Origin of the sequence: Campylobacter concisus (assembly GCF_902460575.1) — a bacterium.
GTDB classification, from domain to species: Bacteria; Campylobacterota; Campylobacteria; order Campylobacterales; family Campylobacteraceae; genus Campylobacter_A; species Campylobacter_A concisus_AW.
The window spans coordinates 151321-208991 of sequence record NZ_CABPUY010000002.1; the positions used below are offsets into that span (position 1 = coordinate 151321).

Below are 57671 nucleotides of genomic sequence, written 5' to 3' on the forward strand. Positions count from 1 at the left end.
TGTTATAAATACAAGTGATACAAAATCAAGCGTGGATGATGGCAAAAAGATCCGCCAAAATGTACTTAGATTTAAAATCCCTTACTTCACAACTATCCGTGCAGCACTTGCAGCTGCTAAGTCACTAAGCACAGTTCAAACTGGCAAAGCACTTGAGGTAAAAAGCCTGCAAGAGTATCTAAGCGAGAGATGAACCAAAAAGAGTGCGTAGTAGAGGCGTTGGCTAGCCTTGGTGGCATGGCAACGCTCTTTGATCTTTACCATAAAACTCATGTTAGCACTTGGGGTAGCAAACTCCGTTTGCTAGTATAAGATGGATAGTGCAGACTAATAAAGAATTTTATAAGATTAGAGCTGGACTTTGGGGGCTTTGTGATTTTAGAGATAAAAATTTAGCCAAAACAGGCGATAGCAAGAGCGAGCAAAATGAGAAATTTACACATTCTTATTTTCAAGGTGTAATTGTTGAGATAGGAAATTTAAGGCATTTTCAAACGTTTATCCCAGCTCAAGATAAGAACAAAATTTATAAATCAGACAAGAAGCTTTGTGAGCTTGCGAGCTTAAGCGAGAGATAGTAATTTTAGTGGCAGTCTTTGCTGTCACTAGCTAAATTTCACTTCTATTTGATTGGTTATTTTTTAAAGCGCTAGATACCTTTAGAGCACTTGCAAATGCAAAATGCAAGTTGTATCCACCAAGCATACCAGTGATATCTAAAACCTCTCCTATAAAATAAAGCCCTTTTACGCTTTTGCTCTCTAAATTTTCATCTAAAAAATTAGTTTTTACGCCACCTTTTGTAACTTCAGCCCTTTCAAAGCCAAATGTCCCAGCCGGGGCAAAATGATATGCAAAAAGCCTTTTTATGATATTTTTTTCATCATCACTAAATTCATAATAAGCTCTATCTTTTAAGCCAAAATTTCTTAAAAACTCCAGCACAAATCTCTTTGGCAATGGCAAAACCGAGCTAAGCTGCTTTTTACCATTTACTAAATTTTTCTCACTAAATTTAGGCAAAAAATTTATGCAAATTCGACCCTTTTGCCAAAAGAGTGAGGCGTTTAGTATAGCTGGACCGCTTATGCCTCTGTGCGTAAAAAGCAGATCGCCACTAAATTTATGGCTCTCGTTTTTGTCATTTATCACTACATCCGCGCTTAGACTAACGCCACTAAGCTCTTTAAACCAAAACTCATCTTTTTGCACGCTAAAGCCAACAAGAGCAGGGGCAGGCATTGAGAGCTCAATGCCAAATTCGCTAGCTATCTTATAGCCAATATCGCTTGCGCCAAGGGCTTTGTAGCTTAGTCCGCCACTTGCGATGACTAAATTTCTAGCTCTAAATTTCTCATCTTTTGTCAAAATTTCAAAAATTTCATCTACTTTTTTGGCGCCAAGAACCTCTTTGTTATAAAAAATCTCTGCATTTTGCCTTTTTAAAAGCAGGCTCAAAACGCTCTTTGCACCGCTATCACAGAAAAATTGATTTTGCTTTTGCTCGCTAAATTTAAGCTCACTAAAAAATCTCAAAACCTGATCAAAGCTTAGCACTTTTAAAATTTGCTCTATAAATTTCTGCTCGCCAAGGTAGTTTTTAGCGCTTACGAAGCGGTTTGTGATGTTGCATCTGCCGCCACCGCTTGCCAAGATCTTTTTGCCAGCGCTACTGTTTTTTTCTAAAATGGCAACCTTTTTGCCCTTTAAATTTGCCCCTAAAAAGAGCCCGCTAGCGCCAGCACCAACGATAATGACGTCGTAGATCAAAACTTCAAGCTCTCTTTTAAGGCCGCCTCGCTTGTTAGGCGAGAGTCAAATTTGATCACTTGATTTTTCTCATTTTTATAATAATCCACCACGCCTTTTTGGCTGTTTAGTAGCTCTAAATTTAGGCTCGCTTCTGGGCTTAGGTAGATATTTTTAAAAATTCTTGGATCACTCAGGCTAAAGAGCAAAACAAGCCAGATCACGCAAAGCACCACGCAGATGATGGCAAGCACTTTAAAACCAAAAGCGTGCATGATGTATCCGCCAAACGCGCCCCCAACGAAGCTTCCAAAGTAGCCAAATGAGTTAAAGATGCCAAGAGCGGTGCCTTTTTGTGAGGATTTTACAAATTTAGTCGCGGTTGATTGCATGATTGGCTCGTGAAGGTTAAAGCCTATAAAAAATACCGCGATGCCAACCACAAAGAGAAATTTCGTAAAGCTAAGGGCAAAAATGGCGTAGGTTAGGGCAAAAAGTAATGTGCCAGCTATCAAGATGACCTTGCTAAGCCCCTTGCCATCGCCAAGCGCGCCAGCTAGCCCCATAGCCAAAAAGCCAAGCACAGCGCCAAGCGTATAGACCTTGTAAAGCTCGCCACTCTCATAGCCATACTCTTTTACTAAAACGATCGGGATCACTAAAAATGCGATGCTTGTGAGCATCTTTTGCATGAAAGAGGTGAAATTTATGATTATGTAGTCTTTTTGCAAAAAGAGCTTGCCAAATGGCACCTTCTGGGCCTTTGCGCTCACTTTTATCTCTTTTGGCACGACGGTGTAGAGCAGCACGACGCAAAGTAGGCTAAGAGCAGCGCTTAGATAAAAGAGGCTTGAAAGCCCATAGTTCTTAGCAAGAAGCGGTCCAAGCACCATAGAAAGCGTAAAACTAAGCCCTATAAAAGCGCCCATTATCGCCATGGCTTTTGAGCGATTTTCTTCAGCCACAAAGTCGCTTATCATCGCTGTTGCCACGGCTCCTACAGCCCCCACACCTTGTAAAAATCTACCAAAAAGCATCGTGTAAATTTCACTTGCTAGAGCGCAGACGATAGAGCCAACCACAAAGATCAAAAGCCCGATGGTTAGCGCTTTTTTGCGGCCGATCTTATCTGAAAGAGCGCCAAAAGGCACTTGAAATATCATCTGTGAGATCGCATAGACGCCTACTATTAGCCCAACTAAAAATTCGTTTGCGCCCTCTAAATTTAGGGCATAAAGGCTAAGCACCGGTAAGACTATGAAAAGTCCAAAAAATCTGCTAGCTACGATAAAAGATAGTGGCAAAACGCTTTTTAACATAAATTTTCCCTTATTTTTAAAAGGACTAAGTTTATCATTTTAACACTAATTTAAATTTAAAAATTTAATCTACTTTTTTGTAAAATACGCCCAAAAATCAAGGAGTTTTGCGATGAAAATCGTGCTTGCGACATCAAATTTAGACAAAGTAAAAGAGATAAAAGAGTTTTTAAAAGGCTATGAAATTTACGCTTTAAGCGAGGTTGTAAAGCCATTTGAGATCGTTGAAGATGGCAGCACTTTTCAGCAAAATGCGCTCATAAAGTCAAAAGCAGTTTTTGCAAAGCTTAAAGAGCAAGGGCTTGATAGCGAGTTTATCTCACTTAGCGATGATAGCGGCATCAGTGTGGATGCACTTGGTGGCGAGCCAGGGATCTACTCAGCTCGCTACTTTGACCTTGATGAAAATGGTAAAGTGTGCGGCAAAAACGCAAATGACGCAAACAATAGAGCAAAGCTAATTAGCAAGCTAAAGGCGCTAAATTTAAAGAGCTCACCAGCTCATTACACTGCCTGTATCGCTATTAGCTCAAAATTTGGCGACTACACGACGCATGGCTTTATGTATGGTGAGGCGATAGATGAGGAGCGCGGCACAAACGGCTTTGGCTACGACGCACTCTTTATCCCAGATGGCTTTACAAAGACGCTTGGTGAGCTAGATAACGAGACGAAGCTTAAAATTTCTCACCGCTCAAAGGGGCTGGAGCTTGCAAATTTCGTATTAAAGAGCCTAAAGAAAAACTTTAGTTAAGCTCCTTTAGTCCTTTGCTGGCTCGCTCCAAAAGACCAAGCGCGCGAGGGTTTTGCTCCTTGCCTTTTAAAATTTCAAGCACTTTTTTGTAGTTTTTGGCGGCTTCGTCCTTTTGCTTAAGCTTTACTAGGTCGTTAGCAAGCTCTACTAAAAGCTCTGAGCGAACGAGCTCGTTGCCACTTAGCTCTGGCGTGATATCAAGTAAATTTAGCGCTAAAATGTGGTTTTCGTAGGCTTTTGCAAAGTCATTTTTCATGTAGTAGGTGCTGCCGATGGACTTTATGCAAAGCAGCTCGTCACGCATCGGCGTATTTGAGTTGGCGTCATAAATTTTTAGAGCTTCTTGAAAATTAGTAAGCGCATCGTCATATTTGCCTAGTGCTTTTTGTGCTGCACCCAAGCTATGATAAGAGCGCGCTAGCAGCAGTTTGTCGCTAACGTTTGCCGCAAGCTCAAGCGCTCTTTGTGAGAGCTCAAGTGCCTTTTGAGGCTCTTTATTTACCATGCAGATGCTGGCGCCATTTATGAGTGAAGTGATCGCCTGCTCGGTGTTGCCAGCCTTTAGGCATGCCTGGGTCGCTTGCTCGGCTAAATTTATAGCTCTCTCCAAATTTCTATCGCTTTTATAAAACTCATTTACGCTCTCTTGCACTAGCTCGTCGCAGCTACTTGCAAAGAGGCAAATAGGCGCTAAAAATGGCAAAATTTTCTTCATCTTTTTACCTTTAAAATTTGGCTCATTTTACCTTTTGAAGCTAGAAATTTATATTAACTTTGCTAAAATCACTAAAATTTTAAGGAGCCAAAAATGTCAAATATCTTAATCATCGGAGCAGGTGGCGTTAGCCAAGTCGCAACCGTAAAATGTGCGATGAACTCGGACGTTTTTACAAATATCACCCTAGCAAGCCGCACAAAAAGCAAGTGCGATGCGATCGCTAAATTTATAAAAGATCGCCTTGGCGTGCAGATAAATACCGCGCAAATCGACGCTGACGACACAGCGGCCGTGGTGGAGCTCATCAAACAAACAAAGGCTGACTTGCTACTAAATGTCGCACTGCCGTATCAAGACCTAACCCTTATGGACGCTTGCGTAAAGGCTGGCATACCTTATATCGACACCGCAAACTACGAGCACCCAGACACCGCAAAATTTGAGTATAAGCTTCAGTGGGCGAAGGACGCCGACTTCAAAAACGCTGGCGCCATGGCGCTTCTTGGCTCTGGCTTTGACCCGGGCGTGACAAACGTATTTTGCGCCTATGCACAGCAAAATTTATTTGACGAGATCCACGAGATCGACATCCTAGACTGCAACGCTGGCGATCACGGCTATGCTTTTGCGACAAATTTCAACCCAGAGATAAATTTACGTGAAGTTAGCGCAAATGGCCGTTACTGGGAGGCTGGCAAATGGATCAAAACAAAGCCTATGGAGATCATGTTTAAGTGGGACTACCCAAAAGTAGGCGTCAAAGATAGCTATCTGCTCTATCACGAGGAGCTAGAAAGCTTGGTAAAAAACATCAAAGGACTAAAGAGAATTCGCTTTTTTATGACCTTTGGACAAAGCTACCTAACCCACATGAAGTGCCTAGAAAACGTGGGAATGCTACGCATCGACGAGGTCGAGCATAACGGCATGAAAATCGTGCCAATCCAGTTTTTAAAGACGCTTCTACCTGACCCTGCAAGCCTTGGCCCTCGCACAAAAGGCAAAACAAACATCGGCTGCGTGATACGTGGGCTAAAAGATGGCAAAGAGCGCCAAGTCTATATCTACAACGTCTGCGACCACGAGGCTTGCTACGCCGAGACAGGCGCGCAGGCTGTTAGCTACACCACAGGCGTGCCAGCGATGATAGGCTCGATGATGGTCGCAAAAGGCATCTGGAGCGGCAAAGGCGTCTTTAACATGGAGAATTTCGACGCAAAACCTTTCATGGACGAGCTAAATAAGCAGGGGTTACCGTGGGAGGTAATTGAAATGAAACCTGGAGAGAGATACGAAGTTTAAATTTTAGACTCTTTAGGCTTGTCTTTTTATACTTATGCTTCGTTGAAATTCGATTTTTAATGCTCACGTATCACATATACGCTCCGCTTAAAAATCGAATTTCGCCTTGTCTAAGCGAAAAATCCTGCACCTGAATTTATTAAATTTAACCCTTAGACGGATCATCTTTGCTTTGTGCTTACTCGTAACCGCAAGTAGAAGTTTAGTCTTGGGATGAAAATTCCTTCGCTTCTGCTAGCAGTTGCGACCTTTGGGGATGCAAAGCCCAAAATTCATCTCACGATACTTCGCCTGAGTTCTATTAAATTTTTATTTTGTTTGGTCATTACCAGATTGGCAGCTCTTGCCTCAAAATTTAAAACCACCTCGTCTAGATAAAAGTCACTTCGCCTAATTTTTGCCTTTAAATTTAAACCTCTTCGCCAAACAAAACCTTGATAAATTTACCTCACTCCACCAAAGCAAATTTTCTAAATTTACGCCCAAAGCTAGTTTTAGGCGCTTGTTGCTGTAAATTTATAAATTTATGCTATATCTACAAAATCTTAATCGCAGCTAAAAAAAAGGGAAATCTTGCAATCAACAAAAACATTTATCTGGTTTTTGGTCATCTTAAGCGGTCTAATGGCCTGCACCTCGCTATCAACGGACGTCTATCTGCCTGCCATGCCTACGATGGAGCGACAGCTTCATGGCGATGCGGAGCTAACGATCACTGGCTTTTTGATCGGTTTTGCCACCATGCAACTCGTTTGGGGGCCCATTAGCGACAGGATAGGGCGAAAACTCCCGCTATTTATCGGTATGGCGTTCTTTGTCGTTGGCTCCATCGGATGTGCCATGTCACAAAGCATGAGCGAAGTGATAATCTGGCGTATCTTTCAAGCCGCAGGCGCGTGCGTGGGGCCTATGCTTAGCCGTGCGATGATCAGCGATGTTTTTGAAAATAGCGAAGCTCAAACTTAGTCATCATCATGGCAGCAGCTCCTATCATAGGACCGCTACTTGGCGGCGCATTACTAGAGATTGGCACTTGGCACTGGATATTTTGGCTAATGGCAGCTGCAAGTGCTTTTTTGTTTATCCTTATCTTCTTCTTGCCAGAGACGTTGCCACAGCAGAAGCGCTCAAAAGAGCCGATGATAAACTCGTTTAAGAGCTATTTTGTGCTTATAAAAGATGCTAAATTTATGAAATACACTCTAAGCGTGACCTTCTTTTACATCGCAGCATACGCCTTTATCACGGGATCGTCATTTGTTTATATAGATTATTTTGGCATACCGAGCAAGTACTATGGCTTTTTATTTGGCGTAAATATACTTGGTGTGGCGGCGCTTAGTTTTTTAAACAAGAGCTTGGTCAATAAATTTAGTCTAAATTCGCTTCTTATCACCTCAAGCACAGTCGCTTTTGTCGCTGCGGCTTTGCTTTTAGCGCTTACATTTTTTGGTATCGCCGGAGTTTGTGGCGTTATCATACCTATGTTTTTCGTCTTTAGTATGAACGGCATCATCGCCTCTTGCTTAAACGCAGCCGCTCTTAATTAAGTCGCTCAAGAGATGAAAGGCAGAGCAAATGCTCTCATTGGCTCACTGCAATATGGAAGCGGTATTGTCTCATCAGCCATGCTGGCACTCTTTGCGACCACGACGCCACTTATCATGTCAGCCATCATCTTTGTCTTTATATTTTTGTGCTGGCTAGCTGCCTATCTAAACAAATAAAACTACCAAAAGGGCTTAAATGCCCTTTAAATTTAAAGCTATTTCACCTATAATAAAACCAAAATTTAAAAGGAAATTTCAGTGCTAACGATAGAAAATTTATATATTTTGGTGGCAGCTCTTGCGCTTCTTTGCGTGATACTAGTAGCTTTTTTGATAAGTGCAAATTTGCAAAAGACAAAGCAAAGAGAAGCTTTGGAAAATTTACAAGATGAGCTAAAAGATAGCGAGCGGCTAAATATCGAGCAAAGAGCAAAGCTTGAAGCAAATAGTGACAAGATAGATGAGCTAGCTAAAAATTTAGACGAGTATAAAATTTCGCTCAGACAAAAAGATGAAAAAGAGGACGAGCTAGAGCGTGAGCTAAGGCGCCTAAACGAGGAGCTTGGCAGTCAGACAAAGATGGCTGAGATGGCAAGGTCGCTATCTTTAAATTTACAAAACGAGCTTGGCGCAAAAGAGGACGAGCTAAAAAGATCAAGCGAGAGCGAAAACGAGCTAAAACGCGCTATCGTCGCTCTAAAAAGCGAGATCGAGGCCAAAGAAAACATCCTAAAATCGCAAGAAGAGAATTTAAACAAGGCAAAAAGTGAGCTTAATTTAAAAGAGATTAATTTAAAAAAATCTTATGAACTAGAAAATGAGTTAAGGTGTGAAATAATTTCTCTAAAAAGCAAGGTGGAGATAAAAGAAAAAAGCCTAATATCACAAGAAGAAAATTTAAATAAAGTGCAAAATGAACTTGACTTTAAAGATAATGAATTTAAAAAATCTCATAAACGTGTTAATGAACTAGAGTGTGAGCTTGTCGCTCTAAAAAGCGAGATCGAGGCCAAAGAAAACATCCTAAAATCGCAAGAAGAGAATTTAAAAAAGGTAAAAAATGAGCTAAATTTAGAGTTTGCAAACCTTGCAAATAAGATATTTGAAGAAAAAAGTGCAAATTTCTCAAAAAACAGCAAAGAGTCGCTTGAGCTCTTGCTAACGCCACTTGGCGAGAAGATAATAAGCTTTGAAAAGAGGGTAAATGACGCCCATAGCGACTCGCAAAAGAGCGCAGGAGAGCTTAGTGCGCAGCTAAAAGAGGTGGTCGAGCTTGGCAAAAATATGTCAAAAGAGGCAAACTCGCTAAGCACGGCACTAAAAGGCAGCAACAAGGTCCTTGGCAACTGGGGCGAGATGCAGCTTGAGCGCACACTGGAGGCTGCTGGACTAGAAAAGGGCACGCACTACGTGACGCAAGAGAGTTTTGACGTGAGCGGCAAAAAGCTCATACCTGACTTTGTTATAAATTTCCCAGACGACAAGCAGATGATAATAGACAGCAAAGTCTCACTCCATGCCTACGAAAAGGCGGTTGCGGCGGCTGACCCGGCGCAGAGCAAGCTAGCTCTTGGCGAGCACATCGCCTCAATAAAAAAGCACATCGACGAGCTAGCTAAAAAAGACTACTCATCGCTTGTCAAAAGCCCTGATTTTGTGCTGATGTTTGTGCCAGTTGAGCCGGCATTTTTGGAGGCTTTGAAATTTGATCCGAATTTGTTTAACTACGGCTATGAGAAAAAAGTGGTGCTAGTCTCGCACACGACGCTCATGCCGCTACTTCGTGTGGTGGCAAATTTATGGCGCATGGAAAATGGCAACAAAGAGGCGAAGGAAATTTTAAAAAGCGCAAATGAAATTTATGAGAAATTTTGCACCGTCGCTGAGAAACTAAATAGGCTTGGAAACTCGGTGAGATCGGTAAATGATAACTTCAACGAGGTCGTTAAAAGCGTGAGCGGACAAGGTGGGCTTGATAGCAGGCTGGAGAAATTTAAAAAGATCGCTATAAATCCCAAAGATACGCAGATAAAGGAGCTTGAAGCAAGACCTAGAGAGATCTTGCTAGCTAGCTCTAAAGAGTAAATTTGGAGCCTTTAAATTTAGTGGTGCATGTGCATATTAGTTGAGTTGTCATCACTCATATTTTGCATCATCATATTCATATGCATCTCACCCATATTTTGCATCATCTTGTGGTGATCGTGCATTGGCATATCTGCTGGCATGTTCATTGGCATATTCATATGCATACCCATCTCACCGTTTTCAGCCTTGTAGCCAGTTATGGTAGGATCAACCATGCCAAATATCATTGCGACATGTGCGACGATCAAGGCAAATATGAGTAGGAAAAAGTGAAGCTTTAGCTTTGCCTTTTCGCTTGCGTTTTTGTAGATCAAATTTAGCTCTAAAAGCGCGATGCCAAGAAGTGGTATGACGCTGATGAGATATGAGTAGACAGCGATGACATCGGCATATCCACGCCATTTTATACTTGGATAAATTTTTGCCATAAAATAGATCACAAGAGCTGTAAAATAGACCCCAAGCACTATGCCAGCAAATTTGCCAACAGCCTTATAGCCAGCATTTTTACCGCTATCCATGTGATACATAGTGAGAAACTCCATCGCCACTAAAAGCTCCGTAAGCCCCACAGGTATCACCATGAAGAGGATTAGATTGTAAGGTTGATTGAGCGATAAAAGCTCCATGTAGTGTGTCATTACCATTGTAAATCCTTTGTAAAAAATTTAAAGAAGTTTAACGCCAAATCGCTAATAATTATAAAATATCAAGATAACAAATTTAATCGGATGTTAAATTTACTCCTAGCTAGGCTAAGAGTAAATTTAAGCTAGTCTTTAAACTCGTGTGAGATGACTGGAGAGAATTCCTCCCAGTGAAGTTTTGTTTTAAAAGTTGGCATCTTGCTTTGATAAGGCTCTTTTTTAAGCGCAGCAACCGCGACGCTATCGCCTTGTGGCTTGGCTGGTGCTTCTAGGCTTAAAACAGCTCTTTCAAGCTCGATGAAGTCTTTTAAAATGATCGCATATGAGTGGAAAAAATTTGCATTTTTATGAGCCAAAAGTAGCGAGCCAAACTCATCTATAAATAAATTTAAAGTTTCATTAAAGAGCTTGTCGCTGATATTTTTTGCACCGTTAAATTCATCACTTAAAAATGTTGCCATCGCTAAAAATATAAAGCCAACATAGTCCTCGCTATCCTTGCAAAGCTCCTTATCACGCCTATATGGGCTAAGCTTTAGGCAGTGTATCACTCTAAGTCTAGCCGCGCCGTTATCTCTACCCTCTTCATAAAATGAGGCGCTTAAAGGGATATTTGTAAAGCCAAAAAGAACCTCATTTTGCTCATTTACAAGCTCTTTAAAGCCAAATTCTTCTAAATTTGCAAATGCCTCTGCGCTTTGCTCGCTCAAAGGATTTTGCGCTAGGTAGCTTAGTTGCTCCTTCCACCTTGCAAATTTCTCATCGCTCGTGTGAAAAAATAGCGGATAAGCTAAAAATTCGTAAAAATATGCCCTTGCTTTTGTGATGTTCTTATCCATTTAGCAGATCCTCTCTCATTGCGTTTAGTTGGGCTTGCACCATGATCTTTGCCTTGCAGTCGGCACAGCAGTAAAGAGCTTTTATCTTGGCTCTGTCGTTGCCAAAACGTGGCTGCATGATCGCTGCGATCTTCTCGACAGCCTTTTTAGTCGCAAACTCTTTTCCGCACTCCACGCATGCAAATAGCTCATCGTGTGCAAGCTCGCTATAAACGAAGCTCTCAGGCTTAAGTGCTAGCTTGCCAACTTCAAGCGAGATGGTGTTTTTCTCAGCGCAGCTTAGCTCGCAGTAGCCACAGGCGGTGCAGACGCTTGGGTTAAATAAAATCGAATTTGTCTTCTTATCAGCCACCAAGGCGCTTACGTTACAAGCTCCAACGCAGCTAAGGCAGAGCGTGCAAGTTTCAGCGTTTATCTTAACCTCGCCATATCTTATCATCTCGCCGCTTTTTACCACGCCAAGATCGTCACTACCTACGATAAACTCAAGCCTTTTGGCAAAAATTTCTCTCTTTGGCAGTGCGTATTCGTTGATTGAGTGCTGCGAGCCGTCTATTAGTTTTGCTTTTTTAAGCGCGATTTCAAGCTCAGCCTTGTCTTTTGCGTGGTGTATCGCTTGCTCTTTAAATTTAAGCTCATAAATTTGATTTACTATACTAATGGCGTCTTTTTCGCCCTTGCCAAGGCTCTTGCTATATAAAATCACACTCGCGCCACTTTCTTGAAGAAGCGTCAAAAAGTGCGTTTGGCTTAGCAGATGCGGGGCTAGGATGACAAAAGGTAGGACATTTTGTGGTAGGCTCACGCTAAGCTCTTCTAAATTTATCTCTTCAGATATGATGAGAGCGATCTTATCTTTGTAAAGCTTAGCGATAGTGGCAAACGAGCTTTGTGGCATGAGCGTTGAGTCTAGCGAGCCGCTAGGGCAGACGCTGATGCAGTTTCCGCAGTTTGTGCAGTCGATCGCTGAAAAGACAAGGTGCTTTGTCTCGTCCTCTTTTAAGATAGCAACCGTTGGGCAAACCTCGGCGCAACGACCACAAATTTCAGTCCTGCGCTCGTGATACTGGCAGATTGATGAGTCGTACTGCGTAAAGCTTTTATATCTAAATTTTGGGCTTTTTGCGTTTAAAATTTCAAGCACTTTTTCATCTTTTAGTCCTGAAATTTCATAACAGCCGCTTTGCTTTAGCATATAATCCCTTGCGTTTTCAACTAAGAAAAAGTCGCAATCAACCTCAAATTCATCATTTGCTCTAAGCACCAAAACGCTTAACTCACCAGCTGCGCCGTATATAAATTTAACCTCAAAGTGCGTGAGCTCGATCACTTTGTAGCCATTTTCTTTTAATAAATTTGCTAGCTCTTCGCGGCCTGAGTTGCTTACAATGACAACATTTTTGCCGACCTCTTTTTCGTAATCCACATCCTTTGCCATGTCAAAGGCGCTAGCTCTTGCCTCGTAGAGCAAAAGTGTGTTTTTGGCTTTTTCTAAGACGCTTGCAGTGGTATTTTTAAGGTAGAAATTTATCTCAGGTGCGATGATGCTTGCTTTTAGTTTTGGAGAGTTTGAGACTAGATAGTCGCCATTTTCGTTGTTGATCTCTATCTGCTCATTTAGCATTAAAGCATCGTCAAAATCGTTATAAAAGCCAAATTCTTTCATTGTTTCTCCTATTATCAAAAACGGGCTTATTCTAATATTAATGGGATTAATAGACTCTGAAATTTATATGCTCTTTTTTTGCTCTAAGTTTTAATTTATAATATTTTTATGTTAAAATCACGCCTTGGTAAAACTAACTTACTAGGAGCGCAAATTGAATGATTTAAGAAATATCCCACAAGTTGATAAGATCATAAAAAATGAAGCATTTTCGGGGCTTGATACGAGTTTAGTCACTATGCTTGCAAGGCAAATTTTAGATGAAATAAGAGCTAAAATTTTAAATGAAAACGCAAGCTTTGAGAGCGAAGAGATAATAAATTTAATCCTAGATGAGTACTATAAATTTAATGAAGCAAGCCTTCAAAGAGTGCTAAATTTAACTGGCGTTGCCATACATACAAACCTCGCTAGAAGCGTTATAGATAAAGAAATTTTAAAGCGGGCAACGCCTGTTATCACTGGATACTCAAACCTTGAATACAACCTAAAAACAGGCAGTCGCGGCAACAGATACGACTACGTTGGCTCACTAATAGCAAGAGCTTTTGGCTTTGAGGACGCCATCGTTGTAAATAACAACGCAAGTGCTGTATTTTTAGTGCTAAACACCTTTGCAAAGGGCAGAGAAGTGGTCGTTAGTAGAGGCGAGCTAGTCGAGATCGGCGGCAGTTTTAGAGTGCCAGAGGTGATGGCAAATGCGGGTTGTATCTTAAAAGAGGTCGGCACTACAAACAAAACTAGGCTAAGAGACTACGAAGAGGCGATCAGTAACGAAACGGCAATGCTTGTAAAGGTTCATAGATCAAATTTTGACATCGTTGGCTTTAGCGAAGAGACCACGGCAAATGAGCTAAGCGAGCTAGCAAGCAGGCAAAATTTGATAGATTATTTTGATCTTGGCAGTGGTTTTTACGGAAATTTACCATTTAACTTAGACAAAAACGAGCCAGATCTAAAAAATTTAAAAGATGTTTCGCTAGTTAGCTTTAGCGGCGATAAGCTGCTTGGCGCGGTGCAGTGTGGCATAATTGTTGGCAAAAAAGAGCTCATCGCAAAGCTTAGAAAAAACCAGCTTTTAAGGATGCTTCGTGTCGATAAAGTGATCATCTCGCTTTTGGCTGAGAGCATGAAAGCCTATCTAAACAAAGAATTTGAGCTAATAACAACGCAAAAACTGCTTCATAAAAGCGTAAAAGAGCTTGAAAGCTTAGCAAATTTTATAAATAAAAGCCTAAAAACTCCGCTTGAGATAGTGCACACACAAACCTTTGTAGGAGGTGGTGCTATGCCAAATAAAAAGCTGCCAAGCGTGGCTTTGGCATTTGGTGGCGACGCAAATTTAAACGAGCTAAAATTTAGGCAAAAAAAGGTGATCGGCCGCATAGAAAATGACAAATTTATGCTCGATCTTAGATCGCTTCTTGATGAGGACGTAGAGACGCTAATAAAAATAATAAAAGAAACGGAAGAAAAATGAGTTTAATAATAGGAACAGCAGGGCATATCGACCACGGAAAAACCGCGCTTATAAAGGAGCTAAACGGCTTTGAAGGGGATAATCTTGAGGAGGAGAAAAAGCGTGGCATAACGATCGATCTAAGCTTTTCAAATTTAAGCAAAAATGATGAAAATATCGCATTTATCGACGTGCCAGGACATGAAAATCTCATAAAAACGATGATAAGTGGTGCGTACGGCTTTGACGCGTGCTTGTTTGTGGTGGCGGCAAATGACGGGCTTATGCCTCAAAGCTTGGAGCACCTTGAAATTTTAAATCTCCTTTGTGTGAAATCTATAATCGTAGCGCTTACAAAATGCGATCTCGTAGACGAAGCAACTATAAATTTAAGAAAAAAAGAGATAAGAGATGAAATTTCTAAATTTAAAAACCTGCAAATTTTAGAAATTTTTGCCGTTAGCATAAAGGATAAGGCAAGCATCGATGAGCTTAGAAACTACCTCTTTACGCTAAGAGCCAAAAAGCGCGATGAGGAGGGCGTTTTTAGATACTACATCGATAGGGTGTTTAGCTTAAAAGGTATCGGAAATGTCGTAACTGGCACTGTGATAGAAGGAAGCGTTAGTAAAAACGAGAAGCTTTTTAACTACGACGCTGGCAAAGAGGTGCTAGTAAGAAGCGTGCAAAGCCACGATAAATTCGTTGATAGCGCCGGAGTTAGCAGCCGCGTGGCGCTTAATCTAACTGGCATAGAGCTTAGCGAGCTAAAAAAGGGTCAGCTACTTAGCAAAAAGGGCTTTTTTAGGGGATTTAGAGAGGTTGATGCAGTCGTAACTGCTAAAAATCTCATCCACTCTCAAAGCGTAACATTTTGCGTGGGCGCTAAAAATGTGCCTGCAAAGGTGCTAATACTAAGCCAAAAAGATGATAGCTACTTTGTGAGCTTTAAATTTCAAAGCGATATGTTTTTGAAATTTGACGAGGCCTTTGTGCTTATCTCAGATGCGCGCGTGATAGGCGGTGGTAGGGTGCTAAATCCTGTGCTTGAGCCACTAAAAAAGGCTGGCAAAATTCTCTTTTTAGCCTCGCTTTTAAAGCATGATTTTGTTGAAGCTTTTTCTATACTTAAAGAAGCCCACAAAAATGGCTTTGGCATCATCTCTTCTTACCAAAGATTTGGTCTAAATCACGAAGAGGCCATAGCCGTTGCCAGAAAAGTCTCAAACGTCTTTGTCGATGAAAAGGCTTTAAATATCTACGATCTAAGCGCGGTTGAGCGGATAAAATCAGCCATTAAATTTATGATAGAAAAGAATGAATTTGCTGTCTTTTCAGCTCAAAGTATCAGCCTAAAACTTGCTTGGGCTAGTCAAAATTTAGCCCAAAGAGCGCTTGACGAGCTTGAAAGTGCAAATTTGATCGCCAAAGATAGCGGTGTCTATACCAAAAAAGGCGTTGATCTTAGCAAACTAAAAGTAAGGCTTGAAGAGAAAATTTATGAAATTTTAGAAAGTGGCAAGCTAGCCCCAACAGCGCCATATAATATATATGATGATTTAGAGATCGATAGGGTTAGTGGTGACAATGCCCTTAAAAAGCTAACCGCAATGGGCAGGGTCATAAGGCTAGAGCATAACCTTTTTATAACTAGAAATTCACTAAAAATGGCACTTGATAAGCTAAGAGAGATCATAAAAAATCAAGGCTTCGTAAATGTCACAAATGCCAAGGATGCGCTAAATTTAAGTAGAAAATATGTAATCGCCTACCTCGAGCAGCTCGATCTTGAGAGTGACATAATGAAGCAAGGAAATGATAGGGTTTTTCGCAGTTAGTATTCATTTACAAAAAGCAAATATAATCCGCCAAATTTTTAAAAAGGATAAAAATGAAAAAAGTGATCTTAGCCTCAGTCATTGCGGCAACTAGCCTAATGGCAGCAAGCGATAAGCAAATAGAGGAGTTCTACTCTCAAATGGTTGATAGCAGCGTAAAAGTAAAGGTAGCTGATCGTCACAAAGTGGCAGGCGACATCGAAGCTGTCGTGGTAAAACTAAGCAAAGATGGCAACTCACAAGATGAGATCGTTTTTACAAAAGGTGACTTCATCTTCCCAGATGTGATCGATCTAAAAGAGCAAAAATCATACCTCGCTGAAGTGAAAAAAGAGGTCATCGCAAAGGGAATTTCTAAAATTTATAAAGATGAGGACAAGGCAAACATCATCGTTCTTGGTAGCGATCCTAAAAAGCCAACTATCATAATGTTTTCAGACCCTGAGTGCCCATACTGCAGAGCTGAGCTAGCAAAGATCGAGACAACACTAAAAGATAGCAACGTTGAGATCGTCCTAACTCCAGTGCATGATATCTCATCACTTCAAAAAAGCTCACTAATCTACAAAGATGTAAAATCTGCTAAGAGCGACAGTGATAAGGTTAAAATTTTAAGAAAATACTACGCTGAAGACTACAATGTAGATGATAAGAGCGTTAGCAAAGATGATATCGCAAAGATCGATAATCTCCGCAAAAAATACTTTGCAGCTGGCGTTAGATCAGTGCCATTTATCGTAAATAAAAGCGATCTAAAATAACATTTTCTAGGGAGCTCTCCCTAGAATTTCTACTACAAATAAATTTCATAAATTTAAAGTATATTTAACTATATTTTTAATAAATACTTAACATTTGTAATTAAACTTTTATATTTACTTTGCTTAACTTAGAAATATGCTAAATTTACATAGTTATGTTTTAGAGCTATAAAATGCCCTAAAATAGGCTATTTGTGATATTTTAGAAATTCTAAATATGCAAATTTTACATATTAATGAACCAAATTTCTCAAAAATTTTTGAGGCATAAGGAGAAAAAATGCAAGGATCAAGAAGAGATTTTCTTAAAAAATCTCTAAAAGTCGGTGCTGCCAGCGGAGTACTCGCAGTCTCAGCCGTAGCAAAAGTGACTAGCGATGACTTGGCTCCTGATGACAATGGCGTTGTCGTAGGCAAGTCTAATAAAAAAGAGGTGCTTTATAAAAAAAGCAAGAACTGGGAAACCTACTATAAAATCGCATACTAAGGGAGAAAACCATGAGTGATGCACGTATAGGAAGACGTTCATTTTTAAAGCTAGCCGCACTAGGTGCAGGCACCACAATGGCTTTTGGAAAAAATGATACGATAAGACAGGCGAGCGCAGAGGAGATAAAAGATCCTTTCCCTGGCTCGAAAAAGGTTAGAACTATTTGTTCTATATGCTCAGCAGGCTGTGGTATCGAGGCTGAGGTACAAGACGGTGTTTGGGTTCGTCAAGATATGGCGATGTTTCACCCGATATCTCAAGGCTCACACTGCTCAAAAGGTATCGATCAGATCGACCTTACACACAGCAAACAACGCATCAAATATCCTATGAAAAAAGTTGATGGCAAATGGCAAAGAATTTCATGGGATCAAGCTGTAAATGAGATCGGCGATAAGATGCTTCAGATCCGCAAAGAAGATGGTCCTGATAGCGTTATATTCTTAGGATCTGCGAAATTTAACAACGAGCAAGCATATTACTTTAGAAAATTTGCTGCGTTTTGGGGCACAAACAGCAACGACCACGTAGCAAGAATTTGACATAGCGCAACAGTCGCCGGTGTGGCGAATACTTGGGGTTATGGCGCGATGACAAACCACTTTGGAGATATGGCTGCAAATTCAAAATGTATATTTATAATAGGTGCAAACCCAGCTGTGGCAAACCCAGTTGGCGGCATGAAGCACACTTTACAAGCAAAAGATAGAAACAACGCAAAGGTGATCGTAGCTGATCCAAACTTTACAAAATCAGCCGCTCACGCTGATCTATACCTAAGACAAAGATCAGGCACCGACATAGCGCTTGTTTATGGACTTATCCACATCATCTTAAAAAATGGCTGGGAAGATAAAGAATTTATAAAAAATAGAACTTACGGCATCGATGAGATAGCAAAAGAGGCTGAGCACTGGACACCAGAGGTCACATCTGACGTTACAGGCGTGCCAGTTGATAAGCTGATAGAGGCTGCAAATATCCTAGCTCACACAAAACCAGGCACTGTGGTCTGGGCACTTGGTATCACACAGCACTCAGTTGGTAGCTCAAATACGAGAATTTTACCTATCCTTCAACTAATCCTAGGCAACATGGGCAAACCAGGTGGCGGCTGTAACATCATTCGTGGTCACGACAACGTTCAAGGCTCAACCGATATGTGTAACCTCTCAGATAGCTTGCCGATGTATTACGGACTAACTGACGCGGCTTGGAAGTACTACTGCCAAGGCTGGGGTGTTGATTATGATGAGTTTATCAAACGCTTTGCAGTCTCAACTAAAGAGCCAAAACAAGGCGGCACACCAGTTAAAAACACTGTTTTTGAAGAGTATTACTACCACGATCCTAAAAATCCAGAGGATAGAAACTGGAGAAATGAAAAAGGCTGGTCACTTTCAAAATGGTGGCAAGGCGTCTTAAAAGAGGAAAATACATTTAGCAGTGGTGCATTAAGAGTTCTTTGGGTTCAAGGAACTGGTCTAACATCTATGGCACACCTAGCTAAAATTCAAGAAGCAGCTTCAAAACTAGATATGATCGTAGTTGCTGAGCCATTTGTAAATGAAATTTCTATCCTTTCAGATAGAAAAGATGGCGTTTATATCTTGCCAGTGGCAACTGCCTTTGAAAACGAAGGTCACCTAAACGCTACAAACCGCTCAGGTCAGTGGAGAACAAAAGTCGTTGATCCACTTTATGAGAGCAAGGGCGATCACGAAGTTATGTTTGCATTTGCTAAGAAATTTGGCTTTTTTGATGAGTACGTAAAAGGCATGAAGATGGCTGTCGTAGATAGAGAGCTAAAACAAGTAAAAGATGACTTTGTATGGCCAGATGATGCGACAAATGAGATAGCAAGGGTTGGAAATTCTATCGGTTATGGTGGCAGAACTGCTGAGATGTTTAGACGTCACCAAGCAAACTGGGATAAATTTGACCCAGATACGCTAATAGGTCTTGGCGGCGAAGTAAAAGGCGAGTACTACGGCAAGCCATGGCCAGCATGGGATGAAAAACACCCTGGCACGCCGATACTTTATGATATGAGCAAGCCTTATGCAGAGGGTGGCTCTGGCTTTAGAAACCGCTTTGGCTTAGAGCATAACGGAGTTAGTCAGCTAGCTAGCGAAGAGAGCACGCTTGTTGGCTCAGCTATAAAAGGTGGCTACCCACAAATCACAAAAGATAATATAGAAAAAGTCCTAGGCATCACTCTAACAGAAGAAGAGAAAGCTAAGATAGGACCTAGCTGGAGCATGGACTACAGCGGTATCATCTTAGAAAAATGCCGTGAAAAAGGCGTAGTGCCGTATGGTAACGCAAGGGCTAGAGCTATCGTTTGGGAATTTCTTGATCCTATCCCAAAACATAGAGAGCCTATCCACTCACCACGCTGGGATCTTGTCCAAAAGTATCCGACATTTGATGATCAAGCTAGAAATTTCCGTGTTTCTACTAAATTTAAGTCAGAGCAACAAGCAAAAGACTGGTCAAAAGAATTCCCTATCGTATTTAGCACGCAACGCGTCGTAAATTTAAGTGGTGCGGGAATGATAGAAAGAACAAGTAAATACCTCTCAGCTATCACGCCTGAGATGTTTGCTAACGTTCACCCTGAGCTTGCTTTAAAATACGGCATAAAAGATCGCGATATGATGTGGATACACAGCCCACAAGGCACGAAGATCAAAGTAAGGTGCTATCACAGCTATATGGTAACTCCAGATAGAATTTGTATGCCTTACAACTTTGCTGGCGTTATGCAAGGTGTCGATCTCTCAGCTCGCTACCCAGAGGGCACTAAGCCTTATGTTATCGGCGAGAGCTTTAACACAGTTACAAACTACGGATTTGACCCTGTTACTCAAATTTCAGAATTTAACGCAGGTCTTTGCCGCATAGAAAAAGCTGAAGAGAACGCCTTTAAAACGTCGTTTTATCACGAGTATGGCGAAAGAGACGCCCTAGGTAAAGAGTAAGGAGAGAAAAATGGCAAGAATGAAATTTTTTGTAGATACTAATAGATGTATCAGCTGCTTTGGATGTCAAGTCGCCTGCTCTTCTGCTCATGAGCTTCCAGTAGGAATTTATAGAAGAAAGGTTATCACGCTTCACGATGGTATCGAGGGCAAAGAGGTATCAACTACTATCGCGTGCCAGCACTGCACCGACGCACCTTGCGAGCAAGTTTGTCCGGTTGATTGCTTCTACATTAGAGCTGATGGCATCGTGCTTCACGATAAACACAAGTGCATAGGCTGTGGATACTGCTTATATGCTTGTCCATTTGGTGCGCCGCAGTTCCCTAAAGACGGGGCATTTGGCGTAAAAGGCGTAATGGATAAATGCACTATGTGTGCAGGCGGTCCAGAGCCAACTAACTCACACGAGGAGAGAGAGCTTTACGGTCAAAACAGAATGGCTGAGGGCAAAGTGCCTATGTGTGCGGCTATCTGTTCTACAAACGCGCTTTTAGTTGGCGACGCTGCTGAGGTTTCAAATGTATATCGCAAACGCGTTATGCTAAGAAATACAGGACTAAACGTATAACACGAAGGAGGGCGCTTGCTCTCCTTTTAAATTTATAAAATTTAAATTATTTTTATGATTTTTATAATCTAAAATTTTATCAATAATTTTCTTTACCTATTAAAATTATCAAAAATATATAACTTTTTTATCTCGATATGAAATTTTAATCTAACCCTCTAAAGCCCTAAATTTACGTAAATTTAATTATTTACTTGTAAAAAATATTATTTGTGCTTTCAATTTACATTCTTTTATGATAATCGTTTTTATTTTAATCAAAGTAAAGCCTTGGTAATATTTCGCTTTAAAATAATCTCACAGGTGGTTTAATTAATGAATAAATTTTTTAAATTTATGCTTATCATGCTACTTCCTATCTGGCTTGTGGCAAAAAATGACGACTACGCACAAGTAGCAGCTCAGATAAAAGAGTCATTACAAAAAGTAATAACAGAGTATAGAGCTGGCAATGTCGAGCAAGCAGTTAGCGATACTCAAAATGCTTATTTTGGTCTGTTTGAAGATGTCGAAGCTGGCATCAGAATAAATTTAGGTCAGAAAAAAGCTTACTCTATGGAGAAGCAGTTTGGCGAGATCAGAAAGGCGATAAAAGCTGGCGAAGCACCAGATGATGTGCAAAAAAGAATAGATCAGATAAATAGCGAAATCGCTGAAGTTTTGCCAGTTATTTTAAATGGACATAAGCTTGTTGGTGAGTACTCAGACACCCCAGCACAAGCTGCTACAAGTGGCTATGACACTTCTAAATTTATCCCTGAGTGGAAGGTGGCATTTGAAAATTTATCAGCAACTCTTGATAAAGCTATATCAAGCTACGAGGGCGATAAACAAGATGATGCTAAAAATTCTATCCAAGATGCTAAATTTAATGATTATAGAAACACTCAACTTGAAATCGCCGTTCGCCAATATATAGAAAATGGCAAAAGCATAGATGCTGACATCCAAAGAAAGATGGGTGAAGCGATCAGTGGCATCACAAATGGCATAAGCAAAGATGACTTTAAAGTAAAGCTAGAAGAGATCAAAAAGTTAGCTTATGATGCCGTTGCAAAACTTCCAGCTGAAACAGTAAAACTAGCAAAAGTTGATATGAGTAGTGCAGCATCTAGCGATAGCAGCGAAGATAGTGGCACAGACTACACTCAAACTGTTAAAAACATAAATGACAAAATTCAAGCAGCCATCGCGCTTTACAAAGGTGGCAATAGCGCTAAAGCTATGGGCGATATCCAAGATATCTACTTTGATGAGTTTGAAGGTAGCGGCATGGAGAACAAAGTAGGTGCGATAGATGTAAATTTAAAAACAGCTATTGAAGCTACATTTGGTAACCTTGTAGCCCTTATGAAATCAGGTGCAGACGAAAAAACACTTGAAGAGAGTGCAAGCAAGATGTCATCTCAGCTAGCAGCCGCACTTGAGAAAACTAGCGGTTCAAGCTCACCTTGGACACTATTTATCTGGGCACTAACTATCATCTTAAGAGAGGGTTTTGAAGCTCTTATCATCGTTGCAGCCGTCGTTGCATACCTTGTAAAAACTGGCAATGCAAAATCTATGGGCAAGGTCGTATATAGCTCAGTTGGCGTGGCTGTCATCTTAAGCTTTGTCATGGCTTGGATAATGAACGTCATCTTTGGCGAGGCAGCAGGTCAAAAAAGAGAGCTTATGGAAGGCATCACGATGCTTGTTGCAGTGGGACTTCTATTTTATGTTGGCTTCTGGCTTCTTTCAAATGCTGGCGCTAAAAAATGGAACGACTATATCAAATCTCACTTATCTGAGTCTATCTCAAGTGGCTCAAGCACGATGCTTTGGTGGACTGTATTTTTAGCGGTATTTAGAGAGGGCGCTGAGACAGTGCTATTTTATCAAGCGCTTATCTTTGACGCAAAAGACTCAGCTGGCTACTCAATGATCGCAGCTGGCTTTGTTGTAGGTCTTATCGTTCTTTTAATAGTCTATTTCTTATTTAAAATTTTCGCTATTAAAATTCCTATTAAGCCATTTTTTATATTTACATCAGCTATCATCTTTTACATGTCGATCGTCTTTGTTGGCAAGGGCGTTGGCGAGCTAGTTGAGGGCAAAATTTTCATCCCAACTATCATAAAAGGACTAAATTTTCCTGACTGGATGAGAGACTGGCTAGGACTTATGCCATATTACGAGAGCTTAGTACCTCAAATCATTATGGTGCTTGCCCTAATTATAGGCATCGTTATCATGAAATCAAAACAAAATAAAAACTAATCTTATTAAAAGGAGAGGAAATGAATAAAATTCTTAGTTCAGCTCTAGCACTTAGCCTAGCAGCTGGTTTTGCACTTGCTGGAGAGCACCCAATCGGCGAGCCTGTAGAGGCTAATGGCATGGAGATAGCTGCAGTTTATCTTGAGCCAATCGACATGGAGCCAAAAGGCGTTGATCTAGCTCCAAGCTTGGCTGATCTTCACTTAGAAGCTGACATCCACGCTATAAAAGGCAACAAAAACGGCTTTGGCGAAGGCGAGTGGATCCCATATCTAAAGATCAACTATGAGCTAAAAAACCTTGATAATGGTAAAACTAAAAAAGGTACATTTATGCCAATGGTTGCAAGCGATGGCCCACACTACGGCGCTAACGTAAAAATGGATACAGGTGTTGGTAACTATGAGCTTAAATTCCACATCGACAATCCAGAAAAACAAGGCTTTGGTCGCCACGCTGACAAAGAGACTGGTGTTGGTAAATGGTTTGAGCCTTTCACAACAACTTATAAATTTCAATGGACAGGTGGTCCTGTTAAATAATCACTTTGGGGCGTTTTCGCCCCTTTTTAAAAATTCTCATAGGGTTTAGTTATGTCAATTTACTTCTATCAGGTCTTTTTAGCCCTCCTTGGATTTACGCTTTTTGCTGCCTTAAATAACAATGGCAAAAGTTTAAAAACGATCTTTTTACCATCATTTCTTGGCGTTGTTGCCGGTGTGCTTATCTTTAAAGCTGCTCGTCATGCGCTTGTTGATGACCAGTTTAAAATTTTTATAGATTCAGTGACGCTGGTTTTTCTACTAATTAGCATTTTATGGATATTTTTCGAGCTTAAGATAGCAAAAATCGTAACATTTTTTATTTTAGGCATCGGCTTTGGCTTTGGTTATAGCTCAAGTAGCGCATTGTTCCCACTTTTTGGCGGCGAGCTGCTTGACACACTTTCAGTCATAAGCTTCTTTTTGATGATCTTTGCGATGATCTTGATGCTGTTTTTATTCTTCTTCATTTCAAATTTAAAAGCTAGCATCCCATCATCAGTAGCTAAAATTTTAGCTCTTATCACATTAGTATTTTTGCTAGTTGATAGAAGCTCACAAACTGCACTTGAGCTTTTACGTGCAGGTGCTTTAAAGATAAGTAGCGAGCTAAATTCTCAAATTTTATCAATCAGCGCAAAAGGCATCTACGTCACAGAATTTAGTGCCTATTTTTATATAGCAGTGATCCTTCTTTTATGCATCATCGCGCTTTGCTTTGTGCCAAAGAGTATCGATAAGAGCACGTTTGGCTCTATCAAATACCGCTTTACAAAAGCCATTAGAGAAAATGTCTTTGACAATGCAAAATTTGCATTTTGCAGCGTTTTAATAGCGCTTGGATTTTCACTTTATTTTGATCTTTACGCATCTCGCCCACCTCAAATTTCAGAGCCGGTCTTGGTTGAGCCAGTGGGAGATAAATTTATATTTGATGTTGATATGTTAAAAGATAATGAACTTCACAGATTTGCCTACATCACAGATGAGGGCAAGCAGATAAGATTTTTCTTGCTAAACCGTTTTAGTGACCGCCCATCTCCAGTCATCGTCTTTGACTCGTGCATGATCTGCGGCGACATGGGCTATATCAAGAAAGGAAACGACCTTATCTGCATCTCTTGTAACGTCAGAATTTTCTTGCCGTCAGTTGGTAAAGAGGGTGGTTGTAACCCGATCCCTATGGCATTTACCTTTGATGGTAAAAATATCATAGTTGATTACAAAACGATCGTCGCAGGGGCAAACTACTTTAGCAAGGTCGTCGAAAAGATGGTGCTTGACCCAGTTAGTCGCAAAAAGGTGAGCAATCTTGATTCAAGATCATATTTATACTACGGACGCACATATTTCTTTGAGAGCAACGAAACTCAGGCGAAATTTGAAGCAAATCCAGAAAAATATGTAGAAACAAATGGAACGTTAAAATGAAAAATATGCAACTAAGAATGATAAAAAGCTCGATCACGGGCTCAAAGGTGCAAAAGACGATGGCGTTTATCACCATCTTGCTAGCTGCTCTTTTGATAGCTTGCATGCTAAATATCACGCTAAAAATCGGCGATCAAGTGGCAAGCGAGCTTAGAGGATATGGCTCAAATATCGTCGTTTTACCACGCGGTGAGAGCCTAAGCATCGAGATCGAGGGTAAAAATTTCACCCCACTAAAATCACAAAATTTACTCCCAGAAGCTGATATCTACAAGATAAAAGAGATCTTTTGGAGAAATAATATCGTCGCTTTTGCTCCGTTTTTAGAGACAAAGGTAAAAGACGCTAAGGGCGATGAGTTTAGCTTTGAGGGGACATATTTTGATAAAAATATCGGATTAAAAGATGAGCCAGAATTTAGCACAGGCGTTAAGAGTTTGTATGGATTTTGGGGTGTTGAGGGCGCTTGGCCAAAAGATGAAAGCATGGATGAAATTTTAGTAGGAGATGAGCTTGCAAAGGCTAAAAATTTAAAAGTCGGCGACAAGCTTAGCCTTGTGGGCAAAAACGGCACAAAAGAGGTTAGCGTGGTTGGCATCTTAAAAGGAGCAAGCGATGAGGCACATAAGCTAATAGGCTCGCTCAAACTTGCTGGCGATCTCTCAGGGCATCCTGGCTCATACACAAAAGCTGAAGTCTCAGCCATGACGATCCCAGAAAATGACCTATCGCTAAAAGCAAGAAGAAATTTAGACAATCTTGATAGCGCAGAGTACGACAAATGGTACTGCTCAGCTTATGCGGGATCAATCGCATTTCAGATAGAAGAGAATTTACCAAACGTTAGCGCAAAGGCAAGCCTTCAAGTAAGTGACGCGGAGAGTAATATCGTAAAGAAAATTCAAAGCCTAATGGGTATCGTTAGTATCATCGCTCTTGTGGTCTCAGCCATCGGCATAACGTCGCTAATGACAAGTGAAATTTACCGCCGTAAAAAAGAGATCGGCCTTTTAAAAGCCATAGGCGCAAGTAACTTTGAAATTTACGCCCTTTTTGCTAGCGAGAGCCTTGTGGTTGCCTTTTTTGCAGGCATCACGGGAGCATTTTTAGGATACGCGCTAAGCTACGTGATGTCCTACATTATCTTCTCTCACGGCATAGGCATAGCATGGATCGTGCTGCCAATAAGCGTGGCATTTGCCTTGCTTATCTCAGTCGTTGGCTCGCTAATGCCAATGAGAAACGTCATAAATTTACTACCTGCGGAGGTGCTATATGACCGCAAATAGCAAATTCTTTTACAATCTAATCTACAAAAGCCTAAAAAATGGCTCATCAAGAGTTATGGTCATCGTGATCTCTATCTTGCTTGGAGCATGCGTGTGTGGCGCTTTTGTAAATGTCTATCTGGACATCGACTCAAAGGTCTCACGTGAGCTAAAAACTTATGGTGCAAATATGATCTTTGCTCCAAAAGATATGGCTACAAGTGATGATATGAGCGAAAAAACCTATAATGAAATGATCGCTAAAGTGCCAAAAGACAAGCTTCTTGGCGAGAGCGGTTATCTCTTTGCTCAGGCAAATATCGGTCCGACAAATGCCATCGTCATGGGGACAAAATTTAGCAATCTAAAAAAAGTTAAGCCGTTTTTAGATGTTAGAGATGGGACGATGATAAATGTCGATTTTGACGATAAAAACGTACTAATAGGCGTCGATCTTGCTCGTCAAGCTGGCTTTAAAGCAGGCGATGATATAGAAATTCGTGCCATTGGCTCAAATGAGAGCATAAATGTAAAAATAAAAGGCGTAGTGGCAAGTGGCGATAAAGAGGACGCTCTTTTGATCACGTCACTATCTTTGGCTCAGAAAATTTCAAACAAAGTTGGCAAGATAAACTATGCTGAAGCTGTTGTGCTTGGAAATTTTGACGAGATAACATCACTTGCAAAGACTATAAGCAACGATGAAATAGTCGCAAAACCAGTGGCAAAGGTCTCAAAGTCTGAGGGCTATATCTTAGAGAAGATCAAACTTCTAATGGCGCTTGTCAGCCTTGTCATCTTGCTCATTACTTCAATGTGCGTAAATACAACGCTTAGTGCCATCTTGCTCTCTCGATCACGTGAGATCGCACTTCTTAGAGCCATAGGTGCTAGCAAAAAAGACGTGCTAAGGCTATTTGGCTTTGAAACATTTGTGACAGCGCTCATCTCAGCGTTAGTTGGAGCGTTTTTAGGTTATCTACTAGCTCAAATTTTAGGTTATGCGATATTTGATTCTAGTATTGATTTTAGAATTCTAAGCATCCCAGTAGCTGTGGTCATATCACTTCTTTTTGCAGCGATCGCAGCATTTTACCCGATTAAGCGGGCACTTAATAACAAAATGGCAGATACACTAAGAGGAGAATGATATGCAAAATGCACTAGAACTTAAAAATATTTGTAAAATTTTTGGCGATGTAAAAGCACTTGATGATATAAGTTTTGAGGTTAAAAAGGGCGAGTGGGTCAGCGTCATGGGACCAAGCGGTAGTGGTAAGAGTACGCTTGTAAATATCCTTTCACTAATGGATACTCCAAGTAGCGGCGTTTATATGCTTGGCGGTGATGATGCGAGTAACCTAAATGCCGATGATACGCTTAAATTTAGACGTGAAAAGATCGGACTTGTCTTTCAGCAGTTTCATCTCGTGCCATATCTTAGCGCGCTTGAAAACGTGATGATAGCGCAGTATTATCACAGCTCAGTCGATGAAGAGGATGCTAAAAAGGCACTTGAGGCAGTTGGCCTCTCTCACAGGCTCACGCACAGACCAAGCCAACTAAGTGGTGGCGAGCAACAACGCCTTTGTATCGCGCGCTCGCTCATAAATGACCCTGAAATTTTAATAGCAGATGAGCCAACTGGTAACCTTGATGAGGCAAATGAGAGGATCATACTTGATCTATTTTGCAAGCTAAGAAAAGATGGCAAGACGATACTTCTAGTCACTCACAACCCAGATCTAGGCGAGTATGGCGATAAGATCGTCTATCTAAGACACGGCAAACTAGAGAAGATCCGCACTATCGAAAATCCAAAGGTGCCAAATGCGATATAAAATTTTACTTTTATGTCTAGTCTCAGCCCTAGTCTTGGGCTGCGTCAAGCAGTATGAGAAGCACCACATCACGCTAAATGACTCAAGTGGCATCGATACGCAGTTTTTCCCAACCGAAAAGCGCCTAAAGATCGGCGATAAGCCATATATGCTCTTTTTCTTTGGCACGGACTGCGGAGTGTGCAAGGCTGCGATCCCTGATCTAAACGCGCTTGAAAAAGAGTATGGCAAAGAGGTTCAATTTATTGGCATTTTAGGGCCTAGCAAGGGCTTTGATAAGGATATTGAAATCTTAAAAGAGCACAACATCACCTTTAAAACTACAAGCGACAAGGTCTCGGTGGATTACTTTAGCAAGGCAGTTGGTGGCGTTATGGGCGTGCCAGTTATCTATTTTTTTGATAAAGATGGTAAGATGCGATCAAAATTTATCGGTCTTACACCAAAAAGCGTGCTTGAAGGTGCTATAAGATCGCTCTTATAGGAGTGAAGATGAGAAATTTCTTTTTATTTGTTCTGGCGGTGTTTTTTGTCGGATGTGCTAGCAGCACGCCAAATATCTCTGTAAAAACGAGCGATCCGATATTTTTTACGCTTAGTGAAGCAAACAAAAGCGTCTATGTAAATTTTAAAAATAGTGCGACCGGACAAGATGTAAATGCTGAAATTATAAGCGAATTTGCAAAGGCTGGCTTTAGAAATGAGCCAAATATCAAAAATGCCGACTTCATCATCCTTGGCGACGTGCAAAGCTTTTCTAGGACAACCAAAAGAGATCCTAGATTTTCAATGGGCATGGGATATGGCTTTGGCAGGCCAAGTTTTGGCTTTGGCTACTCGATGTTTTTCCCGTTTGATTATGATGATTATGATGACGACTTTAGCACAAACAGCTATGCTTACTACATGCAAGTAAGTGTGCTAGTGCGCCCAAAAGATGGCGGTGAGAAAGCGACAAATATCTCGCTCATGCAAGCTGGCAATGTCTATTCGCCAAGCTACATCTGGCCATTTTTTAAAGAGCGTTTAGCAAAACAGATCGTTAGCTTTTTTTATAACGTCTCACAAAGGTAGAGAAATTTAGCGAAATTTAAAAGGAGTTAAGATGCTAGTTGATGGAAGCTACGAAATTTTATCTTGTGATGATGTGGAGCTTGGCATAAAAAGAAGTTCTACTTTGTCCTTTTATGCCTGTTATGACGATGTTAAAGAGACAAAAGCTCTTTTAGTTATCATTCCTGGTCTTGGAGCAGACTCTGACTCTGGATATAGAGCTAATCTCATGCGAACCATGGCAGAGAACTATGATGTGGCGTGTATCAGTGTGGATTATCACTGTATAGGCAACCGCCCACAGCTTGGGGCTCAATGTTTGTTAGATGATTTGGACCGTGCGATATTAATAGATGAGTTAGCCAAAATTGGTATAACATTACCAATAGACATAAAGGCGGTTGATAGTTATAAAAAAACATGTTTTTTATTTGAAAGTCTTAGTGAGGAGATTACTCTTAGAAAAAAGGCAAATATTTTGCCTGCAAGTTATAAGCTAAATTTGAGTTGTACAATGTATCCAACAAAAGATGAATACCAAAATTTTGGCATTATGCAAGCTACTGATATATTAAATGCTATTCTTTATACTAAGCATAATTTATGCGCTGGAAAATTTAGTCAAATTCCTGTTATTTTGGTAGGAAGTTCACATGGTGGCTATCTTGCAAATTTATCAGCTAAAATTGCTCCGTGGTTAGTAGATGCTGTGATAGATAATAGCTCCTATGCTATATTTTTATGGCGTCTTATTGGCTTTGGAAAAGAGATTGATTTTACTAAATTTTTTTGTTGTGCGACTGATGACTTTTATCAAGATATTTGCCTCTATCTTTTTGATAAAACCTATTGGACACTAGATAAGACTTCACTATATTATTTTAATGAATCTAGAGAAGAGATAAGAAATATCTTAAATCCGAAACATTTAAAGGTACAGAGTAAATTTAAAAAGACGTTTTATATTGGATATCATTGTGTGAATGATGATATAGCCCCCGCAAAGGATAAAACCGAGCTTTATGAGGCTCTTAAAAAGCTAAAATTTGACGCGACGCTTCATATGATAAAAGATGAGAGCGAGGTTGATGGTAAATTCATAAAGTCTCTAACTCACGGCATGGGGATGTCTTATAAACTGCTTTTGCAAAGAGAGCTTCCTGGCGTTATGAAGAAAATTTTGTCTAAAAAAGATAAAAAAGATGAGATCAATGAAAAATACATAGAGTATAAGTGTGGTGATTTGCTTTATAAATTTAGTGAAGTATCAGATCAGATAAGGCTTGAAGTTACAGATATTTAAATTTTAGAGCTATTTTATCTAAAGCTAGGCTTTTAAAGACCTAGCTTTAAATTTTCTAATTATCTATCATAAAATCATAAAATTCGTTGTTATATCCTACGTTTCCTACTTTGCTGTATTGTATAAGAGCTGCTTTTATGTTATCGATTTGCTGATACATAAAGCCAAGGGCAGCTCTGTTTTCAACAGCACTTGGATCATTTAGCTTTGTAAGCTCCAAAAGTGCGATAGCATTTGTTATTTTATTTGCTCCAGTGGCTGCTACACTTGCTAAAAAGAGCGTGCTAGCGTCATTTATCTTAAACTCGTCTATGACCTCATTATAAAGCTTATAGCTCTCATCAAAGTCGTTTGTAAAGATATCCACGTAGGCTAGAGTTTGGATCAAATTTATATTTTTTGGCGCGCTCTTTAGCTCGGCTCTTAGCTTATCGCGCTCCCTCATTAGCAGGCCTGAGATCTGAAGCAGTTTGATGTATTGCTTTTTGATGATATCAGCGCCGTGGTAGAAGGCATTTGAGTCGAGATTTTTATCGATGAAGTAAATTTGTATCGCTTTTGCATACTCTTTGACGTTTTGATCTTTGTTTTTAGAGATGAAATTTAAGATATTTGCGATGATGTCGTTTGGCAAGATTTTCATGAGCTCATCAGCCTTTTTTGACATTAGTTCATCGTTGTTTGAAATTTTAGCGATGATGATATCAAAGGCTAAATTTAACGTCGTAGGCTCTTTTGGCTCTTCAAGCCACCTTATCATCGCGCTTTGGTTGCCACTTATCAGGCTTAGAAGCGAAGCATATAAATTTACAGGCTTTAGGCTCTTGTCATTTTCTAAATTTTCACCGATCTCTTCAACTAGTTTTGGATTTAAATTTCTATTTATATCCATGCAGATAGCCCCAAAGATGCCAGAGAGGTGGTTATTTACGTCCTGATGATAGCTTGCTATAAAGTGCTTTGCTGCAAGGCTAAAATTCCCAAGCTGAGCGTAGCTAAGAGCTAGGTTATACTGCAAGATCGAGTGGTTTGGATAGGCTTTGGCTAGCTCTTCAAAGTCCTTGTTTGCCTCTTTTAAGCGGTAGTTAAGTGCCTTTGCGATGGCTTCACTAAGTTTGGCATTGACCTTTGAGGCAGCGGCACTTTGGCTAAGGTAGTCATTTGCCGCTGAGGTGTCATCTAAAAAGACGCTAACACCGCCTTTTCTTATCTGCTCGATGCTCTGTTTTGCGTCAAAGACCTTATATGGCGCAAAGTAAAATAGCGTCTCGTAGCGCCTTGTTCTATCAAAAAACATATCGTCGCTAAAGTGCGCCTGAGCTAGGCTGACGTCAAAAAGATCTGGCTTTAGGATGGTTTTTATCTTGTAAATTTTACTTGGCATCGAGGCGTTGTAGTCATAAACATCTTTGATAAATGCTGCCGCATCGCCATAATCAGCCGTTTTTAGATCGATTAACGCCTCAGTCATCTTGATAAGATCGATATTTGGCGTATTTTTAGAAGCCTTTGTTAGATAGTCCCTTGCCTTGTCGTATTTGCCAAGCCTTGCGTAGAGCTGTGCTAGCGTAAAGTCAGCCTTAAAGGCCTTTTGCCCTTCTAGCTTTGCTATGGCTCTCTCGTCATCTCCAAAAAGCGATAAAATTTTAGCACTCAAGTAGGCATACTCGCCCTTGTAGTCATCTGTGCTAGGGTGAGAGAGTGCTTGCAACGCCTCGTAGTAATTACCTTTGTAATAATTAACTAGTGCATAGTAGTAGCTGTAAAGTGGCGAGCTGTTTTCATACTGCAAAAAGGAGTCCGCAAGCCCTATGTAGTAGTTGAAATTTTTAGTGTTATTTAGCTCAAGCGAGCAAACAGCGGCGTTTATGGCGCTAACTGCGGTGTTTTCGCGGTCAGTTATTGCTTTGTTAAACGAGATGATAGCCTCGTCGCATTTTTCTTGTTTCATCTGCGAAACGCCGAGGTTGTAGTTTGAAAGTGACTGGTTATAAACAGCTATGTTTTCATAAATTTTTAACGCTTCAAATTTATTGCCACGCTCATAAAGCTGGTTGGCCTTGTTTATCATCTCATCGATTTTTGAAGCGCCAAAATTTTGCGTTTGGTAGTTGTTTTCTATATTTTTTACGATAGCTGTAGTGTCTATCTCCTCTTTTTTATCTTTTTTTAGCAAAACAATTAACAAAACAACTATCAAGATGACAAGCACCAAAGCAGCTGCACCGATGATGATAAAGAGCTTTTTCTTGCTCTTTTTTACTGGTATTGGCTCTGGGATGCTCTCATCTTGCAGCACGCCATCACTTGCTATGCTCTCAAGCGAGACGATCTCTTCAGGTGCCTCGGCTTTTGCCTCTTCAGGCGCTTGCTCTGCTTGCTCGCCAGGTGGTTTTAGAACTACAACCTCGTCATCAGCCACTACATATACCTTTTAAGAACTTCTGGAATTTCGATAGTGCCATCAGCCTTTTGGTAGTTTTCCATTATCGCTATTAGCGTCCTACCAACTGCCAGACTTGAGCCATTTAGGGTATTTACAAGCATATTTTTCTTGCCATCTTTAAAGCGAATTTTCGCTCTTCTTGCTTGAAAGTCACGAGTATTAGAGATAGAGCTTATCTCGCGGTATTTGCCTTGACCTGGTAGCCAAACCTCAAGATCTATCGTCTTTGCCGCGCTAAAGCCTAGATCGCCGCTGCAAAGAAGCATGTGGCGGTGAGGCAGCCCAAGGCTAGTTAGCAAGTCGCTAGCGCAAGATATCATCTCAGCAAGCACGCCCTCGCTTTGATCAGGCTTTGTAATGCTTACAAGCTCGACCTTTTCAAACTGGTGCTGGCGGATCATACCTCTAGTGTCACGTCCTGCTGAGCCTGCCTCTTGGCGGAAGCATGCTGAGTAGCAAGTCATCTTTATAGGTAGCTGCTCAGCTTCAATGATGGTGTCATTGTATAAATTTGTCACAGGCACTTCGCTAGTTGGGATGAGGTAGAGATCCTCGTCGCGCACTTTGTAAAGATCCTCTTCAAATTTAGGCAGCTGACCGGTGCCAAAAAGTGTGTTTGAGCTTACTAGATAAGGGACATTTACAAGCTCAAATCCGCGCGCGCTGTTAAAGTCGATCATGTAATTAACAAGCGCTCTACTAAGTCTTGCTCCCATGCCTCGAAGCACGGTAAAGCGCGATCCTGAGAGCTTTGCGCCCCTTTCAAAGTCAAGCCAGCCAAGGCTCTCACCTAGCTCCCAGTGCTCCTTTGGCGTAAAGTCAAATTTAGTTGGCTCAAGCACCGTTTTTATGCAGACATTATCGTCCTCGTCCTTACCAAATGGCACATCATCATCGGTGATATTTGGCACGTTAAATGAAATTTGCTCAAGCTTTTCTTCATATTGTTTAACGATCTCATCAGCGTCAGCAAGGGCAGCTTTGTTTAAATTTAGCTCACTCTTAAGCTCGCTCACGTCTTCACCAGCTCTTGCTTTTACGCCAAGCTCTTTGCTCTTTGCATTTTGGATCGCTTGGAAATTTTCAAGTGCTTTGCGCTTTTGCTTTAGCTCATTAAAAGTGTGTAAAAGCTCGTCTAGCAAGCTAGCTTTAACGTTTTTGCCCTCTAGTTTTTTTACGAATTCATCGTAGTTTGTCTCAAGTAGTTTTAAGTTTATCATTATCCTCTCCTTATCCTATCCTTAAACCATAAACATAACTTTTGCAAGCAAGACGATCGCTACCGCAAGCGTAAGTGCGATAGGGTGGATGTTGCCAAGTGGGCTAGGGCGCTTAAATATAAATTTGCAGCTTAAATTTATTATCACCGCAGCCACGATCACCATCGCTAAGCAAATTTTGATCATAAAAGTGATCTGTAAATTTGTCTCAAAGTAGCCTCCAGCCTTGCTGCCGACTAAGCTACTCATCATCATGCCACCAGTTAAAACTAAAAGTAGCACGCAAATAGGCATGATTTTAACAGCTACTGAGCCGATGGCTTGCTTTGCCTTTTGAGCAAGCTCTGGCGGCATCTTTTTGCTCGCCGCTCTTAAGATGATCACATCAAAAAATAGATAACCAACAAAAATGATCGCACAAAAAAGGTGAACTATCTGCGCGTAGGGATATAAATTTTGCATATTTTTCCTTATCTGTAAATTCCAACTGCTTCACGCACTTTTTTTATCGTTCCGTGAGCTACATTTTGGGCTTTTTTAGCGCCCATGTCTAAAATTTTAGCCACCTCGTCAGGATTATTTTGATAGTATTCAAATTTCTCTCTTGCCTCTTTGAAATATTCCCAAACAAGCTCGTTTAGGTAGGCCTTAAAGTGTCCGTGACCTTCTCCTCCACGCTCATATCTAGCCTGCAAGTCGCGCTGGCCGCTCTCATCTAAGAAAAGCTTTGCGATGTTATATACGTTGCAGTTTTGCCACTGCTTTGGCTCTTCAAGTGGCGTGCCATCAGTTACAATGCTTGAAATTTGCTTTTTAAGCGTCTTGGCGTCTGCGAAGATATCGATCGTGTTGCCGTAGCTTTTGCTCATCTTTTCGCCGTTTGTGCCAGGCACGGTAGCGACATTTTCATCGATCTTTGCCTCAGGCAGAGTAAAAATATCGCCATGTTCGTTGTTAAATTTGATCGCAATATCACGCGCGATCTCTACGTGCTGGATCTGGTCTTTGCCCACAGGCACGACCTGCGCGTTATAAAGCAAGATATCAGCCGCCATCAAAACTGGATAGCTAAAGAGTCCGTGGTGCGAGCTAATGCCCTTTGCGACCTTGTCTTTGTAGCTGTGCGCGCGCTCAAGTAGCCCCATAGGCGTGTGCTGACTTAGCACCCAGTAAAGCTCAAGCACGTCTTTTACGTCGCTTTGCACCCAGAAAATGCTCTTGTTTGGGTCGATCCCAAGCGCCAAAAAGGCACACGCAGCGTCAAAGGTGTTTTGCTTTAGCGCTTTGCCGTCGCTAAGGCTGGTCATCGCATGGTAGTTTGCTATAAACATAAACATCTCGTTTTGCTCTTGCATATCAACCATCTGCTTTATCGAGGCAAAATAGTTGCCAAGGTGTAGTTTGCCGGAGGGTTGGAGGCCGGTTAATACTCTCATCTTATCCTTTCAAATTTGGCTTTGACTTTTTCGCTTATGCTTCGTTGAAATTTTGTTTTCAAGTTCGGCAGACCATGCGTCTAGCCCTCACTTAAAAACAAAATTTCGCCTCGCCTAAACAAAAAATTCTTCGCCAAAACGTTTAAATTTTAACATCACGTTAGACTTTATGCGTCTAGCTTGATCTTAAAATTTATTTCGCAGGCTAAATGCCTAGTCTTGATTAAAATTTGACTGCACAACATTTAAATTCATCTCAAAACACTTCGCCAAATGCTTTTAAATTTCAACGTTACATCAGACTTTCTCTAATCTAATCTAATCTTAAAATTTAACTGGCAGACCATCTGTCTAGCCCTCACTTAAAAACAAAATTTCGCCTCGCCTAAACAAAAAATTATTTGCCAAAACGTTTAAATTTTAACATCACGTTAGACTTTGCGTCTAATCTAATCTTAAAATTTATCTCGCAGGCTAAATGCATAGTTTTGATTAAAATTTGACTGCACAACATTTGTCGCTTTAGCGTTGCGAACAAGTGAAGCAAAAATCATCTCAAAACACTTCGCCAAAATGCTTTTTAAATTTTAACATCAGGGTAGATATTTTTATCTAGTCTAATCTTAAAATTTAGCTTGCTAGCCCTCACTTAAAAACAAAATTTCGCCTCGCCTAAACAAAAAACTCTTCGCCAAACCGTTTAAATTCTAACATCACGTTAGACTTTATGCGTCTAGCTTGATCTTAAAATTTGACTGTACAATATTTGCCACTTTAACGCTCTATCAAAGAGAAGCAAAATTCATCTCAAAATTTTGCCAAAATTTCTCACTACAAAACGTTAAATTTGGCTCAAACATGTCAAATTTAAACACCACGCCAGACAGCCATCTAGCCTGATCTTGAAATTTATAGTTGCAAGCAGCCCTCGCCACTTTGCAACTAAACTTTTAAAAGTATCCTTATCTCTTTTACGATCTGCTTTGGAGTTTTGCCCTCCACTTCAACGATATAATCAGCCTTTTTCTCATAGAGCTTTTCTCGCTCCAGATGAAGTGCCTCGGCCTTTTTTAGGTCACTTAAAAGTGGGCGTTTAGCGAGTTTTTTCTCGCTATTTTTGCTATTTTTTAGCCTTTGCATGATCGCATCAAAGCTTGCTTTTAGATAGATCACGGTGCCTATTTTGTTTAAATTTTTAACCTTCGCAAAACCGCCACCTGTCGAGATGATCGCATTTTTGACATTTGTGGCTAGAAATTTAGCCAGATCCTTTTCAAGCTGCCTAAAATACTCCTCTCCGTATTCTTCAAATATGGTTTTTATCTTCATATTTTGAGAGCTTTCAAGAAGATCGTCGCAGTCAAGGTTCATCGTCTTTAGCGCCTTACTTAGCGCCCTTGCAGTCGTGCCCTTGCCAACGCCCATAAACCCTATCAAAACGATATTATTGTTCTTTGTCTTCATCACTCTCTCCACGTTTTTTAGGGATTAGTACGATAGGCACGCCAGCTAGGCTAAAGCTCTCTCTAAGCTTGTTTGTTAGGTAGCGTTTGTAGCTAAAGTGCAGGCATTTTGGGCGGTTCATGATGAGTGCTATCATGATAGGTGCGGTTTTAAACTGCGCTGCATAGTAGATTTTCACGACCCTGCCTTTGTCGCGTGGCAGTGGGTGCGCCTTGGTCGCTTCGCTGATCACTTCATTTAGCTTTGATGTTTGAATTTTTTGGGTGTAGTTTTTGTAAATTTCAACTATGAGCGGGTAAATTTTATGCACTCTTTTGCCACCAAGTGCCGAAACGCTAATAATCGGCGCGTATGAGAGAAATTTAAACCTATCTTTTATCTCTTTGCAAAGCTCGTCAAATTCTTCGCTGCTTTTGTCCCATTTGTTTAGTACGATGATGACGCCAAGCTCAAATTTCGAGGCGATGCCAGCGATGCGCTCGTCAAGCTCGGTTAGTGGCTCAGAGCTATCAAGCACGAGTAGTGCGACGTCCGTCTCTTCTAAAATTTTCTCAGTTCTATTTAGCGCGTATCTCTCGATACCCTCGATCTTGCCGCGCTTTCTGATACCTGCGGTATCGACAAACTCAAAAACTCTGCCATCATGCTCGTAAATTTCATTCACTGGGTCGATCGTAGTGCCTGCCACGTCGCTAACGACAGCACGGCTCTCTTTTACAAGGGCGTTTAGAAGTGAGCTTTTGCCGACATTTACACGGCCTATGATGCCAACTCTTATATTTTTGCTCTCATAGTCTATCTCGTCGCTTAGCTCGCCCTCGTCGTTATAGTTTTCTAAAAAATCATCAAAATCATCACTCGTATCGGCCTTTATCTGCACCTTGCTCTCTAGGTGTTTTGCTAGCCAGATGCTAAGCTCATCGACGCCGGTGTTGTGACTTACTGAAATTCCAAATGAGTTTTTTGCGCCAAAACTTACAAATTCCCACTCTCTTTGCTCGTCTTTTTTGCTGTCGATTTTATTTATGACTAGAGCGATTGGTAAATTTAGCTTGCTAAGCTCGTAAAAAATGGCTCTATCCTCGTCATCTGGCATCATTTTGCCATCGACCATGTAGAGGATAACGTCCGAGTTTTTAGCCTCTGCTAAGGTCTTTGCTTTTACGTTTTTAAAAAGCTCGCTGCTATCATCAAGCCCGCCGCTGTCGATTAATATACACTCTTTGCCCTCAACTTCGATCTTAGCTTTATTTGTATCTCTTGTAGTGCCGCTAACGTCGCTTGTTATGGCGATGCGTCTTCTTGCTAAGCGGTTAAAAAGTGAGCTTTTGCCGACATTTGGCTTGCCTACTAATATTACTTTTTGCAAATTTTGTCCTTTTTATGATGGCTGATTATACAAATTTTTCTCTTATATAAAGTATAAAATTACGCTTAAAAGCGCCGAAATAAAAGAAAAAATCAACCAAAATTTAAGCCATTTTTTATTAAAATGAGTGCTTTAAATTTAGAGGTTTTGCGATGTTAAAAAGGTTTTATATTTCACATCTTGGCATTTTTTACATGCTCTTTGCTTGCTTTATGTTTGCCGTGACTGGCGCATTTGCGAAGTATCTGAGCAAAGATATGCCTTCTATCGAAGTTGTTTTTTTTAGAAATTTGATCGGACTTTTCATCGTCATCTACGCCATCTATAAATTTCCATTTAAACAAACTGGCGGGCACTTTTTCTTGCTAATGTTTCGCGGTTTTGTGGGCACGGTGGCACTTTTTGCCTTTTTTTATAACGTCGCGCACGTAAATTTAGCCACAGCCTTTACATTTCAAAAGACAAACCCAATCTTTACAGCCATTCTCGCAGCTATCGTGTTTAAAGAGCGGCTAAGTTCGCTTGGCTGGTTTGCTGTCTTTTTGGGATTTGGCGGAATTTTGCTTGTTATCCAGCCAAATTTAGGTATCAATAAAACCGATATCATCGGCATTTGGAGCGGTCTTGGAGCGGCTATTGCCTACACGAGTGTCAAGGAGCTAAACAAGAGCTACGGCACAAACGTGATCGTGCTAAGCTTCATGCTTTGGGGCTCGTTTTTGCCGCTTATTTGCATGGGGATGGCTGAGTTTTTCACCTATGAGCCTCTTGATTTTTTATTTTCTAAATTTGCTATGCCAAGCTGGCACAACGTCGTGTTTATCTTGCTGATGGGGCTTAGCGGATACCTTTTTCAAACCTACATGACAAAGGCATTTGCAGTCGGTAAAAAGGCTGGCGTCATCGCTGCGGTTAGCTACGCTGACGTCATTTTTACGCTCATCATTGGCTATTTTATGGGCGATGCGTTGCCAAATCACTTGGCACTTTTAGGCATCTTGCTAGTAGTGGTGAGTGGAATTTTAGTTGTTAAAGAAAAATAAAGGAGAAAAAATGATCTTAATCGCTGGACCTTGCGTGATAGAGAGCAAGGAGCTTGTTTTTGAAGTGGCAAAAAGGCTAGTTAAATTTAATGAAAATCCAAAGCTTGATTTTTACTTTAAGTCGAGCTTTGACAAGGCAAATCGCACGAGCATTAGCTCATTTCGTGGCCCTGGGCTAGAAAAGGGTTGTGAAATTTTAGCTGAAGTAAAAAAAGAATTTGGCTTTAAAATTTTAACCGATATCCACGAGAGCTATCAAGCGACGCCAGTTGGCGAGGTGGCTGATGTGCTGCAGATCCCTGCATTTTTGTGCCGCCAAACAGACCTGCTCGTGGCAGCTGCAAAGACAAAAGCGGTCGTAAATATCAAAAAAGGGCAGTTTTTAGCAGCTTCAGCGATGAAGCACTCTGTGAAAAAGGTGCTTGAAACAAGGGGTGTGAGCGGTGATGGATACGAGGTCGCAAAGGCGAATGGCGTCTGGCTAACCGAGCGAGGTAGCACCTTTGGATATGGAAATTTAGTCGTTGATATGAGGAATTTAGTGATGATGAGAGAATTTGCGCCAGTCATTTTTGACGCGACCCACAGCGTGCAGATGCCAAGCGCACTTGGCGAAAAAAGCGGCGGAGATGCTAGGTTTGTGCCGTATCTTGCAAGAGCAGCAGCTAGCGTTGGGGTGGATGGATTTTTCTATGAGACGCACATAAACCCTTGCGAGGCACTTTGCGACGGACCAAATATGCTAAATTTAGACGAGCTTGAAAAAGTCGTAAATGACACGCTAAAGATAGAGGAAATTTTAAATTTTTAAACTAAGGAGAGAAGGATGAAAAGGATTTTAGCGCTACTTTTGGGAGTGTTGTTTTTAGTAGGTTGTGGCTCATCTCAGCCAAAGGTGCCACTTGCTGGCAAGTATAAATTTGAGGGCATTAGCTACGCTCATGTGCAGCACCACGAGCCGACAAAATTTCTCTATCAAAGTCCAAAAATGGTCGAGAAAAAATATAATAAGCAAATCACAGAGGCGCTTACAAAAGAAAATTTGCTTGATCAAAATTCAAGCGACGAGCTAAAGATAAAGATAACTCACCGCAGAGAATTTATAGGCGAAGCGACCTTTGCTAAGAGCGACAGAATGGGCAATATCTACCTTACTTACGAGGTAGAAGTCGTTAGAAATGGCGAAGTTTTGAGGCATTATGGCTCTAGCGAGCTAAGGTTTAACCCTGGAGTCTTTGGAAATTTAAAGGGGCTAGTTGGACAAAATAACGATGATAGCTTTGAAAATAAGGCAATTAGTGCAAATGTAAAAGAGATCGTTGATACCATAAAAGGCATGAAGTAAATTTATGTCAAATAGAGGCTTTTTGTGGATATTTCTAGGTGCGGTGGCTGAGTGTGGCTGGGCGTATGGGCTAAAGCACGCGTCAAATTTAAGTGAATTTTTGCTTACGACGCTTCTAGTGAGCATAAGTTTTGTCTCGTTTATGAAGGCTTTAAAGTATCTGCCTGTAAGCATCTCTTATGCTGTATTTGTGGGCTTTGGAACGGCTTTTATCGTCATAGCTGAGATCGTTAGCGACTACGTAGCAAGCGGGATCATGCCAAATTTCATTAGGCTATTTTTCATAGCGACGCTCATTTTAGGCGTGCTTGGGCTAAAAGGCATAAAAGAATGATCCATTTTTTAGCACTTTTATTAGCTGGATGTTGCGAGGTTTCTGGCGTCTTTTTTATCACTAAATTTTCAAAAAGCACAGGCGTAAAAAAGTGGGCAAATTTCATCCTTTTGCTTGGAAATTTCGCCCTTTCTTTAACGCTACTTAGCTATGCGATGCAAACTATCGCTATGTCGGTGGCGTATGCGATCTGGACAGGCATCGGAGCGATCGGAGCAGTAGTGGTTGGCGTAGTTTTTGAAGGTGAGAAGATAAATTTTAAAAAAGCCTTGTTTTTAGCGCTCATCATCTTTAGCGTCATCATGCTAAAGATAGTTTGATGAAGGGTCTATTTTTAAACAAGCTTTTGCTAAACTTGCATAAAAAATAAAGGAGAAAAGATGAAAATAATCGAAGGAAATTTAGCTTTAAAAGGCGATGAGAAGATAGCGATCATCAACGCAAGGTTTAACCACATCATCACAGACCGCTTGGTAGAGGGTGCAAAAGACGCATTTTTACGTCACGGCGGCGACGAGAAAAATCTAACTTTAGTGCTAGTCCCTGGGGCATTTGAGATACCTATGGCGCTTGAAAAGGTGCTTGCAAGCGGTAAATTTGACGCAGTTTGCTGCGTGGGAGCGGTGATAAGAGGCGCAACGCCACACTTTGACTACGTAAGCGCAGAGACTACTAAAGGCATCGCAAACGTGACGCTAAAATACGCAAAACCAGTAACATTTGGCGTGCTAACGGTTGATAGCATCGAGCAAGCGATCGAGCGTGCTGGCAGTAAGGCTGGAAACAAGGGCTTTGAGGCGATGACGGGCGTCATAGAGATGCTAAATTTATACAAAAAGCTAGGAGAGTAAAATGGCAACGCGTCATCAGGTCAGACAAGCCATAGTTTCGCTACTTTACTCAAACGAGATAAATCCCGTAACTGCGGAGTTTGAAGAGGAATTTTTAGAAGAGAAAAAGATAAGAAACGAGCGCAAAAATGAAGCTTTGCAAACATTTAAAGCGGTGCTGGCAAATAAAGAAAAGCTAGATGAAATTTTAAAGCCACACCTAAAAGATGGCGACTTTAGCAAGGTTGGCGCAACTGAGCTTGCCATCCTTAGACTTGGGCTTTATGAGATGAAATTTAGCCAGACAGATAAAGCCGTCATAATAAACGAGGCGATCGAGCTTGCAAAGGAGCTTGGAAGCGACCAAGCGCCAAAATTTATAAACGGCGTGCTAGATAAGATAAAGGGCGATCTATGAAGCTCTGCGTCGCTCTTGATATGGCGAGCAAGGATGAAAATTTAGCCCTCGTGTGTGAGCTAAAAGGGCTTGATCTTTGGCTAAAAGTGGGGCTTAGAAGCTACCTTAGAGACGGAGCTAAATTTATAGAGGAGCTAAAGGGGGCAGGGGAGTTTAAAATCTTTCTTGATCTAAAACTCTATGATATCCCAAACACGATGGCAGACGCGGCTGAGGTCGTCTCAAAGATAGGCGTAGATATGATAAATCTGCATGCAAGCGCTGGCGTACGTGCAATGAAAACTGTAATGGAGCGTCTTAATGCGCTACAAAATCGCCCTTTAGTGCTTGCGGTATCGGCGCTAACTAGCTTTAATGAGAGCGAATTTGAAGCGATTTATAACGATACGCTATCTCGCTCGGTTAGGAAATTTAGCCAGATGAGCTTTGAAGCGGGGCTTGACGGCATGGTCTGCTCGGTCTTTGAAAGCAAGCTCATAAAAGACGTGACAAATCAAAATTTCATCACGCTTTGCCCTGGTGTTAGGCCTTTTGGCGAGAGTGCGGGCGATCAAAAGAGGGTTGCAAATTTAGTTAGCGCAAAGCAAGAGGGCAGCGACTTTATCGTCGTTGGCAGACCGATCTACGAAAACGCAAATCCAAGAGAAATTTGCGAGAGAATTTTGGAGCAAATTTAGCGCTCGAGTTTTGCGCGAAATTTGACGCGAAATCATTTTAAGGGTGGTTTTGCGCATAGTAAATTTTTAAATTAAACCACCTCGCCAGAAGCTTGGATAACGACTTAGTGTAGTAGCAAGATGAAATTTAGCAAGCTTTGTAGCGCATAAGAATGAAATTTAAAATTTCATTGCAACGAGTTTGGCGTTGCTTAAAAAATTTGAGGTAAATTTGAGCGATTTTAAAAAAATCCCCTATGTCGGCGAGGCGACGCAGGCCGATTTGCTGGCGCTAGGCTACGAGGATATCGCTTCGCTAAAGGGCTCGGATCCTGAGGAGATGTTTGAACGCACAAAGGCGCTTGGACGCGGTAGCGATAGATGCATCCTCTATGTTTACCGCATGGTTTGCTACTATGCAAACACTCCACGCCCAGACAAGGCCAAGCTAAAATGGTGGCTTTGGAAGGATTAAATTTTTTAAATTTGACCACTATTTATAAACAGCACAAACTTTTATCAACTTTTACAAGCATTGAGCCACGGTTTTAACGTTATTTTAAAGCCTTTATGCATAAAATCACAAACTATTATTATCAGAACTTTTTAGTTGACTTTTTGACTTAGTAAAACAAAAACCATAGATAGCAAAGGGTAACTAATATTTTTAATTATATAAATAAGGTAAAAATGAGACTCTGGACGATAAATTTTAAATATCTTGACGCAAAGGGTCTTGTGGCTCTGTGGAGAGAGGCTTTGCTGGCTAAAAATGTTTTAGAAGGGCTGACAAAAGGCTATAAAAACCACCCACAATTAATTAGATTTTACACTCATCAAAACTCTATCGATGCTATAAATGCCTATCTTTTGGAAGTTTATAAAGAGGCTTGCGCTCGTGGATATAAATTTGATGTTGCAAAAGTTGGAAAATTTGACGCAGAAAATTTATCCAAGATCGCCGTTACTAGAGGTCAAATCGAGTATGAATTTAGCTTCTTGCAAGAAAAACTAAAACTAAGAGATTTAAAAAAATACAAAGAAAATTTAAATGTAAAAAATATAGAAATTTCTACCATTTTTACGGAGATAGACGGCGACATCGAGCTTTGGGAGAAGGTAAAAACGCTCATTTAGTTTTTATACTACAAATTTTTTTAACGATCTCTATCCTATTTATATCTTCAAATTTGATCTTAGTTTTTACGATCATGAGGGTTTTATCTTTGAAATTTACATCTGAGACTAGTCCGCTAGTTTTTACGTAAGTAAAGCCGTCGTGGTAGCTCACACGCACTTCATCAGCTATCTTTATCTCGCTTAATTTTTTTAAAATTTCATCGACCTTGCTCTCATCAAGCTCGAGCTTTTCGCATTTTTCTCGCTCTTTTTGACGTAAGGCTCGCTCTAATGTAGAAAGAGGATTAAACGAGCTAAAAATTTTCGCCCTATCTTTACTCACCGCTCTTGTGCCCTCCGATCTTTTTGTTTCTATCTTGCCCAGTCGCCTCTGGTAGTAGGTCGATCGCGCGCAGGATCGAGTTTTTGCCAAATTTCTCTTTTATCAAATTTAGCGACTTTAACACCGCTTTTTCCTTAGCGTCATCTTCAAATAGGCTAAACTCAACCAAATTTTCTTTCACCACATCATTTGCTGATATGCCTATTTGCCTGATTAGCCCAACGTTTTTTATCTTGTTTAAAAGTAGCTCCTCAGCCGCGCTCATCAGCACGCTTGAGATGTTTGTTGGCATTTTAAACCTCACGCTCGCACGTTGCTGAGGCTCAAGCTTATCGGCAAATCTCACATTTATCGTTAGCCCACTCGCCCTCACATCTTTGTTTATGAGCCTAAGCGCGAGCCTGTCAGCCATCTCTTTTAGCACGATCACCGCCTCGCAGCGCTCGTAGTCTCTAGGCAAAATTTCCGAGCTAAAGTAGGACTTTGTGCTTGGTTTATACGCCTTTATCTCAGCTATCGTCGTTGGCTCTATGCCGTTTGCGTGATCGATCGTGATGTAGGCATCGACACCAAAAATTTTTTCAAGCAGGCTTTTTGGCGCATTTGCGATATCTTTCATGCAAAAGATGCCGCATTTTTCGAGCTTTAGCCTAGTTTGCTTTCCGATACGCCAAAAGTCACTTAGCGGTTGATGTGTCCAGAGCTGCTTTTTGTAAAGCTCTTCGTCAAGATAGGCGATGCCGTCATCTTGGTGCTTTGCTAATATATCAAGCGCGATCTTTGCGAGGTATAAATTTGTCCCCATGCCACAAGTCGCCGTCACGCCAGTCGTTTTTAATATCTCATCCATCATCATCTTTGCCATCTCTTTTGCGCCAAGAGCGTAAAATTTCAAGTAAGAAGTGAGGTCTATGAAGCACTCATCTATCGAATAGACGTAGATGTCCTCTTTGGAGACATATTTTAGATAAATTTCATAGATCCTTGCGGCGTAGTCGATGTAAAACTGCATCCTAGGCGGCGCGATGATAAATTTGACATCCCGTGGTATCTCAAAGAGCCTGCAGCGGTTTTTCACCCCTTTTGCACGAAGTGCAGGGCTAACAGCTAAGCAGATGCCGCCACTGCCACGACTAGCATCAGCCACGACTAGATCGGCCTTAAATGGATCAAGCCCACGCTCTACGCACTCAACCGAGGCATAAAAGGACTTTAGGTCGATAACGGCGTAAATTTTCTCTTGCAAATTTTGGTTTTTCATAAGGGGATTATAGATGAAATTTGGTAAAAGTTAGTTTGTAAAATTTTGTTTGAAATGGCTTAAAATTTTAATAAAAATCTTTTAGAAAAAGGCTAAATTTGAGTGCAAAGACCCAGCACCAAAGATATCGCCTCCACTCACAGCTAAATAACTCCGTGATCAGAAACTACGCCAAGATGCGTGCTAGAGAGCCGATGCTTATAAATGTAAATGAAGGCATAGCAACTGGCGACGTGGTGAGAGTATTTAACGACAGGGGTGAAATTTTAGTTGGCATGCTTGCCACTCATCATCCCAAAGTACGTCATCGCCATCTGCGAGGGCGCATGGTGCGACCCTGAAGTGCTAGAGGAGAATTCTAACTCGCGACAAAGGCACATCTAGCATCGCTCAAGCAAGTGCGGACGCAGGGTCTTAGCCGATCTTGAAAAATATAAAGGTGAGATCAAGCTGGTCGCTGTAAATTTCAAAATTTAGCTCTCGCTTGTGGGCTAAATTTATCCGTAAATTTTCTTTAAATTTTCAAGCTTCGTGCTTGCATTTAGTAGGAGCATGTCAGCAAGAACCAGCCTTATCATCGCGGTTGCGACGACACTGCCACGTATGCCTATGCAAGGATCGTGCCTGCCTCTTAGCTCAAAATCCACCGCCTCGCCAGACAAATTTAGCGTTTTTTGCTCTTTAAATATTGAAGGCGTTGGCTTAAAATGGCTCTTTAGCACGATCTGGGCCCCACTGCTTATGCCGCCAAGTATGCCACCAGCGTTGTTGCTTAAAAAGCCAAGCTCGTCCATCTCGTCGTTGTTTGCTGAGCCAAGCATAGAGCTTACATTTACGCCAGCACCGACTTCTACGGCCTTTACGCCGTTTATGCCCATTAAGGCCGCCGCTAGAGCGCTATCAAGCCTATCATAAAGTGGCTCGCCAAGACCAGCTGGCACGCCTTTAGCCACGCTTAAAACCACAGCTCCGACGCTATCGTGCTCGCTTCTAGCCTTGCTAACTGCCTCTTTCATCGCCTCTTCGTTGCCAAGAGCGTAAATTTGCGACTCTTTGGCAAATTCGAAATCAACCTTTTCGCTAATGACCTTGCCGATGCCAAGCACACCGCTTAAAACTTCTATCTTAAACTCATTTAAAAGTAGCTGCGCAAATGCCCCACCGGCGACCCTTACCGCAGTCTCTCTGGCACTCGCGCGCCCACCACCTCTGTGATCTCTGATGCCATATTTTTTAAAATATGTAAGGTCAGCATGGCCAGGGCGGAAAATCTCACGTAAATTTTCATAGTCATTTGACTTTTGGTTGTTGTTAAAAATGGCAAAACCTATCGGCGCTCCAGTGCTCATGCCATCAAAAACGCCGCTAAAAATTTCTATCTTATCAGCCTCATCTCTTGCTGTTGTGAAGCTACTTTGCCCAGGGCGACGCTTGTCAAGCTCACTTTGGATGAAGTCTGCATCGATCTTTAGCCCAGCTGGCAGGCCGTCTATCACGCCGCCTATCGCCACCCCATGGCTCTCGCCAAAGCTAGTTAAGGTTAGTTTTTTGCCAAATGTATTCAAAATTTATCCTATTTTTTGATTTTTTCTAGCGCTATCTTTGCTGCGAGCTGTTGGGCCTGCTTTTTGGAGCTTCCAACGGCTCGTGAAATTTCCTTGCCATTTAGTAGTAGAGCTATCTCAAATTCTTTCTTGTGATCAGGGCCAAATGAGCCTATGAGCTCGTAGCTTGGTATGACACCAAGGGTTGCTTGAGTGACCTCTTGAAGGGCCGTTTTGTAGTCCTTTTCAAGGTGTGCAAAGTCGATCTGCGGATAGCAAAGCTCAAGCAGCGTGATCGAAATTTCTCGCACTTTATCAAGTCCAGCCTCAAGGTAGATAGCGCCCATCACAGCTTCAAACGCGTCGCTTAAAATGCTATCTTTCTCTCTACCGCCGTTGTTTTCTTCAGCTTGGCTAAGCCTTAAAAACTCGCCCATTTTTAGCCGCCTAGACATATTTGCAAAGCTTTTTTCATTGACAAGTGCGGCGCGAAGTTTGCTCATATCGCCCTCTGCGATCTTGCTAAATTTCTTAAAAAGATACTCAGCCACGAGCAGATCCATCACCGCATCACCCAAAAACTCGAGCCTCTCATTATTTAACGCCTGCTTGGTGCTCTTGTGCGTTAGCGCCTCTTCTAAAAGCTCAGATTTTTTAAATTTATAGCCAAGATTACGTTCAAATTCTTCTAAATTTTTCATATTTTATTCTCATCTTTTATTTTTAATGCCTCGTTTCTTGCCATCTGGTCGCACTCCTCATTTTCAGGGTGTCCAGCATGCCCCTTGACCCAGCTAGCCACGACTTTATGCGGCTTTGAAATCTCTAAATACTCCTGCCAAAGCTCGACATTTTTTACATTTTTGAAATTTCTCTTTTGCCAGTTTGTAAGCCACTCATTTATGCTATTTGCCACGTATGAGCTATCGGTAAAGAGCCTTACCTCGCAGGGCTCTTTTAGCGCTTTTAGCCCCATTATCGCAGCTTTTAGTTCCATTTGGTTATTTGTCGTATATGCCTCGCCACCACTTGCTTTTTTCTGCGCTTCGTTATATCTCAAAATATATGCCCAGCCGCCAGCTCCAGGGTTTCCAAGGCACGAACCGTCGCTAAAAAGTGTTACTATCTTCACTTGATTTTTCTGTGATGTGGGATAAAATTTTCACACTTCCTAGCTCGTGACAGACTGGACAGCGGTAAAAGTGCATAGGAAATGAGTTTTTGCAGTTTTTGCAAACGTAGTTAAAGCTTAGCCCAGCCGCGTCAAATTTAGCATCGTTTAGCCTTTTTATGGCATTTAGCTCAAAGCCGTAAATTTCACATGGCTCGTCTATATCGCCCTTTGCGTAAAAGAGGGATTTGTATTTTGCATCGTCTAAATTTATAGGCGTTTTTAGGTTGTAAAGCAGGTCTAGCACATCTTCAAATTTGGCAAAATCTTTTAAATTTTCTAAATTTTCATTGTGCCTTATGAAAAGCGCTAAGATCATGCGCTTTAAAAGCTCAAAATTTTGGCTAAGGTGTGAGAGAATTTCCACCTTTTCGCTAAAGCTTAAATTTCTATCATCAAGCGTGCTAATCGCCTTTATATAGGCCTTTTGATCTTTTACATTTGTCCCTAGCTCTTCAAGAGAATTTAGTGCATAAAGGGCTTCTTTATAGTTTTTAAGCTTCTCATCTATCATTGTTAAAAAGCGCAGTGCGAGGACGTTTCTAGGGCTTAGCTCGAGCGCTTTTTCAAAGATTTCGCTAGCTTTTTTTAAAAATCCAGCCTTAAAATATACCTCTCCAAGCTCGTTTAGGATAAATTCTTTCTCGTTTTTATCTTTTACCTTTTCAAGTGCGATTAGATAGACGCCGATCGATTTTTCAAAGTCGCCATTTTTAGCGAAGGTATGACCTAGCATGCTAAGGCTTGGTATATCTACTTCTGGGCTTTTTAGCATCTGCTTGTGCTCGTCGCTTATGCCATCTTTGCTGTCAAATTTCTTGATAAATTTCTCGATACGTTTTTTCTCATCTTTGCTAGAAAATATGCCCCAAGCATAGCTTAAAGCAGCGATCATCAAGATGATACTAAATAGAATAATAAGGCTAAATATCGGATCTCTGTGTCCAATGAAAAAAATATCCACGCTAACACTTTGTAATAAAATTTTACTTTAATTATAACAAAGCAGTTGTATAATTTTGCTTATGATAGATCCAAAATCCATTGAAAAATTAAAAAACCAAATAGACATTGTTAATATCATCGAGCAGTATATCCCTGTTAAAAAGATGGGCTCAAGCTACAAGTGCGTATGTCCGTTTCACGACGACAAAAACCCGAGCATGAGCATAAATCAAAACAAGCAGATGTATCACTGCTTTGCCTGCAAAGCTGGCGGAGATGCGGTTAAATTTGTGATGGATTATGAAAAGCTAACCTACCCAGAGGCGATAGAAAAGATCGCTCAAATTTCAAATTTCAGCCTTGAATACACAAACGACAAGGTGCCAACGCAAAAAGAAAATAAGCACATTTTAGAAAAGGTAAATGCTTTTTATAGAAGTGAGTTTTACAAAAACGAAGCAGCCATTAGATATATCAAGTCGCGCGGTATAAATGACGCAATGATCGAGAAATTTGAGCTTGGTTGGGCTGGGGATAGTAAAAGCACCATTAGGCTTTTGCAAAATGAAAACATAGAGCCAAAAGAGGCGGTGGAGTCTGGTATAGTTAAGCAAAATGAGAAGGGAATTTATGCTAGTTTTATCGAGCGCATAACATTTCCCATCTACTCGCACACCACAAGGTTAGTTGGCTTTGGTGGCAGAACGATCTCAGATCACCCTGCAAAATATGTAAATTCGCCTCAAAGCTCGGTATTTGACAAGTCAAAGCTACTCTATGGCTACCACCTAGCTAGGCAAAGCATATTTGAGAAAAATCAGATAATAATCACTGAGGGTTACCTTGACGTCATCATGCTTCACTACGCAGGCTTTACAAACGCTGTTGCTGTGCTTGGCACAGCACTTACTACAAGCCACTTACCACTTTTAAAAAGGGGCGAGATAAGCGTAGTGCTTTGCTTTGACGGAGATGGCGCTGGCATAAATGCAGCCATAAAATCCGCTCACCTGCTAAGCATAAATAAGATAGATACAAAAGTAGTCATCATAAGTAACGGCGCAGATCCTGCTGATATGGTCTTTGCAGGCAAGATAAAGGAGCTAAAAGAGCTCTTTGGCTCTGGTGAGGATGCGGTGAAATTTTATATAGAAAAGATCATGCAAAAGTATGACATCACGCGCTCAATGCAAAGAGATAACTGTCTAAGCGAGATAAAAGCCTATATGGACGAGCTTGGAGAGGAGATAGCAAGCTCGTATGTGACAGAAGTAGCGGCAAGATTTAACCTCACTCCACAAAGCGTAGCAGATAGGTTTGGGTTAAAGCAGAAGCCAAAAAATGAAGCTAAATTTAAAAGAGAATTTAGAAAAAAAAGCAAAGATGAATTTAGCAACTCTGTCATGGTAGATGAGGTGCCAGCTGTGATGAACAAAGACCCACTCGAGTTTGCGCTTTTTAAAACTATGCTAAATAACCCAAACTACAGAGATGAGATACTCTCAAAGCTTGGAGCTAGATACTTTATAAAGCATCCTGAGTATCTAAACGCCATCCTTTATAGATACGATGTAAGCGATGAGGAGATGGTTAGAGAAATTTTAATGGACGAAAAGATCCATGAGATCACCGATGCAACCACTTTGCAAAAGGCTATTTTAAATATGCAAATAGCCTTTTATGAGAATGAACAGCAAATTTTAAAAGGCTCTGACAACCCAAATAAGATAGAAATTTTAGAAAAACTGCTATTTATCATCAAAGATCTCAAGACTCAGCTTTATAAAATTTAAAAACTCACACTTTTTCAGCTTCAAATCATAAAACAAAATGTAAAATGCTTAAAGTAATAAATCTTTTTAAGATTGGTTTTATATTTTAAGGATTTATGATGATAGACGCTAAAAGATTTGAGAGAAATTTTAACGCTATAAGCGAGTTTGGAGCGCTAAAAGGTGGCGGGCTAACAAGGCTAGCCTTTAGCAAAGAGGACCTTGAAGCAAGAAAATTTCTTATAAATTTGATAGAAAAAAATGGCTTTAAACTTAAAATTGACAATGTCGGCAACATCTTCGCCATATATGATGAAGGCTGCGAGGTGGGAGCAAAGCCAGTTTGCGTGGGCTCTCACATAGATAGCGTGCCAAATGGAGGCTTTTATGACGGCACACTTGGCGTTATGGCTGGTCTTGAGGCGCTAAGCTCTATAAAAGAGGCTGGCATCAAGCTAAAGCGCCCACTTTGGCTCATAAATTTTAGCTGTGAGGAGTCAAGCCGCTTTAAAACAGCCACTATCGGCAGCAAGATAATAAGCGGCAAACTTGGCTTGCAAAGGCTTCATGAGCTAAAAGATGAAGATGGCATCTCGCTTTTTGAGGCGATGAGCGCGGCTGGATTTAAACCACAAAATTTAGATGAAGCCATCCTAAAAGAAAACTCCCTACACGCCTATCTTGAGCTTCACATCGAGCAAGGCCCAGTGCTTGAGCGAAGCGGCATAAGCGTTGGCGTGGTAAGCGGGATCGCAGCGCCAATTAGATTTGAGATCACAATACAGGGCAAGGCTGATCACAGCGGTGCAACTCCTATGAATATGCGCAGTGACGCCCTGCTTGCTGCCTCACACATCATAATCGCTGCAAATAAATTTGCCAAAAACAAAAAAACAGCCGTCGCAACCGTTGGCTACGTGCATGCAAAACCAGGCGTTTTAAACGTCGTGCCAGGAGAGGCGAGGCTTGGCGTTGATCTAAGAGATATCGATAAGGCTAGCTTAGGGGAGCTAAATTTAGAGCTTAGAAATTTTGTGGGTGAGCTAAGTTGTGAGCTTAAATTTAGCTACGAGATAAGAGAGCTAAGTAGCGACGAGCCAGTAAAACTAAGCAAACACGCCATAAATTTACTTGAAGATGAAGCCAAAAAGCTTGGCATAAAAACGCTTACTTTGCCAAGTGGGGCTGGGCATGATGCGATGAATTTAACAAAGCTTGCAAGCAGCGTTGGCATGCTCTTTATCCCTTGCGTAGATGGTATCAGCCACAACACCAAAGAGGCGATAAATTTCAAAGACGCAGTAGCCGCAACTAAAATTTTAACAAATGCACTAATAAGACTTTCAAACGAGGAGTAGTCATGGACAAAATAGCAAAATTAGCACTATCTTTAAAAGAGGATATGATCAAAGATCGCAGATACTTTCACTCGCACCCAGAAACTGGCTGGTTTACCTTTTTTACGACTGCGGTTTTGGCAAAAAGACTTAGCGAGCTAGGATATGAGGTGAAGCTTGGCGAAGAGGTCGTAAAAAGCGATGCAAGGCTTGGAGTTGGCAGCAAAGAGCAGTGTCAAAAGGCTATCGAGCGAGCAAAAAGTCTTTTAAATCCTGACGAGGCAAAATACCTTGAATATATGAAAGATGGCCTAACTGGCCTAACAGCATTTATCGACACAAAAAGACCTGGTAAATTTAGCGCTTTTAGATTTGACATCGATAGCGTTGATGTGACAGAGAGCGCGGAGGCTGCTCATAGACCTTGCAAAGAGGGCTTTGGCTCAGATATCTCTGGTATCACGCACGCTTGTGGGCACGATGGTCACATGGCGATGGGTCTAGCGCTTGCAAAGCTGATCGCTAAAAATTTAGACGAGTTTAACGGCAAATTTAAATTTATATTTCAAACAGCAGAAGAGGGCACAAGGGGCGCCGTGGCTATGGAGGCTGCTGGCGTGCTTGAGGGCATCGAGTATCTACTTGGCGGACACATCGGCTTTCAAGCAGAAACAAATGGCGGCATAGTTTGTGGCACAAATAAATTGCTTGCAACATCTAAATTTGACGTGTATATCACTGGTCGTTCAGCTCACGCAGCAGGAGCGCCGCAGGAGGGAGCAAATGCCCTTTTAGCCGCTGCTCAAATGGCTCTAAATATGCATGGCATCACAAGGCACGCAAAGGGTGTGACTAGGATAAATGTAGGCGTTTTAAGAGCAGGTGAGGGCAGAAACGTCATAGCACCAAACGGCTATCTAGCCTGCGAAACAAGGGGCGAGGATACAAAACTAAATGAATTTATGTATAAAAAATGTATGGATATCGTAAAAGGTGTGAGTGAAATTTACGGCGTTGAGAGCAAGGTCGTGATGACTGGGGGCACAAGCGGGGCAAATAGCGACAAAGAGGTGACTAAAATTTTCTATGAAGCAGCAAAAGAGAGCCCATTTATAGATGATGATAAGATCGTTAAAGAGCTTGACTTTGGCGCTTGCGAGGACTTCGCTCACTTTATGAGAGCTTTGCAAGATAGGGGCGCAAAGAGCGGCTATATGATGATCGGCACAAATTTAAAAGCAGGACATCACAACAGCAAATTTGACTTTGACGAGGAGTGTTTGGTCGCTGGGGTTGATATCTATCTAAGGGCTGCTTACAAACTAAATGGAGCTAAAAAATGAAAAATGCTTTACTAATCAGCGCTTCAAGCTACCAAGACACTGGCTACTTGAGACACTGCAAAAACTGGGTTAAGGACTTTTTGGGTGAGAGTGGCAAGGAGGAAATTTTATTTATCCCTTATGCTGGAGTTAGACGAAGTAATGACGAATACGAGCAAAAGGTGATCGACCGCCTAAAAAATAAAAATATAAAATCAATCCACCACTACGAGGATAAAATTTCAGCTATCAAAAACGCTAGCAGTATCGCAGTTGGCGGCGGCAATACCTTTATGCTTCTTTACACGCTTTATAAGCTAAATTTGATTGATCCTATAAAAGAGGCTGTGGCAAACGGCGCAAAATACTTTGGCTGGTCAGCAGGTGCAAACATCGCTGGCAAGACGATGATGACGACAAATGATATGCCTATCATCATGCCAAAGTCATTTGACAGCCTAAATATATTCCCATATCAGATCAACCCTCACTTTATAAGTGGCAAACTAGCAGGTCATAACGGCGAGAGCAGGGAGGAGAGGCTAGAGGAGTTTTTGATAGCAAATCCAAAAGAGACTATCTACGCACTGCCAGAGGGCACGGCTTTGCTTATAGAGGGTAGCGAAGCTGAGGTCATAGGACATAGCGAAATTTTAAAATTTGAGTATCAAAAAGAGATAGAAAAAATAGAAGTTGGAACTAAATTTAAAATCTAAACAAGGAGAGAGGTATGGAATCATTCAAGCTAATTGCTGCCATTCTTGGCATCGTTGCAGTTGTAGCACTTCTTGTCTTAAAAAAAGAGACAAGAACGGTGCTAATAGGTGTTGGTTTGGTGCTTTGTTTAATCGCACTAAAACCTATGGGGGCACTAAGTGCTTTTACTGACTATATGACTAAAGCAGGGCTTATAAAAGCTATTTGTGCTAGTATGGGTTTTGCTTTTGTTATGAAATACACAATGTGCGATAAGCACCTCGTTGCGCTTCTTACAAAGCCACTTAGAAACGTGGGATTTATCTTGATCCCTGTAACAACCGTGCTAACTTACTTTATAAATATCGCTATCCCTTCAGCTGCTGGCTGCTCGGCTGCTGTTGGTGCGACGCTTATACCACTTTTAATGGCTTCAGGCGTTTGCCCTGCGATGGCTGGTGCGGCTGTTTTTGCAGGCACATTTGGCTCAGTCCTAAGCCCGGGCTCTGCGCACAACATATATGTGGCTGATCTTGTTAAAAAGACAGTTGAGGGATATACAGTTCAAGACATCATAAAAGTGCAAATTCCTAGCGCATTTACAGCTCTTGTTATCGTAGTTGTCATGCTAACTATCGTCGCAATATTATTTAAAGACTATCAAAAAGGTACAAATTTCACTATCGAAAGCGGTGCTGCTAGCGAAGAGAAGTCAGCGTTTAAAGTAAATTTGATCTACGCTCTTATGCCACTTGTCCCACTTGTCATATTGGTTATCGGCGGAACTAGCCTAGCAAAAGACTACAGCTTTTTGGCATGGACAAAGATGGGCGTTGCTGAGGCGATGATACTTGGCGCTATCATAGCTATCTTTGCTACGCTTACAAACCCACAAAAGATCACAAAAGAGTTCTTTAACGGCATGGGTCACGCTTACGCTGATGTTATCGGTATCATCATCGCAGCTGGCGTCTTTGTCGCAGGTCTAAAGGCGTGTGGAGCTGTTGATGTGGTCATCGCATGGCTAAAAACTGATCAAAGCTACGTTAAATTTGGCGGAACATTTGTGCCATTTATCATGGGTATAGTTACAGGCTCAGGCGACGCTGCTACATTTGCATTTAACGAAGCCGTCACAACAAACGCTGCTGCTCTTGGCTTTGAGCAAGATAAGCTTGGTATGGCTGCGGCAATCGCAGGCTCACTTGGACGTTCAGCTTCTCCGATCGCTGGAGCTGCTATCGTTTGTGCTGGTATTGCTATGGTTAGCCCAGTCGAGCTTGCAAAAAGGACTTTTTTAGGTATGTTTCTCTCTGTTGTGGCGATCGCATTTTTCGTCATCTAAGGATGAAAGATGGATATCGTAGAGAGATTTATAAACTATACGAAATTTAACACAACGACAAATAAAGAGAATGGATTAAAAGGCATTATGCCTTCTAATCCAACCGAGTATGAGCTGGCTCTTTTTATAAAAGACGAGCTTAGCTCGCTTGGCATAAAAGATATCATCTTGCAAGAGAATGCTATCTTGATAGCAAAGATCCCTGCAAACTGCGAAAACGCCCCAAGTATCGCCTTTTTTGCGCACTTAGATACAAGTAGCGAGCAAAAAAACGACACAAAAGCTAAGATAGTAAAATACACAGGCGGCGACATCTGCCTAAACGAAGAGCAGGGAATTTATCTTAAATTTAGCGACAATCCAGAGCTTAAAAAATACATTGGCGATGATATAGTCGTGACTGACGGCACTAGCTTGCTTGGTGCTGACGATAAAGCTGCGATCGCTAGTATCGTAAATATGGCTAGCTTTTTCATGCAAAATCCTGATGTAAAGCACGGCAAGATCGTGATCTGCTTCGTGCCTGATGAGGAGCAAGGTTTGCTTGGCGCAAAGGCGCTTGATGTAAATTTACTGGGAGCCAACTTTGGCTACTGCTTAGACTGCTGCGAGATAGGCGAGCTAATATACGAAAACTGGAACGCAGCTGACTGCACGATGGTCTTTAAAGGCGTTTCGGCTCATCCGATGAACGCAAAGGGCAAGCTTGTAAATTCGCTACTTCTTGCGCATAAATTTATCTCGCTTTTGCCAGGTGGCGAAGTGCCAGAGTGCACCGAGGGCAAAGAGGGCTATTTCTGGGTGAAAGAGCTTAGCGGAAACAGCGCAAAAACGACGCTCAAGATCGACATAAGAGAATTTGACGAGCCTAAATTTCAAAAAAGGCTCGAGTTTTTAAGTGATATGGCAAATTCTTTTAACAAAATTTATGGGCAGTGCTGTGAGATCACGCTAAAAACACGCTATGAAAACGTCTTTAGGTTCTTAAAAGACGAAAACTCACTGCCTATAAAACTAGCAAAAGATGCCTTTAGTGAGCTAAATATCACGCCAAACATAAAGCCTATGCGTGGCGGATACGACGGCGCTGCGATCTCTGCAAAGGGTGTGCCAACGCTAAATTTATTCACAGGGGGAAATAACTTTCACTCCGTCTTTGAGTACTTGCCAGTTGGCAGCCTAAAAGCCGCAAGCGAAGTCATTAAAAAAATCGTAATTAACGCTGCTAAATAAACTTCATAAAAGCCTAGATTTAGTAAATTTAGGCTTTAAATTTTACTTACGGGACAAAAATGAAGGCTTTAGCTTTGTTTAGCGGAGGGCTTGATAGCATGCTCTCTATGAAAATAATAAGCGATCAGGGTATCGAAGTGGTCGCACTTTATATGGATACTGGATTTGGCGTGGATGAGGAGAGGCACGAAGTTTTAAGGCGCCGTGCAGCAATGGCGGGGGCTAGCTTAAAAGTGGTTGATATGAGAAATGAGTATCTTCGCGACGTGCTCTTTAATCCAAAATACGGCTATGGCAAGCAGTTTAACCCTTGCATCGACTGCCACGGATATATGTTTAAAACCGCTCTTAATATGCTAAAAAGCGAAAATGCAAATTTTATCATCACAGGCGAAGTCGTAGGACAAAGGCCGATGAGTCAGCGCAGAGATGCACTTTTTCAGGTTAAGCGCTTAGCTGATGATGAGGATGATCTAGTGCTTCGTCCGATGTGTGCTAAGCTCTTGCCACCAACTAAGCCAGAGCGCGAGGGCTGGGTCGATAGAGAGAAGCTACTTGGTATAAGCGGGCGTGATAGAAAGCCGCAGCTT

At 41.3% G+C, this 57671-nt stretch carries 60 protein-coding genes and 1 pseudogene (1 of these 61 running past the window's edge); 43 read left to right on the forward strand and 18 right to left on the reverse strand.

The annotated features are described in order from the left end of the window. From F3G76_RS04765 to F3G76_RS04770, 3 genes are all read left to right on the forward strand, one after another. Positions 1–193: hypothetical protein (locus F3G76_RS04765; protein ID WP_149706242.1), on the forward strand; the 193-nt coding region annotated here is incomplete at its 5' end. Further along, a complete protein-coding gene (locus F3G76_RS10900; protein WP_262974842.1) occupies positions 190–312 on the forward strand; it encodes a hypothetical protein in 123 nt (40 codons plus the stop codon). The genes F3G76_RS04765 and F3G76_RS10900, both read left to right, overlap by 4 nt. A gap of 8 nt (positions 313–320) precedes the next feature. After that, entirely contained in the window at positions 321–578 is a 258-nt protein-coding gene (locus tag F3G76_RS04770; RefSeq protein WP_149706063.1) for a hypothetical protein, read from the forward strand. A 31-nt stretch (positions 579–609) separates the two neighbouring features. Here F3G76_RS04770 and F3G76_RS04775 read toward each other — a convergent pair whose 3' ends face one another. After that, positions 610–1770 (reverse strand): BaiN/RdsA family NAD(P)/FAD-dependent oxidoreductase, encoded by a 1161-nt coding sequence (locus tag F3G76_RS04775; protein ID WP_149706064.1) that lies wholly within the window; start codon positions 1768–1770, stop codon positions 610–612. Further along, the gene (locus F3G76_RS04780) at positions 1767–3068 is read right to left on the reverse strand and encodes an MFS transporter (RefSeq protein ID WP_149706065.1); all 1302 of its coding nucleotides are present in this window, start codon (positions 3066–3068) and stop codon (positions 1767–1769) included. Before F3G76_RS04780 ends, F3G76_RS04775 begins: the two co-directional genes overlap by 4 nt. 112 nt (positions 3069–3180) lie before the next feature. Between F3G76_RS04780 and F3G76_RS04785 the strand changes: the two genes are divergently transcribed. Next, entirely contained in the window at positions 3181–3822 is a 642-nt protein-coding gene (locus F3G76_RS04785; protein WP_103607371.1) for a non-canonical purine NTP pyrophosphatase, read from the forward strand. On the opposite strand, the gene F3G76_RS04790 is transcribed toward F3G76_RS04785, so the two are convergent. After that, positions 3815–4537, reverse strand: a complete 723-nt coding sequence (locus F3G76_RS04790; protein WP_103607372.1) for a tetratricopeptide repeat protein — start codon at positions 4535–4537, stop codon at positions 3815–3817. The two genes, F3G76_RS04785 and F3G76_RS04790, sit on opposite strands and share 8 nt — an antisense overlap. A gap of 93 nt (positions 4538–4630) precedes the next feature. Here F3G76_RS04790 and F3G76_RS04795 point away from each other — a divergent pair, with 93 nt between their 5' ends. From F3G76_RS04795 to F3G76_RS04805, 5 genes are all read left to right on the forward strand, one after another. Continuing rightward, on the forward strand, positions 4631–5842 hold the full coding sequence (locus F3G76_RS04795; protein ID WP_149706066.1) for a saccharopine dehydrogenase family protein: 1212 nt from the start codon (positions 4631–4633) through the stop codon (positions 5840–5842). 573 nt (positions 5843–6415) lie between these two features. Next, entirely contained in the window at positions 6416–6808 is a 393-nt protein-coding gene (locus F3G76_RS10905; protein ID WP_262974843.1) for an MFS transporter, read from the forward strand. A gap of 8 nt (positions 6809–6816) precedes the next feature. Then, positions 6817–7392, forward strand: a complete 576-nt coding sequence (locus F3G76_RS10910; protein ID WP_262974844.1) for an MFS transporter — start codon at positions 6817–6819, stop codon at positions 7390–7392. A gap of 12 nt (positions 7393–7404) precedes the next feature. Beyond that, entirely contained in the window at positions 7405–7569 is a 165-nt protein-coding gene (locus tag F3G76_RS10715) for a hypothetical protein (RefSeq protein ID WP_223227425.1), read from the forward strand. A gap of 81 nt (positions 7570–7650) precedes the next feature. Then, positions 7651–9477, forward strand: a complete 1827-nt coding sequence (locus F3G76_RS04805; RefSeq protein ID WP_223227426.1) for a DNA recombination protein RmuC — start codon at positions 7651–7653, stop codon at positions 9475–9477. A gap of 17 nt (positions 9478–9494) precedes the next feature. Here the strand turns inward: F3G76_RS04805 and F3G76_RS04810 are convergent, their stop codons facing one another. The 3 genes from F3G76_RS04810 to F3G76_RS04820 all read right to left on the reverse strand — a co-directional run bounded on the left by F3G76_RS04810 (position 9495) and on the right by F3G76_RS04820 (position 12632). Then, positions 9495–10127 carry a DUF6803 family protein gene (locus F3G76_RS04810; protein ID WP_072593896.1) on the reverse strand — a complete coding sequence of 211 codons (633 nt, stop codon included), beginning with the start codon at positions 10125–10127 and terminating at the stop codon, positions 9495–9497. A gap of 125 nt (positions 10128–10252) precedes the next feature. Further along, the gene (locus tag F3G76_RS04815) at positions 10253–10966 is read right to left on the reverse strand and encodes a TorD/DmsD family molecular chaperone (RefSeq protein WP_149706067.1); all 714 of its coding nucleotides are present in this window, start codon (positions 10964–10966) and stop codon (positions 10253–10255) included. Next, positions 10959–12632, reverse strand: a complete 1674-nt coding sequence (locus F3G76_RS04820; protein WP_149706068.1) for a 4Fe-4S dicluster domain-containing protein — start codon at positions 12630–12632, stop codon at positions 10959–10961. Before F3G76_RS04820 ends, F3G76_RS04815 begins: the two co-directional genes overlap by 8 nt. Before the next feature lie 154 nt (positions 12633–12786). On the opposite strand from F3G76_RS04820, the gene selA reads away from it, so the two are divergent. The 16 genes and pseudogenes from selA (at position 12787) to F3G76_RS04900 (ending at position 30432) form a co-directional block, all read left to right on the forward strand. Continuing rightward, positions 12787–14112: an L-seryl-tRNA(Sec) selenium transferase gene (selA, locus tag F3G76_RS04825; protein WP_149706069.1), complete on the forward strand. Its 1326-nt coding sequence runs from the start codon at positions 12787–12789 to the stop codon at positions 14110–14112. Then, a complete protein-coding gene (gene selB, locus F3G76_RS04830) occupies positions 14109–15929 on the forward strand; it encodes a selenocysteine-specific translation elongation factor (RefSeq protein WP_149706070.1) in 1821 nt (606 codons plus the stop codon). Before selA ends, selB begins: the two co-directional genes overlap by 4 nt. A 53-nt stretch (positions 15930–15982) precedes the next feature. Next, positions 15983–16690 (forward strand): thioredoxin domain-containing protein, encoded by a 708-nt coding sequence (locus F3G76_RS04835; RefSeq protein ID WP_149706071.1) that lies wholly within the window; start codon positions 15983–15985, stop codon positions 16688–16690. A gap of 280 nt (positions 16691–16970) precedes the next feature. Beyond that, positions 16971–17177: a twin-arginine translocation signal domain-containing protein gene (locus F3G76_RS04840; RefSeq protein ID WP_004317725.1), complete on the forward strand. Its 207-nt coding sequence runs from the start codon at positions 16971–16973 to the stop codon at positions 17175–17177. Positions 17178–17254: 77 nt separating this feature from the next. Beyond that, positions 17255–17449: pseudogene (locus tag F3G76_RS11210) on the forward strand (hypothetical protein); the annotation flags it as partial. 60 nt (positions 17450–17509) lie between these two features. Next, a complete protein-coding gene (locus F3G76_RS04850) occupies positions 17510–20164 on the forward strand; it encodes a formate dehydrogenase subunit alpha (RefSeq protein ID WP_223227434.1) in 2655 nt (884 codons plus the stop codon). 10 nt (positions 20165–20174) lie between these two features. Continuing rightward, positions 20175–20735, forward strand: a complete 561-nt coding sequence (fdh3B, locus tag F3G76_RS04855) for a formate dehydrogenase FDH3 subunit beta (protein ID WP_021084543.1) — start codon at positions 20175–20177, stop codon at positions 20733–20735. A gap of 315 nt (positions 20736–21050) precedes the next feature. Beyond that, on the forward strand, positions 21051–22994 hold the full coding sequence (locus tag F3G76_RS04860; RefSeq protein ID WP_149706072.1) for an FTR1 family protein: 1944 nt from the start codon (positions 21051–21053) through the stop codon (positions 22992–22994). Between the two features lie 20 nt (positions 22995–23014). Continuing rightward, positions 23015–23536 carry an iron transporter gene (locus F3G76_RS04865; RefSeq protein WP_004317727.1) on the forward strand — a complete coding sequence of 174 codons (522 nt, stop codon included), beginning with the start codon at positions 23015–23017 and terminating at the stop codon, positions 23534–23536. 51 nt (positions 23537–23587) lie between these two features. Beyond that, the gene (locus tag F3G76_RS04870) at positions 23588–24967 is read left to right on the forward strand and encodes a Fe-S-containing protein (protein ID WP_149706073.1); all 1380 of its coding nucleotides are present in this window, start codon (positions 23588–23590) and stop codon (positions 24965–24967) included. Further along, complete coding sequence (locus tag F3G76_RS04875; RefSeq protein WP_021088298.1) at positions 24964–26256, forward strand: ABC transporter permease; 1293 nt, start codon at positions 24964–24966, stop codon at positions 26254–26256. Before F3G76_RS04870 ends, F3G76_RS04875 begins: the two co-directional genes overlap by 4 nt. Then, positions 26243–27385, forward strand: a complete 1143-nt coding sequence (locus F3G76_RS04880; protein ID WP_149706074.1) for an ABC transporter permease — start codon at positions 26243–26245, stop codon at positions 27383–27385. The genes F3G76_RS04875 and F3G76_RS04880 overlap by 14 nt, the downstream gene beginning before the upstream one ends. Before the next feature lies 1 nt (position 27386). Further along, positions 27387–28076: an ABC transporter ATP-binding protein gene (locus F3G76_RS04885; RefSeq protein ID WP_021089394.1), complete on the forward strand. Its 690-nt coding sequence runs from the start codon at positions 27387–27389 to the stop codon at positions 28074–28076. After that, complete coding sequence (locus F3G76_RS04890) at positions 28066–28560, forward strand: TlpA family protein disulfide reductase (protein WP_009294896.1); 495 nt, start codon at positions 28066–28068, stop codon at positions 28558–28560. Before F3G76_RS04885 ends, F3G76_RS04890 begins: the two co-directional genes overlap by 11 nt. 8 nt (positions 28561–28568) lie before the next feature. Then, on the forward strand, positions 28569–29150 hold the full coding sequence (locus tag F3G76_RS04895; protein WP_149706075.1) for a hypothetical protein: 582 nt from the start codon (positions 28569–28571) through the stop codon (positions 29148–29150). Positions 29151–29181: 31 nt separating this feature from the next. Next, a complete protein-coding gene (locus tag F3G76_RS04900) occupies positions 29182–30432 on the forward strand; it encodes a DUF2920 family protein (RefSeq protein WP_149706076.1) in 1251 nt (416 codons plus the stop codon). Between the two features lie 55 nt (positions 30433–30487). Here the strand turns inward: F3G76_RS04900 and F3G76_RS04905 are convergent, their stop codons facing one another. From F3G76_RS04905 to der, 6 genes are all read right to left on the reverse strand, one after another. After that, positions 30488–32854 carry a tetratricopeptide repeat protein gene (locus F3G76_RS04905; RefSeq protein WP_149706077.1) on the reverse strand — a complete coding sequence of 789 codons (2367 nt, stop codon included), beginning with the start codon at positions 32852–32854 and terminating at the stop codon, positions 30488–30490. Beyond that, the gene (gene serS / locus F3G76_RS04910; RefSeq protein ID WP_149706078.1) at positions 32854–34098 is read right to left on the reverse strand and encodes a serine--tRNA ligase; all 1245 of its coding nucleotides are present in this window, start codon (positions 34096–34098) and stop codon (positions 32854–32856) included. The genes F3G76_RS04905 and serS overlap by 1 nt, the downstream gene beginning before the upstream one ends. A 21-nt stretch (positions 34099–34119) precedes the next feature. Further along, positions 34120–34560, reverse strand: a complete 441-nt coding sequence (locus tag F3G76_RS04915) for a copper resistance protein CopD (protein ID WP_149706079.1) — start codon at positions 34558–34560, stop codon at positions 34120–34122. Between the two features lie 8 nt (positions 34561–34568). Further along, entirely contained in the window at positions 34569–35534 is a 966-nt protein-coding gene (gene trpS / locus F3G76_RS04920; protein ID WP_149706080.1) for a tryptophan--tRNA ligase, read from the reverse strand. 942 nt (positions 35535–36476) lie between these two features. Beyond that, positions 36477–36998 (reverse strand): shikimate kinase, encoded by a 522-nt coding sequence (locus tag F3G76_RS04925; RefSeq protein ID WP_149706081.1) that lies wholly within the window; start codon positions 36996–36998, stop codon positions 36477–36479. Further along, on the reverse strand, positions 36979–38367 hold the full coding sequence (gene der, locus F3G76_RS04930) for a ribosome biogenesis GTPase Der (protein WP_149706082.1): 1389 nt from the start codon (positions 38365–38367) through the stop codon (positions 36979–36981). Before der ends, F3G76_RS04925 begins: the two co-directional genes overlap by 20 nt. A 152-nt stretch (positions 38368–38519) precedes the next feature. Between der and F3G76_RS04935 the strand changes: the two genes are divergently transcribed. From F3G76_RS04935 to F3G76_RS04980, 10 genes are all read left to right on the forward strand, one after another. Next, complete coding sequence (locus F3G76_RS04935; protein WP_149706083.1) at positions 38520–39410, forward strand: DMT family transporter; 891 nt, start codon at positions 38520–38522, stop codon at positions 39408–39410. A gap of 10 nt (positions 39411–39420) precedes the next feature. Continuing rightward, positions 39421–40221, forward strand: a complete 801-nt coding sequence (gene kdsA / locus F3G76_RS04940; RefSeq protein ID WP_149706084.1) for a 3-deoxy-8-phosphooctulonate synthase — start codon at positions 39421–39423, stop codon at positions 40219–40221. 15 nt (positions 40222–40236) lie between these two features. Then, complete coding sequence (locus F3G76_RS04945) at positions 40237–40755, forward strand: hypothetical protein (protein ID WP_149706085.1); 519 nt, start codon at positions 40237–40239, stop codon at positions 40753–40755. Positions 40756–40759: 4 nt separating this feature from the next. After that, positions 40760–41089 (forward strand): DMT family transporter, encoded by a 330-nt coding sequence (locus tag F3G76_RS04950; protein WP_021084512.1) that lies wholly within the window; start codon positions 40760–40762, stop codon positions 41087–41089. Beyond that, on the forward strand, positions 41086–41409 hold the full coding sequence (locus F3G76_RS04955; RefSeq protein ID WP_004317710.1) for a DMT family transporter: 324 nt from the start codon (positions 41086–41088) through the stop codon (positions 41407–41409). Before F3G76_RS04950 ends, F3G76_RS04955 begins: the two co-directional genes overlap by 4 nt. Before the next feature lie 60 nt (positions 41410–41469). Further along, a complete protein-coding gene (gene ribH / locus F3G76_RS04960) occupies positions 41470–41940 on the forward strand; it encodes a 6,7-dimethyl-8-ribityllumazine synthase (protein ID WP_103639145.1) in 471 nt (156 codons plus the stop codon). Between the two features lies 1 nt (position 41941). Beyond that, on the forward strand, positions 41942–42337 hold the full coding sequence (nusB, locus tag F3G76_RS04965; protein WP_149706086.1) for a transcription antitermination factor NusB: 396 nt from the start codon (positions 41942–41944) through the stop codon (positions 42335–42337). After that, the gene (gene pyrF / locus F3G76_RS04970) at positions 42334–43014 is read left to right on the forward strand and encodes an orotidine-5'-phosphate decarboxylase (RefSeq protein ID WP_149706087.1); all 681 of its coding nucleotides are present in this window, start codon (positions 42334–42336) and stop codon (positions 43012–43014) included. The genes nusB and pyrF overlap by 4 nt, the downstream gene beginning before the upstream one ends. A 211-nt stretch (positions 43015–43225) precedes the next feature. Beyond that, positions 43226–43468: a helix-hairpin-helix domain-containing protein gene (locus tag F3G76_RS04975; protein ID WP_107965494.1), complete on the forward strand. Its 243-nt coding sequence runs from the start codon at positions 43226–43228 to the stop codon at positions 43466–43468. Between the two features lie 215 nt (positions 43469–43683). Further along, entirely contained in the window at positions 43684–44130 is a 447-nt protein-coding gene (locus F3G76_RS04980) for a pyrimidine dimer DNA glycosylase/endonuclease V (protein WP_107965478.1), read from the forward strand. Here F3G76_RS04980 and F3G76_RS04985 read toward each other — a convergent pair. Together F3G76_RS04985 and F3G76_RS04990 are read right to left on the reverse strand one after the other, a co-directional pair. Beyond that, positions 44123–44455: a YolD-like family protein gene (locus F3G76_RS04985; protein ID WP_149706088.1), complete on the reverse strand. Its 333-nt coding sequence runs from the start codon at positions 44453–44455 to the stop codon at positions 44123–44125. The genes F3G76_RS04980 and F3G76_RS04985 overlap by 8 nt on opposite strands. After that, on the reverse strand, positions 44448–45716 hold the full coding sequence (locus F3G76_RS04990; RefSeq protein WP_149706089.1) for a Y-family DNA polymerase: 1269 nt from the start codon (positions 45714–45716) through the stop codon (positions 44448–44450). The genes F3G76_RS04985 and F3G76_RS04990 overlap by 8 nt, the downstream gene beginning before the upstream one ends. Positions 45717–45814: 98 nt before the next feature. On the opposite strand from F3G76_RS04990, the gene F3G76_RS10725 reads away from it, so the two are divergent. Next, positions 45815–46057 carry a molybdopterin dinucleotide binding domain-containing protein gene (locus tag F3G76_RS10725; protein ID WP_223227428.1) on the forward strand — a complete coding sequence of 81 codons (243 nt, stop codon included), beginning with the start codon at positions 45815–45817 and terminating at the stop codon, positions 46055–46057. Positions 46058–46213: 156 nt separating this feature from the next. On the opposite strand, the gene aroC is transcribed toward F3G76_RS10725, so the two are convergent. The 4 genes from aroC to F3G76_RS05015 are packed head-to-tail and all read right to left on the reverse strand — an operon-like array spanning position 46214 to position 49395. Next, on the reverse strand, positions 46214–47281 hold the full coding sequence (aroC, locus tag F3G76_RS05000) for a chorismate synthase (protein ID WP_103646481.1): 1068 nt from the start codon (positions 47279–47281) through the stop codon (positions 46214–46216). 8 nt (positions 47282–47289) lie between these two features. Then, the gene (gene rnc / locus F3G76_RS05005; protein ID WP_103566893.1) at positions 47290–47961 is read right to left on the reverse strand and encodes a ribonuclease III; all 672 of its coding nucleotides are present in this window, start codon (positions 47959–47961) and stop codon (positions 47290–47292) included. Beyond that, positions 47958–48392 carry a ribonuclease HI gene (rnhA, locus tag F3G76_RS05010; RefSeq protein WP_149706090.1) on the reverse strand — a complete coding sequence of 145 codons (435 nt, stop codon included), beginning with the start codon at positions 48390–48392 and terminating at the stop codon, positions 47958–47960. The genes rnc and rnhA overlap by 4 nt, the downstream gene beginning before the upstream one ends. Beyond that, positions 48370–49395 (reverse strand): tetratricopeptide repeat protein, encoded by a 1026-nt coding sequence (locus F3G76_RS05015; protein WP_149706091.1) that lies wholly within the window; start codon positions 49393–49395, stop codon positions 48370–48372. The genes rnhA and F3G76_RS05015 overlap by 23 nt, the downstream gene beginning before the upstream one ends. Before the next feature lie 61 nt (positions 49396–49456). On the opposite strand from F3G76_RS05015, the gene dnaG reads away from it, so the two are divergent. The 7 genes from dnaG to F3G76_RS05050 form a co-directional block, all read left to right on the forward strand. Continuing rightward, positions 49457–51169, forward strand: a complete 1713-nt coding sequence (dnaG, locus tag F3G76_RS05020; RefSeq protein ID WP_188116570.1) for a DNA primase — start codon at positions 49457–49459, stop codon at positions 51167–51169. 98 nt (positions 51170–51267) lie between these two features. Continuing rightward, positions 51268–52506 (forward strand): M20 family metallo-hydrolase, encoded by a 1239-nt coding sequence (locus tag F3G76_RS05025; protein ID WP_149706093.1) that lies wholly within the window; start codon positions 51268–51270, stop codon positions 52504–52506. A gap of 2 nt (positions 52507–52508) precedes the next feature. Continuing rightward, on the forward strand, positions 52509–53828 hold the full coding sequence (locus tag F3G76_RS05030) for an amidohydrolase (protein ID WP_149706094.1): 1320 nt from the start codon (positions 52509–52511) through the stop codon (positions 53826–53828). Next, positions 53825–54523, forward strand: a complete 699-nt coding sequence (gene pepE, locus F3G76_RS05035) for a dipeptidase PepE (protein ID WP_103598573.1) — start codon at positions 53825–53827, stop codon at positions 54521–54523. Before F3G76_RS05030 ends, pepE begins: the two co-directional genes overlap by 4 nt. A gap of 14 nt (positions 54524–54537) precedes the next feature. Next, the gene (dcuC, locus tag F3G76_RS05040; protein WP_149706095.1) at positions 54538–55848 is read left to right on the forward strand and encodes a C4-dicarboxylate transporter DcuC; all 1311 of its coding nucleotides are present in this window, start codon (positions 54538–54540) and stop codon (positions 55846–55848) included. A gap of 9 nt (positions 55849–55857) precedes the next feature. Continuing rightward, positions 55858–57081: a peptidase T gene (gene pepT, locus F3G76_RS05045; RefSeq protein ID WP_149706096.1), complete on the forward strand. Its 1224-nt coding sequence runs from the start codon at positions 55858–55860 to the stop codon at positions 57079–57081. A gap of 59 nt (positions 57082–57140) precedes the next feature. Further along, on the forward strand, positions 57141–57671 hold the 5' portion of the coding sequence (locus F3G76_RS05050; protein WP_149706097.1) for an argininosuccinate synthase domain-containing protein. 459 nt of this gene lie beyond the right edge of the window; only the first 531 of its 990 coding nucleotides appear in the window; its start codon is at positions 57141–57143; the stop codon falls past the right edge of the window.

Excerpts from the sequence above, each read along its gene's own strand:
- F3G76_RS10900 (WP_262974842.1), top strand. The coding sequence starts at position 190 with ATGAACCAAAAAGAGTGCGTAGTAGAGGCGTTGGCTAGCCTTGGTGGC.
- F3G76_RS04780 (WP_149706065.1), bottom strand. The coding sequence starts at position 3,068 with ATGTTAAAAAGCGTTTTGCCACTATCTTTTATCGTAGCTAGCAGATTT.
- F3G76_RS04785 (WP_103607371.1), top strand. The coding sequence starts at position 3,181 with ATGAAAATCGTGCTTGCGACATCAAATTTAGACAAAGTAAAAGAGATA.
- F3G76_RS04790 (WP_103607372.1), bottom strand. The coding sequence starts at position 4,537 with ATGAAGAAAATTTTGCCATTTTTAGCGCCTATTTGCCTCTTTGCAAGT.
- F3G76_RS04795 (WP_149706066.1), top strand. The coding sequence starts at position 4,631 with ATGTCAAATATCTTAATCATCGGAGCAGGTGGCGTTAGCCAAGTCGCA.
- F3G76_RS10910 (WP_262974844.1), top strand. The coding sequence starts at position 6,817 with ATGGCAGCAGCTCCTATCATAGGACCGCTACTTGGCGGCGCATTACTA.
- F3G76_RS10715 (WP_223227425.1), top strand. The coding sequence starts at position 7,405 with ATGAAAGGCAGAGCAAATGCTCTCATTGGCTCACTGCAATATGGAAGC.
- F3G76_RS04810 (WP_072593896.1), bottom strand. The coding sequence starts at position 10,127 with ATGGTAATGACACACTACATGGAGCTTTTATCGCTCAATCAACCTTAC.
- F3G76_RS04815 (WP_149706067.1), bottom strand. The coding sequence starts at position 10,966 with ATGGATAAGAACATCACAAAAGCAAGGGCATATTTTTACGAATTTTTA.
- F3G76_RS04820 (WP_149706068.1), bottom strand. The coding sequence starts at position 12,632 with ATGAAAGAATTTGGCTTTTATAACGATTTTGACGATGCTTTAATGCTA.
- selB (WP_149706070.1), top strand. The coding sequence starts at position 14,109 with ATGAGTTTAATAATAGGAACAGCAGGGCATATCGACCACGGAAAAACC.
- F3G76_RS04835 (WP_149706071.1), top strand. The coding sequence starts at position 15,983 with ATGAAAAAAGTGATCTTAGCCTCAGTCATTGCGGCAACTAGCCTAATG.
- F3G76_RS04840 (WP_004317725.1), top strand. The coding sequence starts at position 16,971 with ATGCAAGGATCAAGAAGAGATTTTCTTAAAAAATCTCTAAAAGTCGGT.
- fdh3B (WP_021084543.1), top strand. The coding sequence starts at position 20,175 with ATGGCAAGAATGAAATTTTTTGTAGATACTAATAGATGTATCAGCTGC.
- F3G76_RS04860 (WP_149706072.1), top strand. The coding sequence starts at position 21,051 with ATGAATAAATTTTTTAAATTTATGCTTATCATGCTACTTCCTATCTGG.
- F3G76_RS04865 (WP_004317727.1), top strand. The coding sequence starts at position 23,015 with ATGAATAAAATTCTTAGTTCAGCTCTAGCACTTAGCCTAGCAGCTGGT.
- F3G76_RS04870 (WP_149706073.1), top strand. The coding sequence starts at position 23,588 with ATGTCAATTTACTTCTATCAGGTCTTTTTAGCCCTCCTTGGATTTACG.
- F3G76_RS04875 (WP_021088298.1), top strand. The coding sequence starts at position 24,964 with ATGAAAAATATGCAACTAAGAATGATAAAAAGCTCGATCACGGGCTCA.
- F3G76_RS04880 (WP_149706074.1), top strand. The coding sequence starts at position 26,243 with ATGACCGCAAATAGCAAATTCTTTTACAATCTAATCTACAAAAGCCTA.
- F3G76_RS04885 (WP_021089394.1), top strand. The coding sequence starts at position 27,387 with ATGCAAAATGCACTAGAACTTAAAAATATTTGTAAAATTTTTGGCGAT.
- F3G76_RS04890 (WP_009294896.1), top strand. The coding sequence starts at position 28,066 with ATGCGATATAAAATTTTACTTTTATGTCTAGTCTCAGCCCTAGTCTTG.
- F3G76_RS04895 (WP_149706075.1), top strand. The coding sequence starts at position 28,569 with ATGAGAAATTTCTTTTTATTTGTTCTGGCGGTGTTTTTTGTCGGATGT.
- F3G76_RS04900 (WP_149706076.1), top strand. The coding sequence starts at position 29,182 with ATGCTAGTTGATGGAAGCTACGAAATTTTATCTTGTGATGATGTGGAG.
- serS (WP_149706078.1), bottom strand. The coding sequence starts at position 34,098 with ATGATAAACTTAAAACTACTTGAGACAAACTACGATGAATTCGTAAAA.
- F3G76_RS04915 (WP_149706079.1), bottom strand. The coding sequence starts at position 34,560 with ATGCAAAATTTATATCCCTACGCGCAGATAGTTCACCTTTTTTGTGCG.
- trpS (WP_149706080.1), bottom strand. The coding sequence starts at position 35,534 with ATGAGAGTATTAACCGGCCTCCAACCCTCCGGCAAACTACACCTTGGC.
- F3G76_RS04925 (WP_149706081.1), bottom strand. The coding sequence starts at position 36,998 with ATGAAGACAAAGAACAATAATATCGTTTTGATAGGGTTTATGGGCGTT.
- F3G76_RS04935 (WP_149706083.1), top strand. The coding sequence starts at position 38,520 with ATGTTAAAAAGGTTTTATATTTCACATCTTGGCATTTTTTACATGCTC.
- kdsA (WP_149706084.1), top strand. The coding sequence starts at position 39,421 with ATGATCTTAATCGCTGGACCTTGCGTGATAGAGAGCAAGGAGCTTGTT.
- F3G76_RS04945 (WP_149706085.1), top strand. The coding sequence starts at position 40,237 with ATGAAAAGGATTTTAGCGCTACTTTTGGGAGTGTTGTTTTTAGTAGGT.
- F3G76_RS04950 (WP_021084512.1), top strand. The coding sequence starts at position 40,760 with ATGTCAAATAGAGGCTTTTTGTGGATATTTCTAGGTGCGGTGGCTGAG.
- F3G76_RS04955 (WP_004317710.1), top strand. The coding sequence starts at position 41,086 with ATGATCCATTTTTTAGCACTTTTATTAGCTGGATGTTGCGAGGTTTCT.
- ribH (WP_103639145.1), top strand. The coding sequence starts at position 41,470 with ATGAAAATAATCGAAGGAAATTTAGCTTTAAAAGGCGATGAGAAGATA.
- nusB (WP_149706086.1), top strand. The coding sequence starts at position 41,942 with ATGGCAACGCGTCATCAGGTCAGACAAGCCATAGTTTCGCTACTTTAC.
- pyrF (WP_149706087.1), top strand. The coding sequence starts at position 42,334 with ATGAAGCTCTGCGTCGCTCTTGATATGGCGAGCAAGGATGAAAATTTA.
- F3G76_RS04980 (WP_107965478.1), top strand. The coding sequence starts at position 43,684 with ATGAGACTCTGGACGATAAATTTTAAATATCTTGACGCAAAGGGTCTT.
- F3G76_RS04990 (WP_149706089.1), bottom strand. The coding sequence starts at position 45,716 with ATGAAAAACCAAAATTTGCAAGAGAAAATTTACGCCGTTATCGACCTA.
- rnc (WP_103566893.1), bottom strand. The coding sequence starts at position 47,961 with ATGAAAAATTTAGAAGAATTTGAACGTAATCTTGGCTATAAATTTAAA.
- dnaG (WP_188116570.1), top strand. The coding sequence starts at position 49,457 with ATGATAGATCCAAAATCCATTGAAAAATTAAAAAACCAAATAGACATT.
- F3G76_RS05025 (WP_149706093.1), top strand. The coding sequence starts at position 51,268 with ATGATAGACGCTAAAAGATTTGAGAGAAATTTTAACGCTATAAGCGAG.
- F3G76_RS05030 (WP_149706094.1), top strand. The coding sequence starts at position 52,509 with ATGGACAAAATAGCAAAATTAGCACTATCTTTAAAAGAGGATATGATC.
- pepE (WP_103598573.1), top strand. The coding sequence starts at position 53,825 with ATGAAAAATGCTTTACTAATCAGCGCTTCAAGCTACCAAGACACTGGC.
- dcuC (WP_149706095.1), top strand. The coding sequence starts at position 54,538 with ATGGAATCATTCAAGCTAATTGCTGCCATTCTTGGCATCGTTGCAGTT.
- pepT (WP_149706096.1), top strand. The coding sequence starts at position 55,858 with ATGGATATCGTAGAGAGATTTATAAACTATACGAAATTTAACACAACG.